This is a genomic window from Amycolatopsis sp. NPDC089917 (genome assembly GCF_040684635.1).
In the GTDB taxonomy this organism is placed as follows: Bacteria; Actinomycetota; Actinomycetes; order Mycobacteriales; family Pseudonocardiaceae; genus Amycolatopsis.
The window spans coordinates 226133-281986 of sequence record NZ_JBFBGL010000002.1; the positions used below are offsets into that span (position 1 = coordinate 226133).

The 55854-nt window shown below is 70.3% G+C and carries 47 protein-coding genes and 1 riboswitch (1 of these 48 running past the window's edge); of the genes, 19 read left to right on the forward strand and 28 right to left on the reverse strand.

Features of this window, described 5'->3' with window-relative positions; genetic code table 11:
- On the reverse strand, positions 1 to 385 hold the start of the coding sequence (locus AB0N89_RS03195; RefSeq protein ID WP_364199633.1) for a DICT sensory domain-containing protein. It extends 731 nt beyond the left edge of the window; only the first 385 of its 1116 coding nucleotides appear in the window; the start codon lies at positions 383 to 385; its stop codon lies beyond the left edge, outside the window.
- 144 nt (positions 386 to 529) lie between these two features.
- On the opposite strand from AB0N89_RS03195, the gene AB0N89_RS03200 reads away from it, so the two are divergent.
- On the forward strand, positions 530 to 3526 hold the full coding sequence (locus tag AB0N89_RS03200; RefSeq protein WP_364199635.1) for a DEAD/DEAH box helicase: 2997 nt from the start codon (positions 530 to 532) through the stop codon (positions 3524 to 3526).
- Complete coding sequence (locus tag AB0N89_RS03205) at positions 3519 to 4220, forward strand: hypothetical protein (RefSeq protein WP_364199637.1); 702 nt, start codon at positions 3519 to 3521, stop codon at positions 4218 to 4220. The genes AB0N89_RS03200 and AB0N89_RS03205 overlap by 8 nt, the downstream gene beginning before the upstream one ends.
- Here AB0N89_RS03205 and AB0N89_RS03210 read toward each other — a convergent pair.
- The 6 genes from AB0N89_RS03210 to AB0N89_RS03235 all read right to left on the reverse strand — a co-directional run bounded on the left by AB0N89_RS03210 (position 4211) and on the right by AB0N89_RS03235 (position 11312).
- Positions 4211 to 4990 (reverse strand): enoyl-CoA hydratase, encoded by a 780-nt coding sequence (locus AB0N89_RS03210; RefSeq protein ID WP_364199639.1) that lies wholly within the window; start codon positions 4988 to 4990, stop codon positions 4211 to 4213. The genes AB0N89_RS03205 and AB0N89_RS03210 overlap by 10 nt on opposite strands.
- A complete protein-coding gene (mmsB, locus tag AB0N89_RS03215; RefSeq protein WP_364199641.1) occupies positions 4987 to 5874 on the reverse strand; it encodes a 3-hydroxyisobutyrate dehydrogenase in 888 nt (295 codons plus the stop codon). The genes AB0N89_RS03210 and mmsB overlap by 4 nt, the downstream gene beginning before the upstream one ends.
- Complete coding sequence (locus AB0N89_RS03220) at positions 5871 to 6899, reverse strand: enoyl-CoA hydratase/isomerase family protein (protein ID WP_364199643.1); 1029 nt, start codon at positions 6897 to 6899, stop codon at positions 5871 to 5873. The genes mmsB and AB0N89_RS03220 overlap by 4 nt, the downstream gene beginning before the upstream one ends.
- Positions 6896 to 8035: an acyl-CoA dehydrogenase family protein gene (locus tag AB0N89_RS03225; protein ID WP_364199645.1), complete on the reverse strand. Its 1140-nt coding sequence runs from the start codon at positions 8033 to 8035 to the stop codon at positions 6896 to 6898. Before AB0N89_RS03225 ends, AB0N89_RS03220 begins: the two co-directional genes overlap by 4 nt.
- A gap of 7 nt (positions 8036 to 8042) precedes the next feature.
- Positions 8043 to 9542 (reverse strand): CoA-acylating methylmalonate-semialdehyde dehydrogenase, encoded by a 1500-nt coding sequence (locus tag AB0N89_RS03230; protein WP_364199647.1) that lies wholly within the window; start codon positions 9540 to 9542, stop codon positions 8043 to 8045.
- Positions 9543 to 9699: 157 nt separating this feature from the next.
- Positions 9700 to 9886: riboswitch (cobalamin riboswitch) on the reverse strand.
- Between the two features lie 25 nt (positions 9887 to 9911).
- Entirely contained in the window at positions 9912 to 11312 is a 1401-nt protein-coding gene (locus tag AB0N89_RS03235; RefSeq protein WP_364199649.1) for a short-chain fatty acyl-CoA regulator family protein, read from the reverse strand.
- Positions 11313 to 11447: 135 nt separating this feature from the next.
- Between AB0N89_RS03235 and AB0N89_RS03240 the strand changes: the two genes are divergently transcribed.
- Genes AB0N89_RS03240 through AB0N89_RS03255 form a run of 4 tightly spaced genes read left to right on the forward strand, consistent with a single transcriptional unit; the run spans position 11448 to position 16638 of the window.
- A complete protein-coding gene (locus AB0N89_RS03240) occupies positions 11448 to 12929 on the forward strand; it encodes an MmgE/PrpD family protein (protein ID WP_364199651.1) in 1482 nt (493 codons plus the stop codon).
- Positions 12929 to 13822, forward strand: coding sequence for a methylisocitrate lyase (gene prpB / locus AB0N89_RS03245; RefSeq protein WP_364199653.1), 894 nt, complete (start codon positions 12929 to 12931; stop codon positions 13820 to 13822). The genes AB0N89_RS03240 and prpB overlap by 1 nt, the downstream gene beginning before the upstream one ends.
- 10 nt (positions 13823 to 13832) lie before the next feature.
- Positions 13833 to 14948 carry a bifunctional 2-methylcitrate synthase/citrate synthase gene (locus AB0N89_RS03250; RefSeq protein ID WP_364199655.1) on the forward strand — a complete coding sequence of 372 codons (1116 nt, stop codon included), beginning with the start codon at positions 13833 to 13835 and terminating at the stop codon, positions 14946 to 14948.
- A 46-nt stretch (positions 14949 to 14994) separates the two neighbouring features.
- Entirely contained in the window at positions 14995 to 16638 is a 1644-nt protein-coding gene (locus AB0N89_RS03255) for a DUF885 domain-containing protein (protein ID WP_364199656.1), read from the forward strand.
- A gap of 492 nt (positions 16639 to 17130) precedes the next feature.
- Here AB0N89_RS03255 and AB0N89_RS03260 read toward each other — a convergent pair whose 3' ends face one another.
- The 3 genes from AB0N89_RS03260 to AB0N89_RS03270 all read right to left on the reverse strand — a co-directional run bounded on the left by AB0N89_RS03260 (position 17131) and on the right by AB0N89_RS03270 (position 21470).
- Positions 17131 to 18093, reverse strand: coding sequence for an amidohydrolase family protein (locus AB0N89_RS03260; protein ID WP_364199658.1), 963 nt, complete (start codon positions 18091 to 18093; stop codon positions 17131 to 17133).
- 125 nt (positions 18094 to 18218) lie between these two features.
- Positions 18219 to 20663, reverse strand: coding sequence for a LamG-like jellyroll fold domain-containing protein (locus AB0N89_RS03265; protein WP_364199660.1), 2445 nt, complete (start codon positions 20661 to 20663; stop codon positions 18219 to 18221).
- 291 nt (positions 20664 to 20954) lie between these two features.
- Complete coding sequence (locus AB0N89_RS03270) at positions 20955 to 21470, reverse strand: HAD domain-containing protein (protein WP_364199662.1); 516 nt, start codon at positions 21468 to 21470, stop codon at positions 20955 to 20957.
- Positions 21471 to 21564: 94 nt separating this feature from the next.
- Between AB0N89_RS03270 and AB0N89_RS03275 the strand changes: the two genes are divergently transcribed.
- Complete coding sequence (locus tag AB0N89_RS03275; protein ID WP_364199663.1) at positions 21565 to 23148, forward strand: FAD-binding oxidoreductase; 1584 nt, start codon at positions 21565 to 21567, stop codon at positions 23146 to 23148.
- Positions 23149 to 23165: 17 nt separating this feature from the next.
- Positions 23166 to 24551 carry a M20 family metallopeptidase gene (locus tag AB0N89_RS03280; protein WP_364199665.1) on the forward strand — a complete coding sequence of 462 codons (1386 nt, stop codon included), beginning with the start codon at positions 23166 to 23168 and terminating at the stop codon, positions 24549 to 24551.
- Between the two features lie 18 nt (positions 24552 to 24569).
- On the opposite strand, the gene AB0N89_RS03285 is transcribed toward AB0N89_RS03280, so the two are convergent.
- Positions 24570 to 25994, reverse strand: a complete 1425-nt coding sequence (locus tag AB0N89_RS03285) for an amidase (RefSeq protein ID WP_364199667.1) — start codon at positions 25992 to 25994, stop codon at positions 24570 to 24572.
- A gap of 92 nt (positions 25995 to 26086) precedes the next feature.
- On the opposite strand from AB0N89_RS03285, the gene AB0N89_RS03290 reads away from it, so the two are divergent.
- Entirely contained in the window at positions 26087 to 27040 is a 954-nt protein-coding gene (locus AB0N89_RS03290; RefSeq protein ID WP_364199668.1) for an Lrp/AsnC family transcriptional regulator, read from the forward strand.
- Between the two features lie 2 nt (positions 27041 to 27042).
- Here the strand turns inward: AB0N89_RS03290 and AB0N89_RS03295 are convergent, their stop codons facing one another.
- On the reverse strand, positions 27043 to 28626 hold the full coding sequence (locus AB0N89_RS03295; RefSeq protein ID WP_364199670.1) for an AMP-binding protein: 1584 nt from the start codon (positions 28624 to 28626) through the stop codon (positions 27043 to 27045).
- A gap of 125 nt (positions 28627 to 28751) precedes the next feature.
- Between AB0N89_RS03295 and AB0N89_RS03300 the strand changes: the two genes are divergently transcribed.
- A complete protein-coding gene (locus AB0N89_RS03300) occupies positions 28752 to 29192 on the forward strand; it encodes a hypothetical protein (RefSeq protein WP_364199672.1) in 441 nt (146 codons plus the stop codon).
- Here the strand turns inward: AB0N89_RS03300 and AB0N89_RS03305 are convergent.
- Entirely contained in the window at positions 29185 to 29745 is a 561-nt protein-coding gene (locus AB0N89_RS03305; RefSeq protein WP_364199674.1) for a helix-turn-helix domain-containing protein, read from the reverse strand. The two genes, AB0N89_RS03300 and AB0N89_RS03305, sit on opposite strands and share 8 nt — an antisense overlap.
- A gap of 126 nt (positions 29746 to 29871) precedes the next feature.
- Here AB0N89_RS03305 and AB0N89_RS03310 point away from each other — a divergent pair, with 126 nt between their 5' ends.
- The 3 genes from AB0N89_RS03310 to AB0N89_RS03320 all read left to right on the forward strand — a co-directional run bounded on the left by AB0N89_RS03310 (position 29872) and on the right by AB0N89_RS03320 (position 32331).
- Positions 29872 to 30576: an alpha/beta hydrolase gene (locus AB0N89_RS03310; RefSeq protein ID WP_364199676.1), complete on the forward strand. Its 705-nt coding sequence runs from the start codon at positions 29872 to 29874 to the stop codon at positions 30574 to 30576.
- A gap of 90 nt (positions 30577 to 30666) precedes the next feature.
- The gene (locus AB0N89_RS03315; RefSeq protein ID WP_364199678.1) at positions 30667 to 31311 is read left to right on the forward strand and encodes a flavodoxin family protein; all 645 of its coding nucleotides are present in this window, start codon (positions 30667 to 30669) and stop codon (positions 31309 to 31311) included.
- Positions 31312 to 32331 (forward strand): LacI family DNA-binding transcriptional regulator, encoded by a 1020-nt coding sequence (locus AB0N89_RS03320; protein WP_364199680.1) that lies wholly within the window; start codon positions 31312 to 31314, stop codon positions 32329 to 32331.
- On the opposite strand, the gene AB0N89_RS03325 is transcribed toward AB0N89_RS03320, so the two are convergent.
- The 9 genes from AB0N89_RS03325 to AB0N89_RS03365 all read right to left on the reverse strand — a co-directional run bounded on the left by AB0N89_RS03325 (position 32328) and on the right by AB0N89_RS03365 (position 42144).
- The gene (locus AB0N89_RS03325) at positions 32328 to 33638 is read right to left on the reverse strand and encodes a protein kinase (protein WP_364199682.1); all 1311 of its coding nucleotides are present in this window, start codon (positions 33636 to 33638) and stop codon (positions 32328 to 32330) included. The genes AB0N89_RS03320 and AB0N89_RS03325 overlap by 4 nt on opposite strands.
- Before the next feature lie 70 nt (positions 33639 to 33708).
- Positions 33709 to 34341, reverse strand: a complete 633-nt coding sequence (locus tag AB0N89_RS03330) for a GDSL-type esterase/lipase family protein (protein ID WP_364199684.1) — start codon at positions 34339 to 34341, stop codon at positions 33709 to 33711.
- Positions 34338 to 35099: a TIM barrel protein gene (locus AB0N89_RS03335; protein WP_364199686.1), complete on the reverse strand. Its 762-nt coding sequence runs from the start codon at positions 35097 to 35099 to the stop codon at positions 34338 to 34340. Before AB0N89_RS03335 ends, AB0N89_RS03330 begins: the two co-directional genes overlap by 4 nt.
- On the reverse strand, positions 35096 to 36133 hold the full coding sequence (locus tag AB0N89_RS03340; RefSeq protein WP_364199688.1) for a LacI family DNA-binding transcriptional regulator: 1038 nt from the start codon (positions 36131 to 36133) through the stop codon (positions 35096 to 35098). The genes AB0N89_RS03335 and AB0N89_RS03340 overlap by 4 nt, the downstream gene beginning before the upstream one ends.
- 82 nt (positions 36134 to 36215) lie before the next feature.
- Positions 36216 to 37658: a polysaccharide lyase 6 family protein gene (locus AB0N89_RS03345; RefSeq protein WP_364199689.1), complete on the reverse strand. Its 1443-nt coding sequence runs from the start codon at positions 37656 to 37658 to the stop codon at positions 36216 to 36218.
- 13 nt (positions 37659 to 37671) lie between these two features.
- Positions 37672 to 38970, reverse strand: coding sequence for an alpha-L-fucosidase (locus AB0N89_RS03350; protein WP_364199691.1), 1299 nt, complete (start codon positions 38968 to 38970; stop codon positions 37672 to 37674).
- 29 nt (positions 38971 to 38999) lie between these two features.
- Entirely contained in the window at positions 39000 to 39866 is an 867-nt protein-coding gene (locus AB0N89_RS03355; RefSeq protein ID WP_364199693.1) for a carbohydrate ABC transporter permease, read from the reverse strand.
- The gene (locus tag AB0N89_RS03360; protein WP_364199695.1) at positions 39863 to 40819 is read right to left on the reverse strand and encodes a sugar ABC transporter permease; all 957 of its coding nucleotides are present in this window, start codon (positions 40817 to 40819) and stop codon (positions 39863 to 39865) included. Before AB0N89_RS03360 ends, AB0N89_RS03355 begins: the two co-directional genes overlap by 4 nt.
- On the reverse strand, positions 40816 to 42144 hold the full coding sequence (locus AB0N89_RS03365; RefSeq protein ID WP_364199697.1) for a sugar ABC transporter substrate-binding protein: 1329 nt from the start codon (positions 42142 to 42144) through the stop codon (positions 40816 to 40818). Before AB0N89_RS03365 ends, AB0N89_RS03360 begins: the two co-directional genes overlap by 4 nt.
- A gap of 181 nt (positions 42145 to 42325) precedes the next feature.
- On the opposite strand from AB0N89_RS03365, the gene AB0N89_RS03370 reads away from it, so the two are divergent.
- The 3 genes from AB0N89_RS03370 to AB0N89_RS03380 all read left to right on the forward strand — a co-directional run bounded on the left by AB0N89_RS03370 (position 42326) and on the right by AB0N89_RS03380 (position 45061).
- Complete coding sequence (locus AB0N89_RS03370) at positions 42326 to 43333, forward strand: hydroxyacid dehydrogenase (protein ID WP_364199699.1); 1008 nt, start codon at positions 42326 to 42328, stop codon at positions 43331 to 43333.
- Positions 43334 to 43342: 9 nt separating this feature from the next.
- Entirely contained in the window at positions 43343 to 43987 is a 645-nt protein-coding gene (locus AB0N89_RS03375) for an alpha/beta hydrolase (protein WP_364199701.1), read from the forward strand.
- Positions 43988 to 44080: 93 nt separating this feature from the next.
- Positions 44081 to 45061 (forward strand): hypothetical protein, encoded by a 981-nt coding sequence (locus AB0N89_RS03380; protein WP_364199703.1) that lies wholly within the window; start codon positions 44081 to 44083, stop codon positions 45059 to 45061.
- Between the two features lie 67 nt (positions 45062 to 45128).
- Here AB0N89_RS03380 and AB0N89_RS03385 read toward each other — a convergent pair whose 3' ends face one another.
- Positions 45129 to 45620: a DUF6130 family protein gene (locus AB0N89_RS03385; protein ID WP_364199705.1), complete on the reverse strand. Its 492-nt coding sequence runs from the start codon at positions 45618 to 45620 to the stop codon at positions 45129 to 45131.
- Positions 45621 to 45778: 158 nt separating this feature from the next.
- On the opposite strand from AB0N89_RS03385, the gene AB0N89_RS03390 reads away from it, so the two are divergent.
- A complete protein-coding gene (locus AB0N89_RS03390; protein ID WP_364199707.1) occupies positions 45779 to 46024 on the forward strand; it encodes a hypothetical protein in 246 nt (81 codons plus the stop codon).
- A gap of 87 nt (positions 46025 to 46111) precedes the next feature.
- Here AB0N89_RS03390 and AB0N89_RS03395 read toward each other — a convergent pair whose 3' ends face one another.
- Entirely contained in the window at positions 46112 to 46876 is a 765-nt protein-coding gene (locus tag AB0N89_RS03395; RefSeq protein ID WP_364199709.1) for a serine protease, read from the reverse strand.
- 95 nt (positions 46877 to 46971) lie between these two features.
- Here AB0N89_RS03395 and AB0N89_RS03400 point away from each other — a divergent pair, with 95 nt between their 5' ends.
- Positions 46972 to 48078 carry a LysR family transcriptional regulator gene (locus AB0N89_RS03400; protein ID WP_364199711.1) on the forward strand — a complete coding sequence of 369 codons (1107 nt, stop codon included), beginning with the start codon at positions 46972 to 46974 and terminating at the stop codon, positions 48076 to 48078.
- Here AB0N89_RS03400 and AB0N89_RS03405 read toward each other — a convergent pair.
- From AB0N89_RS03405 to AB0N89_RS03420, 4 genes are all read right to left on the reverse strand, one after another.
- Positions 47959 to 48915: a LysR family transcriptional regulator gene (locus AB0N89_RS03405; RefSeq protein ID WP_364199713.1), complete on the reverse strand. Its 957-nt coding sequence runs from the start codon at positions 48913 to 48915 to the stop codon at positions 47959 to 47961. The genes AB0N89_RS03400 and AB0N89_RS03405 overlap by 120 nt on opposite strands.
- A 41-nt stretch (positions 48916 to 48956) precedes the next feature.
- Complete coding sequence (locus AB0N89_RS03410) at positions 48957 to 49598, reverse strand: sigma-70 family RNA polymerase sigma factor (RefSeq protein ID WP_364199715.1); 642 nt, start codon at positions 49596 to 49598, stop codon at positions 48957 to 48959.
- The gene (locus AB0N89_RS03415) at positions 49583 to 50926 is read right to left on the reverse strand and encodes an alpha-lytic protease prodomain-containing protein (protein ID WP_364199717.1); all 1344 of its coding nucleotides are present in this window, start codon (positions 50924 to 50926) and stop codon (positions 49583 to 49585) included. The genes AB0N89_RS03410 and AB0N89_RS03415 overlap by 16 nt, the downstream gene beginning before the upstream one ends.
- Before the next feature lie 341 nt (positions 50927 to 51267).
- Positions 51268 to 52848, reverse strand: a complete 1581-nt coding sequence (locus tag AB0N89_RS03420; protein WP_364199725.1) for a tannase/feruloyl esterase family alpha/beta hydrolase — start codon at positions 52846 to 52848, stop codon at positions 51268 to 51270.
- Between the two features lie 131 nt (positions 52849 to 52979).
- On the opposite strand from AB0N89_RS03420, the gene AB0N89_RS03425 reads away from it, so the two are divergent.
- Positions 52980 to 55682, forward strand: coding sequence for an AAA family ATPase (locus AB0N89_RS03425; RefSeq protein ID WP_364199719.1), 2703 nt, complete (start codon positions 52980 to 52982; stop codon positions 55680 to 55682).
- The last annotated feature ends 172 nt before the right edge of the window (positions 55683 to 55854 follow it).

The following is a 55854-nucleotide window of genomic DNA, read 5'->3' on the forward strand; positions in this document are numbered from 1 at the left end:
GCCGTGCCGCTTCGACCGACGTCGCCGACGGATCGACGTCGTCGAGATCCTGGGCGACGACCGAGCCGCCGAAGGTCGGGGTGAGCACCGCGACCGACCATTCGCGGGCGAGGTTCTCCTCGGAGCGCAGCAGCACCGGGGTCACGCCGTGCGGGAGATCCGGGCGCCCGGAGTCGACCATGCCGACGACGGTCACGGCCGCGCGCCGGGCGATCCTGGCGTAGACCTCGCGTTCCCGCTCGAAGTAGGGCAGCCGCTGGAAGAGCGCGAGAACGACCATGTTCTCGTCCGTGCCCTCGGCGAGCGCGGCTCTTTCCACGGCGTGTGAGGCGATCACGAGCGCGCGTTTGGACAGCACGCCGGCGCGTGCTTCTCCGTCGGTCATCGAGTGATCGCTTCCTTGTGGGGACTAGCTCATCAGGTTAGAAGAGCGGGCGATCTCCGCCTAGCTACACGATGGTGTGACCCTCGCTGACCGGACGCTGATCGGCTCCGGGCATGCTGGAGGGATCGGACCGGAAGGGGGATCATGTCGCCACTCGTCGTGCACGGTCTGTGGTCCCCGGGCCGCGGGATCGTGCTGTGGGGTGAACACGGCGACCGCCCGGCGACGACGTCGATGCGGCCGTCGAGCGCGGCCCGGCCGCATCCGTTCGCCGCGTCGGTCGCCGACCTGACGGCGCTGCACCCCGGCAAACCGGCGTCGGCCGTCCTGATGCTGCCGTCGCGGCGCGGTGGCCCGGTCGCTTCACCCGAACTGGGCTCACGCGGCCGTCCGCAGCAGGAACTCACGCTGGAACCCTGGTCGGTGCCTGCGCTCCTGATCGACCCCTCGGAGCTGGGGGATCTGGCCGACACCGTCAGCTACGGCACGTCCGTCCGCCACCTCCGCGCCGTCGTCCGGCTGGCGGACGACCTGGTGCGCCGCGGCCGGGTGCTCCCCACGCTCGTGCGGAACGAGATCGTCGCGCGGGCCCGCTGGCGGCCGGTGGCCCGGGGCGGCGACGCGGTCCGCCTCCGGTCGCTGATCGCGGCCACCCCGCCGGTCGGCCGGGCCGAACACCGCGGACCGGACCCGGCGGCGCTGGTGACCGACGCGCTTCGCACGCTGGTCGACGCCGCCGTGCGCGAGCGCCTGGCCGCCGCCGGTCACGCGACCGAGAGCGACGGGCGCGAAGGGCCGTTCGGGTCTTGGCTCCACGCGCTGAAGAGCGCCGACGACCGGATCAGCCAGGCGCCGGGACGCATGGGGATCGTCGCCGAAGGCATCGCGGCGTGGGACGAGGTCGGCGACACCGACCTGACCGAGGGCACGGTCTGCCTGCGGCTCGACGAGGTCCCCACGCTGTACGGACCGGCCGACGACCCGGACGACCAGACCGGCGACGGGACCAAGTGGCAGCTGCGTTTCCTCCTGCGTTCCGCGGCCGATCCCAGCCTCCTGCTCCCGGCCGAGGACGTCTGGTCCGGCAAGGCGGGCGCGAAGTTCACCGACCCCGAAGGACTGTTCACCGCCGAGCTGGAGCGGGCCGCCGGAGTCCTGCCGCTGCTCGGCCCGGCGGTCGAGGCCGACAAGCCGGGCATCTACGACCTCACCGTCGCCGAGACCGTGGAGTTCCTCGACGGCGGCGCGGAACAGCTGGTCGCTGCCGGTTTCGACGTCCAGCTCCCGGCGAGCTGGGGTGGCAGGCGGAAACTCGCGCTCAAGCTGTCCGTCCGCGGCGCGCCCGTCGACCAGGCCGCCGTGCACCGGCTGGGCCGTCACCAGCTCGCGTCCTACCGCTGGGCGCTCGCCGTCGGGGAAGACGCCCTGACCGACGAGGAACTCGCCGGGCTCGCCGCCGCGAAGTCGTCGCTGGTGCGGCTGCGCGGCCGGTGGGTGAGCGTGGACCCCGAGCTGCTGCGCGCCGGGCTCGAGTACCTGCGCCGCGACCCGGACCGCGAGAAGCCGCCACTGCCCACCCCGGCAGACCTGCTGGCCTTGCTCCGCGGCGGCTTCGAAGCGCCGCTCCCGGTCACCGAGGTCACGACCGACGGCTGGATCGACGACTTCCTCGCCGGACGGGTCCAGCGCACCATCGAGCCGGTCGAACCGCCGCCGACGTTCCTGGCGACCCTGCGGCCGTACCAGAGCCGTGGTGTCGCCTGGCTTTCGTTCATGGCGTCGATCGGGCTCGGCGCCTGCCTCGCCGACGACATGGGGCTCGGCAAGACCGTCCAGCTCCTCGCGCTCGAAGCGACCGAGCGGGCACAGGGCGGCATCGGGCCGACGCTGCTCGTCTGCCCGATGTCGCTGCTCGGGACCTGGCAGCGCGAAGCGGCCAGGTTCGCGCCGGAGCTGCGTGTGCACATCCACCATGGTGCCGATCGTGGTCACGCGCGCGTCGAGGGCGCGGATCTCGTCGTCACCACCTACTCGACCGCCGCGCGTGACGCGGACGAGCTCGCGGGCACCCGGTGGCATCGGCTCGTGCTCGACGAGGCGCAGGCGGTCAAGAACCAGAACACCGGACCGGCGCAGGCCTTGCGCCGGATCCCCGCCGGTCATCGGGTCGCGCTCACCGGAACGCCGGTGGAGAACCGGCTCGCCGACCTGTGGGCGCTTTCGGATCTGCTCAACCCCGGCGTCCTCGGTGGCAGGCAAGAGTTCCGCGAGCGGTTCGAAGTGCCCATCGAGCGACGGGGCGACCTCGCCTCGGCGACCGAGCTGCGCCGCCTGACCCGGCCGTTCCTGTTGCGGCGCCTCAAAACCGATCCTGCCGTGCTGGCCGACCTGCCCGAGAAGATCGAGATCCTGCAGGAATACCGCCTCACCCGCGAGCAGGTGACGCTCTACCGCGCGACCGTCGACGAGATGATGACCAAGATCGCCGACAGCGCCGGGGTCAAACGACGCGGCAACATCCTCGCCGCGATCACCAAGCTCAAGCAGATCTGCAACCACCCCGCGCATCTGCTGCACGACGGTTCGCCGATCGGAGCCCGCTCCGGCAAGGTCAACCGGCTCGAAGAACTCCTGGCGGAGATCCTGGACTCGGGCGACCGCGCGCTGTGCTTCACCCAGTTCGCCGAGTTCGGGCACCTGCTCGTGCCGCATCTTTCGAGCAGGCTGAACGTGAAGATCGCCTTCCTGCACGGCGGATTGTCGCAGCGGCGCCGCGATTCGATCGTCGAGCACTTCCAGTCGGGCGACGGGCCGTCGATCCTGCTCGCGTCGCTGAAGACCGGGGGAGCGGGACTGACCCTCACCGCGGCCACCCACGTCCTGCATCTGGACCGGTGGTGGAATCCGGCGGTCGAGGAACAGGCCACCGACCGCGCCTTCCGCATCGGCCAGCGGAACAGCGTCCAGGTGCGGAAGTTCGTGTGCCCCGGCACGATCGAGGAACGGATCGACGCCGTCATCACGAAGAAGGAAGCGCTGGCCGACCTCGTCGTCACCGACGGGGAGGACTGGCTCACCGAGCTGTCCACCGACTCGCTGCGCGAGGTCTTCTCGCTGGGACGGGAGGCGTCCGATGACTGAAGGATTCCGCCCGGCGCTCGACGATCTCGGCGTCCATAAAGGACTCGTCCCGCCATGCCGGGTCGACACCCTCGCGATCGGGCCCGGCGCCGCTGTCGCCCGGGTCCGCGTGACGCGGCAACGGTTCCACGACGTCCGCGTCGGGCTTCCCACCTTCGGCAAACAGGTGTGGACGGCGGTCATCGCCGCCGTAGTCGCGGACGAGGCCACGACGACGGCCCTGCTCGACGGCCAGGTCCCGGACGGCGTCGAACGCTTCTTCGCCGCGGAGCAGGTGCCCTTGTTCCCCGAGGCGGGCTGGGAACTGTCGCTGGACTGCACCTGTCCGGGCACCCGCGTCCCGTGCGATCACCTCGTCGCGGGACTGATCGCGCTCGAAGAGGACGCGGACCCGTTCACGATCTTCGCCCTCCGCGGGCGTGATCGCGCGACGCTGCTCGAAGAGATCGGACGGCGGGCGGGCGCCCGGGTGACGGCCCCGTCGGCGGACGACGGGACTCCCGGCTTGGACGAGGTCATGGACGACTTCTTCGGCTGGGGCCCGGCCGGGGACGTCACGAACACGCGACGGCCGCCGGCCGGGGACCCGCTGGGACTGCTGGACGAGGTCCCGCCGCTCAAGGCCACGGTGGACGGAACCTCGGTCACCGCCCTGCTGCGGCCGCTCTACCGGTCCTTCACCGGTCAGGAGTGAAGGAACTTCGGCTCGCGCTTCTCGGTGAACGCGGCCATCCCTTCCTTCTGGTCCTGGGTCGCGAAGGTGCCGTGGAACAGGCGCCGTTCGAACCGGAGCCCGTCGGCCAGCCCGGACTCGAAGGCCTGGTTCACGGCCTCCTTGACCATCATCGCGGCGGGACGCGACATGCTCGCGATCTTCGCCGCGACCGCCAGGGCGTCGTCGAGCAGGGTTTCCGTGGGCACGACCCGGGAGACGAGCCCCGACCGCTCGGCTTCGGCGGCGTCGATCATACGGCCGGTGAGGCACAGGTCCATCGCCTTGGCCTTGCCGATCGCGCGGGTCAGCCGCTGGGAGCCGCCCATACCGGGAATGACGCCGAGGGTGATCTCCGGCTGGCCGAACTTGGCGTTCTCGGCCGCGATCAGGACGTCGCACATCATGGCCAGTTCGCAGCCGCCGCCGAGGGCGTACCCGGAGACCGCGGCGATCAGCGGGACCCGGACGCGGGAAAGCGCGTCCCAGCCCGCGAACCAGTCGGCCGCGTAGACGTCGCTGAACGACTGCGGCCGCATCTCCTTGATGTCCGCGCCCGCCGCGAAGGCCTTGGCGGAACCGGTGAGCACGATCGCGCCGACGTCGGGATCCCGGCCGAGTTCGGTCGCCGCCGCGGTGACTTCGCGCATGACCCGCAGGTTCAGCGCGTTGAGCGCCTTGGGCCGATTGAGCGTGATCAGGGCGACGCGATCGCCCGCGCGCTCGACGGTGATGGTCTCGTACTCGCTCATGCGGTGGTTTCCTTGGTGAGAAGGCCGTCGCGGACGGCGGTGACGATGGCCGAGAAGTCCCGGCCGGGGCCGTCCCGCTCGACGAACGCCGCGTAGAGTTCCGCGGCCCTCGTGCCGAGCAGGGTGGCGACGTTGTTGTCCCGGGCCGCGGCGTCGGCCAGACGCAGGTCTTTCAGCATCAGGCCGCTGGCGAACCCGCCGGTGTACTCCCGGTTGGCGGGGCTGGTGGGGACGGGGCCGGGCACCGGGCAGTTGGTGGTCAGCGCCCAGCACTGCCCGGACGCGGTCGAGGCGACGTCGAACAGCGCCTGAGGAGTGAGGCCGAGTTCCTCCCCGAGGGCGAACGCCTCCGAGACGGCGATCATCGAGACGCCGAGGATCATGTTGTTGCAGATCTTCGCCGCCTGACCGGCGCCTGCCGATCCGCAGTGGATCGCCCTGGCGCCCATGACGGCCAGGAACGGCTCGGCGGTGACGAACGCCTGCGAGTCGCCGCCGACCATGAACGTCAGCGTCCCGGCTTCGGCGCCGACCACACCGCCGGACACCGGGGCGTCGACGGCGCGATGACCGGCCGCGGTGACCAGTTCGGCCGCCTGACGGGCATCGGCGACGTCGATGGTGGAACAGTCGACGAACAGCGTCCCGGGCCGCGCGGACGGCAGGATCTCCCGGTAGCAGTCGAGGACGTGCTTGCCGCTGGGCAGCATCGTGACGACGACGTCGGCCGCCGCGACGGCCGCGCTCGCGCTGCCGAACCTGGCCACCCCCTCGGAACGCGCGCCGGGAGCGGGGTCGTAGCCGTGGACGGTCTCACCGGACTTGACCAGGTTGGCGGCCATCGGACCGCCCATGTTGCCCAGACCGAGGAAGGCGATCGTCATCGGGCCACCCACTCGGCGTCGCCGAGATCGGCGAAGTAGGCGTCGACGATCTCGTCGTCCACTTCGGACAGAGTGGCGGGGGACCACTTCGGCGAGCGGTCCTTGTCGATGATCTGAGCCCGGATGCCCTCGACGAACTCGGCGGAGGAGAGCGCGTGGGCCGAGATCCGGAACTCCTGTGCCAGCACGGCTTCCAGATCGGGCAGGGCCGCCGCGCCGCGGAGCGCCCGCAAGGTCACCTTCAGCGAGGTGGGCGACTTGGCCTCGATCTCCTTGGCGGCGGTGGCCGCCGCGTCGCCACCGGCGTGGAGCCGGGCCAGGATCTCCTCGACCGTGTCCGCCGCGTAGCACTGGTCGATCCATTCGGCGTCCTTCGCCAGCGAGCTCGGCGGCGCGGGTTCGGCGATCAGCTCCAGCGCGCTGTCCGGGGTCCGGGACGCGAGCGCGTCGAGCAGATCCGGGATCTTCTCGCTGGAGACGAAGTGGTCGGCGAGTCCACAGTGGATCGCGTCGGCGCCCGAGATGGACCCGGCGGTGAGCGCGATGTGCGTGCCGAGTTCACCCGGCGTCCGGGACAGCAGGTACGTGCCGCCGACGTCGGGGACGAAACCGATGCCGACCTCGGGCATGCCGACGCGGGAGCGTTCGGTGACGATCCGGTGGCTGCCGTGCGCGGAGACGCCGACCCCGCCGCCCATCACGAGGCCGTCCATGAGCGCGAGATACGGCTTCGGGTAGCGCGAGATCAGTGCGTTCAGGCGGTACTCGTCGGCCCAGAACCGCAGGGAGGCGGTGCCGCCGGTGCGAGCGTCCTCGTGGATGGCGCGGATGTCGCCGCCCGCGCAGAGCCCGCGGTCGCCGGCGCCGTCGATCAGCACGGCGCGGACCGCCGGATCGGAGCGCCACGCTTCGAGGTGGCCGAGCATGGCGAGGACCATGTCGTGGTTCAGCGAGTTCAACGCTCGCGGCCGGTTCAGCGTGATCCGGCCGATTCCACTGTGGACGAGGAACTGGACGTCGTTCACGAAGCCTCCTGCAGCATCCGGCGCGAGATGATCACGCGCATGATTTCATTGGTCCCTTCGAGGATCTGATGCACCCGCAGATCGCGGACGATCTTCTCCAGCCCGTATTCGGCGAGGTAGCCGTAGCCGCCGTGCAGCTGCAGCGCCTGGTTGGCCACCTCGAACCCCGTGTCGGTGCAGAAACGTTTGGCCATCGCCGAAAGCTGGGTCGCGGTGTCCTCGCCGTGGTCGAGCGCGTCCGCGGCCCGCCAGAGCAGGGTGCGGGCGGCTTCGAGGCCGGTGCGCATGTCCGCCAGCCGGAACTGCAACGCCTGCTTCTCGGACAGCTTCTCCCCGAAGGCCGAACGCTCCGACAGATGCCGGACGGCCATGCCGAGCGCGGCTTCCGCCCCGCCGAGGGAGCAGGCCGAGATGTTCAGCCTGCCACCGTCCAGCGCGGACATCGCGACGCGGAACCCTGCGCCCTCGTCGCCGAGCAGGGCGGACGCCGGCACCCGGGCGCCTTCGAAGATCACCTGCCGGGTGGGCTGGGCGTTCCAGCCCATCTTGATCTCGTTGGGGCCGAACGAAACGCCGGGTGTGCCCCGTTCGACGATGAACGCCGAGATGCCGCGGGCGCCGGGACCGCCGGTGCGGGCGAGCACGACGTGGACGTCCGAGGTGCCCGCGCCGGAGATGAACTGCTTGACCCCGTCGAGCACGTACTCGTCCCCGTCGCGGCGGGCGCGGGTGGAGAGCGCGGCCGCGTCGGAACCCGCGTCCGGCTCGGTGAGGCAGTAGCTGCCGAAGGTGTCCATGGTGGACATCCGGGGCAGGTATCGGTGCCGCTGGGCGTCGTCGCCGAATTTGTCGATCATGGTCGCGACCATGTTGTGGATGGAGAGGTACGCGGCGAGCGACGGGCATCCGGTGGCGAGCGCCTCGAAGACGAGGACGCCGTCGAGCCGTCCGAGCGCGGAGCCTCCGAGGTCTTCGGGCAGGTAGACGCCGCCCATGCCCAGCTGGGCCGCCTTGCGCAGGACGTCGACCGGGAAGTGCTTGGCCTGGTCCCATTCGATCGCGTGCGGCGCGAGGTGTTCCGCGGCGAACTCCGCCGCTGTCTCGCGCAGGGCGCGCTGTTCGTCGGTCAGTCTCATCGCGGCCTCAGCTCATCGTCGGGATGACGAAGCTGGCGCCTTCCTTGGTACCGGAAGGCCAGCGCGAGGTGACCGTCTTGGTCTTGGTGTAGAAGCGGATCGAGTCCGGCCCGTGCTGGTTGAGATCGCCGAAACCGGAGCGCTTCCAGCCGCCGAAGGTGTGGTACGCGATCGGGACCGGGATGGGCACGTTGACCCCGACCATGCCGGTGTTCACCCGCGAGGTGAAGTCGCGCGCGGTGTCACCGTCGCGGGTGAAGATCGCGACGCCGTTGCCGTACTCGTGTTCGCTGGGCAGCCGCAGCGCCTCCTCGTAATCGGCGGCGCGGACGATCGACAGCACCGGGCCGAAGATCTCCTCGCGGTAGATCCGCATGTCGGTGGTGACGTGGTCGAACAGGCAGCCGCCGAGGAAGAAACCGTTCTCGTGACCGTCCACAGTGGTCCCGCGCCCGTCGACGAGCAGCTTCGCTCCTTCGGCGACACCGACGTCGATGTAGTCGCGGACCCGCTGGACGGCTTCGGCGGTGACCAGCGGCCCGAAGTCGGCCGTTTCGTCGAGCGAGGCACCGACCTTCAACGTCTTGACACGTTCGGTCAGCCGGGCGGCCAGCGCGTCGGCGGTGGCCTCGCCGACCGGGACGGCGACCGAGATCGCCATGCACCGTTCGCCCGCGGAGCCGTATCCGGCGCCGATGAGCGCGTCGACGACCTGGTCGAGGTCGGCGTCCGGCATCACGATCATGTGGTTCTTGGCGCCGCCGAAGCACTGCGCGCGCTTCCCGTGCGCGGCGGCGGTCGTGTAGATGTACTCGGCGATCGACGACGAGCCGACGAAGCCGACCGCCTCGACGCGCGGGTCGGTCAGCAGCGCGTCCACGGCTTCCTTGTCGCCGTTGACCACGTTGAACACGCCCGGCGGCAGACCGGCTTCGAGGAACAGTTCCGCCAGCCGCAGCGGGACCGACGGGTCGCGTTCGGACGGCTTGAGCACGAAGGCGTTCCCGCAGGCGATCGCCGGGGCGGCCTTCCAGAGCGGGATCATCGCGGGGAAGTTGAACGGCGTGATCCCGGCGACCACGCCGAGCGGCTGCCGCATCGAGTAGACGTCGATGCCGGTGCCCGCGCTGTCGCTGTACTCGCCCTTGAGCAGATGCGGGACGCCGATGGCGAACTCGACCACTTCGAGCCCGCGCTGGATGTCGCCGCGCGCGTCGGGCACGGTCTTGCCGTGCTCGGACGCGAGCAGCCTGGCGAGCGAATCCTCTTCGGCCCGGACGAGGTCGACGAACTTCATCAGCACGCGGGCCCGCTTCTGCGGGTTCCAGCGCGCCCAGTCGAGCTTGGCCTGCGCCGCGTCGGCGACCACGCCGGCGACCTCGGCGGCCGACGCGAGCGGGACGCGGGCCTGGACCGCGCCGGTGCTGGGGTCGAAGACGTCGGCGAACCGGCCGGACGTCCCCGGTACCGGCTTGCCGCCGACGAAGTGACTGAGTTCGGTGCTCATGGATGCCCTTTCCGAAAGTGCGCAGGACGGAGCCGCCCGGGACCGCGATCGGCGGCCGGGCAGGGGAGTACGGACGACTTACCGCCGGGGTGGTGGCGGGTCGGCGACTTTCGCGCAGGCAGGAAGAATCCGCATGCGTTCAGCTCCATCCTCGTGGACGAACACGGACGTCTGCGGCCGGTATCCTGGCTCCCGGATCCGCGGCGGCTCCGGCCTTCCCGGCTCGCGCCAGTGGCCTTCTCTGCGGGAGCGCCGCTCCCCGGTCACAGTGGCGGGACCGCGCCGGATTCGCACCGGCTTCCCTGCACCGCAGACCTGTGGACACCATAAAGTAGGAAGTCCGACTATGTCGATGGTGTGGCGTACGCCTCAGCCGAGTGGCGGGTAGGGCAGCAGGCTGGACGAATGCTCGTCGATCCGCATCGGCTTCCCGATCGCGGGGAAGGCGCGCTGCGGGCACGCGGGCCGCTCGCAGACCTTGCAGCCCATGCCGATCGGGGTGACGGCCGCGCCGGTGCCGAGCGCGAGGCCGTCGGAGTACACGAGTCGTTCCGCGTGCCGGAGTTCGCAGCCGAGCCCGATCGCGAACGTCTTCGCCGGATCGCCGTGCCCGCCCGCCGCCCGGGACACGGTCCTGGCGAGCCAGAAGTACTTCTTGCCGTCCGGGAGTTCGGCGATCTGGGTGACGATCCGGCCCGGTGAACCGAACGCCTCGTAGACGATCCACAGTGGACACGAGCCGCCGACCCGGGAGAAGTGGAACCCGGTGGCGGACTGGCGTTTCGAGATGTTGCCCGCGCGATCGACCCGGACGAACGAGAACGGCACGCCGCGGGTGCCCGGACGCTGCAAGGTGGACAGCCGATGGCAGACGCTTTCGAACCCGACGCCGAAATGATCGGACAGCCGCGTGATGTCGTAGCGATACCGCTCCGCCGCGCCGAGGAACACGCGGTACGGCAGTACGAGCGCACCCGCGAAGTAGTTGGCCAGCCCGATCCGCGCGAGCCGCCGGGCGGTGTCCCCGCTGAACTTCCCGCCGTCGACGAGCCTGCCGATCACGTCGCCTGCCTCCAGCAGCGCGAGTTCCGACGCGAGCCGGAACGCGGCCTGCCCGGGACGCAGCGCGGGGGAGAGACGCAGTGTTCTCGTCTTCGTGTCGAAGTGATGCCTGTCCGGGCCCAGGGTTTCGGCGGTGACCTTGACACCGTGTCGCTCCAGCAGCCCCGCCGTCAGTCCATTCCGGACCTCGCCCGGGTGGAGGCGTAGTTCGGCGGCGAGCTTTTCGGCGGGGGCGTCGAGTTCGGCGACGTGGTTGCGGCGCAGGTAGAACCAGTCACGGATCTCCTCGTGCGGCTGTTGCGCGGTCGAGCGGTCCAAGCCCTGCTCGGTCACCAGCGTGGCGACGTTCTCCACCGCTTCCCGATAGCGGCGGTGCAGGGCGACGAGCGTCCGCGCCACGTCGGGCAAGGTGGTGGTCAGCGCGTCGACGTCGGCGTCGGAGATCGCGCCGCCGACGGTGTTGTCGTCGAACACCTCGCGTACGTCGGCGATCAGCCGGGCGGTGTCGCGGGCGGTGAAGAACTCGGTGTCCACGCCGAAGGTCTCGGTGACCTTCAGCAGGACCGGCAGGGTCAGCGGCCTGCCGTTGTGTTCGAGCTGGTTGACGTAACTCGGCGAGATCTCCAGCAGCCTGGCCAGCTCGGACTGGGTCATGGACCGGTCTTCGCGCAGCTGGCGCAGCCGGGCACCCGCGTACATCTTCTCCACACCTCGACTGTAACAACTTTTACAAGACGCTCGCGAACCTTCACAAACCTTCACAGGGGCGAGTACTGGCAACGGTTTTCCGGAGCTGCCACGCTCGGAGGCAGCGCACCGCAAGGTTCACAACCGAGGGGACCCATGATCGATCACACCGTCCGTACCCATCGTTCCGCCGAGTCGCTGCCCCGTGAGGACCAGTTCGCATGGAAGCTCGCCGAAGTCGCCACCGACGACGTCCCGGTCACCCCCGAGGTCGCCGACATGGTGATCAACCGCGTGATCGACAACGCCGCGGTGGCCGCGGCGTCGCTGGCCCGGCGTCCGGTCGTCTCCGCCCGGGACCAGGCGCTGGCCCACCCCGGCAGGCCGGGGGCGAGGGTCTTCGGTGTCGAAGGCCGGTATTCACCGGAATGGGCGGCCTGGGCCAACGGCGTCGCGGTACGGGAACTGGATTATCACGACACCTTCCTCGCTGCGGACTACTCGCACCCCGGGGACAACATCCCGCCGATCCTCGCCGTCGCCCAGCACACCGGCCGCGGCGGCGCGGACCTGCTGCGCGGGATCGTGGCGGGTTACGAACTCCAGGTCGACCTCGTCCGCGGGATCTGCCTGCACGAGCACAAGATCGACCACATCGCCCATCTCGGCCCGTCGGTCGCGGGCGGCCTCGGCGCGCTGCTGGGCCTGGAAACCGAGACCGTGTACCAGGCCATCGGGCAGGCGCTGCACACCACGACGACGACCCGCCAGTCCCGCAAGGGCGAGATCTCCTCGTGGAAGGCGTACGCGCCCGCCTTCGCAGGCAAGACCGCGATCGAGTCCGTCGATCGGGTGATGCGTGGCGAGGGCGCGCCGAGCCCGGTCTACGAAGGCGAGGACGGCTTCATCGCGTGGCTGCTGAGCGGTCCCCGCGCCGAGTACATCGTTCCGCTGCCCGCTCCCGGTGAGCCGAAGCGGTCCATTTTGGACACGTACACCAAGGAGCACTCGGCCGAGTACCAGAGCCAGGCGCTGATCGACCTCGCTCGACGGCTCGGCCCGAGGATCGGCGAGTCCGGCAAGGTGGAGAAGATCGTCATCCACACCAGTCACCACACGCACCACGTGATCGGCTCCGGTGCGGGCGACCCGCAGAAGTACGACCCGCGGTCCAGCCGTGAGACGCTCGACCACTCGATCCCGTACATCTTCGCGGTCGCGCTCCAGGACGGGGAATGGCACCACGAGAAGTCCTACGCGCCGGATCGCGCCGCGCGTCCCGACACCGTCGAACTGTGGCAGAAGATCACGACCGTCGAGGATCCCGAGTGGACTCGCCGCTATCACGCGCCCGAACCGGCGTTCGGCGGACGTGTCGAGATCACCCTCTCGGACGGCACCGTTCTGTCCGACGAGATCGCCGTCGCCGACGCTCACCCGGCCGGGGCCCGTCCGTTCGCCCGAGCGCAGTACGTCGCCAAGTTCCGTACGCTGGCCGACGGGGTGATCACCGCCGCCGATCAGGACCGGTTCCTCGACACGGTCACCCGGCTCGGGGAACTGGACGCGGCCGAGGTCGCCGGGATCGCGCTCCCGGCCGGGCTCGACGCCGCGCCGACGAGCAAGGGGATCTTCTGATGCTGCACGCCGCTCCCTCCGCCGCACAGAAGCGGGCCGCGTTCCGCGCCGGACTGAATTCCGGGACGCTGCAACGCTTTCCCGGCGCGTTCAACCCGCTGTCGGCGAAACTGATCGAGCGCCGCGGCTTCGAGGGCGTCTACGTCTCCGGCGCCGTCCTTTCCGCGGATCTCGGCCTGCCGGACATCGGCCTGACCACGCTCACCGAGGTCGCCGGGCGTTCGCAACAGATCGCCAGGGTCACCGGGCTGCCCGCGCTGGTCGACGCCGACACCGGCTTCGGCGAGCCGATGAACGCCGCCCGCACCGCGCAGGTACTGGAGGACGCCGGCGTCGCCGGAATGCATCTGGAGGACCAGGTGAATCCCAAGCGGTGCGGACATCTCGACGGCAAGGACGTCGTCGAACGCGACGTCGCGGTCCGGCGGATCACCGCCGCCGTCGCCGCGCGCCGCGATCCGGGCTTCGTCATCGCCGCGCGGACCGACGCGGCCGCCGTCCACGGCATCGACGACGCCGTCGAACGCGCCAAGGCCTACGCTGGAGCGGGAGCGGACCTCATCTTCCCCGAGGCGATGCGGGATCCCGCCGACTTCGCGCGGATGCGCGCCGCCGTCGACATCCCGATCCTCGCCAATATGACCGAGTTCGGGAAGAGCGAACTCCTGGACGTGAAAACGCTGGAATCCCTCGGCGTGAACGTCGTGATCTACCCGGTCACCCTGTTGCGGCTGGCCATGCGCGCCGCGGAGACCGGACTGGACGCGATCGCCGGACAGGGCACGCAAGCGGGCCTGCTCGACAGCATGCAGCACCGGCGCGACCTGTACGACCTGCTCGATTACGAGTCCTACAACGCGTTCGACGAGAACGTCTTCACCTTCCGCCTCTGAGGAGAGCACCATGTCCAGTATCCACAAAGGACTCGCCGGGGTCGTCGTCGACACCACGGGGGTGTCGATGGTCAATCCCGACACCAATTCCCTGACTTATCGCGGTTACCCCGTCCAGGAGCTGGCCGGGAAATGTCGTTTCGAGGAGGTCGCGTACCTGCTCTGGTACGGCGAACTGCCGACACCGGCGCAACTCGCCGCCCAGAACGAAGCCGAGCGGGCGCACCGCGCCCTGCCGCGGGATCTCGTGCTGACCCTGCTGTCGTTGCCGGAGACCGCGCATCCGATGGACACCCTGCGTACCGCGGTGAGCATCCTGGGCGCGCATGACCCGCATGAGGACGACAACAGCCTGGAAGCCAACCGGGCCAAGGCGCTCCGGCTGTTCGCCGCGCTTCCCGCCGTCGTCGCGCTGACCCAGCGCCGCAGGCACGGCCTCCTCCCGCTCACCCCGCGCGACGACCTCGGGTACGCGGAGAACTTCCTGTACATGACCCTCGGCGAGATTCCCGAACCCGTGATCGTCCGGGCCTTCGAGACGTCGCTGGTCCTCTACGCCGAGCACAGCTTCAACGCCTCCACGTTCACGTCGCGAGTCGTCACCTCCACGCTGTCGGACCTCTACAGCGCCGTCACGGCGGCGATCGGCGCGCTCAAGGGACCGTTGCACGGCGGGGCGAACGAAGCCGTCATGACGACGTTCGAGGAGATCGGCACCGCGGGCGACGCCGAGGCCTGGCTCGCCACGGCGTTGGCGGAGAAGCGCAAGATCATGGGCTTCGGGCACCGTGTCTACAAGAAGGGCGATTCGCGCGTCCCGACCATGCGCCGTGCCCTGCAGGAGATCGCGGAACTGCGCGACGGCCGTCATCTGCTCGACCTCTACGAAGCGCTGGCCCGCGCGATGTACGCGGCGAAAGGACTGCATCCCAATCTGGACTACCCCGCGGGCCCGGCGTATCACCTGATCGGTTTCGACACCCCGGTGTTCACCCCGATCTTCGTCGCCGCGCGGATCACCGGCTGGACGGCGCACATCGCCGAACAGCTGGCGGACAACAGCCTGATCCGGCCGTCGAGCGCTTACACCGGGCCGACGGAACGCGTCGTCGGCCTGGTCGGATAAGGCGAATTGCCAGCGAGGAACGGATCCGCTCTGGTAAGTGTCGGATATGGGGAATGAGCCGACGGCGGCCGAGCTGGCCGACGAACTTCTTGACGTACTCGCGACCGAGATGCCCTTGATGGCGACTTTCGACAACATCCCGGGGCACGATCGTGAGTTACGGGACGTCTCGGAGGCCGGTGACGCCCGGCTGAGGGAAAAGGCCGTCCGGATTGCCGGACAGGCCGCCCGGTCCGCGGATCCGGACCGGATCACGCTCGGCGTGGTGACGCATCACGCCGAATCGCTCCTGACCAGGTTGGACGCGCGGCTGTGCGAGTTCATCGTCGCCGAGCCGATGGCCTCCGAGGGCATCGGGGCGCTGTCCTGGCTTCCGCAGCTGGAACCGTCGGGGGAGCAGGCGGAGGAGGACTACCTGGCGAGGCTGGCGGCGTTGCCGGAATTCTTCGCGACGCTGGCGGGCCGGCATCGCGCCGGGATCAAGAGCGGCCGGACGCCGGTGGAACGCGCCGTGCGCAACGCCGTCGAGCACCTCGACCGGCTCCTGGCCGCCGAACCCAGCTCACTGATCGTCCCGGCCGTGACCGGTGACCGCGCGGAGCGGCTGTTCACCGAGAAGGTGCGGCCGGCGCTCGTCGCCTATCGAGAGGTGCTCGCCCGGGAGATCGCCGGGCACGGCCGTCCCGACGAGCGGCCGGGTCTTTGCTGGCTGGAAGGCGGCAAGGAGAGCTACGCGGGGCTGGTCAAGACGCACACCACGACCGGGGCCTCGCCGGAGGAACTGCACGAGACCGGCCTCGCGATCGGGCGGGCGCTCGACGAGGAGTACCGGAGGCTCGGCGCCGTCGTGTTCGGCGAGGACGACCCCGTCGCGGTCCGGCGGCTGCTGCGCACGGATCCTTCGCTGCGCTGGCGGGACGCGGACGAGATGATCACGACCGCGACGGAAGCGGTCGCGCGGGCAACGGCCGCGGCACCCGGCTGGTTCCGGCAGGTGCCGTCCGCCGAATGCGTCGTCCGCGCCGTGCCGGAGGCGGATGGCCCGTCGGCCGCCCAGGCCTACTACATGCCACCTTCGGCCGACGGCAGCCGTCCCGGCGTCTACACCACCAACGCCTACCGGGTGACCGAGCGGTTCCGGTTCATCGCCGAGTCCGTCGCCTTCCACGAAGCCGTTCCAGGACACCACTTCCAGGCCTGTGTGTCCTTCGGGCTCGAAGGAGTGCCGCCGCTGCGCAAGCTCGTCCCGCTCTCGGCGTTCGACGAGGGCTGGGCGCTCTACACCGAACGGCTCGCCGACGAGATGGGCCTGTACTCCGACGACGTGATGCGGCTGGGCATGGTCGCGGAGGACTCCTTGCGCGCGGCGCGGCTCGTCGTCGACACCGGGTTGCACGCGCTGGGCTGGACGCGGCAGCAGTGCGTCGACTACCTCACCGAGCATTGCGTGCTCAGCGACGCCGAGGTGCGATCGGAGACCGATCGGTACATCGAATGGCCCGGCCAGGCGCTGTCGTACATGACGGGCAGGCTGGAGATCCAGCGGCTGCGCGCCTTCGCCGAGGAACGCCTGGGCGAGGCCTTCGACATCCGCGACTTCCACTACGTCGTGCTGGGGAACGGGCAGGTGCCGCTGCCCGTTCTCGACGACGTCGTGCGCGACTGGGTGGAGCGGGTCAGCGGGTCGTGAGTGGTAAGTGGGGTTAGAACGGACCGGCATTTACCTACCTACGCCTGACCTGCGCGAGGGTGGCGGTTCCTCGGCTGCCGGGCTCGACGGTGAGGGAATTGGGACGCTGAATGTCCCAGTTCCCTCACCGCCACCAGGGACGGGGCCGCCCCTGGTGGCAGACGGTGCGACGGGGGAAGATTCCGGACGCTCAACGGCCGGAATCTTCCCCCGTCGACCACACCACCATCCAGCACAAGCTTCACCCACCACAGAGACGAAGCAGAGCCCCCTTGATGAAGAACTTGGACCCGTTCAGTCTCCGAATCCCTCACCAACGAAACCGAGCGTGGAGGATCTAGGACGTTCAACGTCCCAAATCCTCCACACTCACCAGCCACACCAGTAGGTAGGTAAATACGAGTCCGTCAGAACGACACTTACCACTCACGACCCCCTGGACCCATTCGGTACCGGCGCCTGCCTTCAGGTACCAGAGTCCAGCAGCGACCTCTACTTGAGCTTCAGTAGCTTTTCGACGTTGCCGTGCGCGATCTTCTCTCGGTCGGCTTCGTCGATCGGCGCGGTCTTGAGCAGGTTCACCATCGGCTCGTTCGGGGTGTAGGGATGGTCGACCGAGAAGATGATCCGGTCGGCCCCGAGCACGGCCAGCGCGCAGTGCAGCGGCGGGAAGGTCGCGTAACCGCTCGTGGTGATGTGCACATTGGTCTTGAAGTAGTCCGCGACCGGCTGGCGCAGCTGCTCGTTGATCGGCGTCAGCACGACGTCGATCCGCGACAGCGCGAACGGGATCATCTCGCCCATGTGGCCGATGACGATCTGCAGATCCGGGTACTCGTCGAGGACGCCGGAGACGATCAGCCGCAGCAGGTGCAGCGCGGTCTCGGAGTGCCAGCCCCAGGCCGCGGTCGCGAGGTTGTCCGCCTGCAGGTCGGAAAGCCCGGAGAAATAGGCGTCCAGCACGGGTTTCGGCGGGAGCGCCGGATGCAGGTAGAGCGGGACCCGGAGCGATTCGGCGGCGGCGAGCACCGGCTGGAACGCGGCGTCGTCGAGGAAACGCCCGGTGGTGAGGCCGTTGAGCATCGCGCCCTTCAGCCCGAGTTCTTCGACGGCGCGGCGGAGTTCGTCGGCCGCCGCGTCCGGCGCCTGGAGCGGGAGGGCGGCGAAACCGGCGAACCGGCCGGGATGGTGGGAGATCGCGTCGGCGAGCGCGTCGTTCGCCTGGCTCGCGCGGCCCGCTTCCGCCGGCTTCAGCGCTTCCGCGCCGGGAACAGCGTGGGACAGGACCTGGACGTCGATGCCCGCCGCGTCCATGTCCGCGATCCGGCCGCGCCCGAGGTCGCGGAGCTTCTTCCGGATCCCCGCCATGATCGGGTGATCGCCCAGTTCACCCTCGCCTTCCTCGTTGTACAAGGTCGGATGGGTGAAATGCTCTTCGATGGCGATGACCTTCAAGTCGATCCCTCCACGCGGACGATCACGGAATTCGCCGTCCAGTCTTCTCGTGCCGCGCGGGATCCGGATCTTCCGTCGTGCCGAACACGCGGCGCCGGGACCGGCCCGGCGCCGCGTGTCCCGGATCAGTCGCGCTTCGCCAGCGTCGCGACCTCGGCGTCGGACAGCGGCCGGTCGTAGACCCGGACGTCGTCCACCGCGCCGCGCAGGAAGTCGACCTGCTGACCGCCGTACTGACCGCGCCCGATCACCGTGTGACCGGTGCTCGCGGCGGCGGAGCAGGCGTTCTGCGAGGCGACCTTCTTGCCGTCGACGTACAGCGAGAGCGTGCCCGCCTTGGCGTCACGGACACCGGTCAGGTGGTACCACTTGCCGACCTCCGGCTTCTCCGGCGACAGGGCTCGGAGACCGACGAAGCTCATCGCCCACCGCTGGTCCTGCCCGGAGTACTGCAGGAAGAACGCGCTGTCGCGGCCGGTGTCCTGGCTGACGACGGTCTGGAACGCGCCACCGGCCTCGTCCAGCTTCGCCCACGCCGAGACCGAGTAGCTGCCCGCGGTGGTGACGAGGGTCGCCCCGGTGTCGGCCTGGCCGTTGCCGGCGAAGGCCAGCGCGCCGCCCTCGACACCGCCCGTCCAGTGCGTGCCGGTCAGCGCGGCGTTCGCCGTGCCGACCGAGTCGGCGGCGGTGGATCCCGTGCCCTCGTCGAACTTGTAGGCGTGCACGCCGGTGATCCCCGGAGTGCCGGGGCCCGGGTCGGGAGCGCCGGAACCGCTGCCGTCGGCGTTGCGGATGATCGCCTGATTGACCGCGCGCACCTGCGCGAAGTCCATCTTCTTCACTTGCCTGTCGTAGGTGAAGAAGCCGTTGACCTCGTGCTCGACGTCGGTGATCTGCGTGTAGATCGAGCCGCTGATGCCGCAGCTCTGCGCCGACGCGAGCACGTCGCGCTGGTTCTGGACGTAGCGGCTGTTGAGAGTCGCCTGATCCTTCACCATCTCGTAGGCGTGACCTTCGCCGAACCACATGTGGTCCTTGACCTCCAGGCCGTAACCACCGTGTTCGCCGTCGATCGAGATCCGGTGGGCGTCGGGCATCGGCTTGGCGGGACCGGGGTAGGAGTGCCAGTCGAGGACGTCACCCTTGCCGGAGTCACCGAGCGAATCGCAGCAGTTGACCCCGCTGTGCGCGTTGACCAGCCGGGTCGGGTCCTGGGCCTTGACACTTTCGGCGATCTTCCCGGTCTCCTCGCGCGACCACTCCGCCCAGCCCTCGTTGAACGGCACGTAGCCGACGATCGAGGTCCAGTTCTTCTTCTGGTCCACCAGTTCCTTCAGTTCGGTCTTGAACTGCTGCTGGGCGTCCACGGGCGGGCGGCCGCCGGTGCGCATCGACGGCATGTCCTGCCAGACGAGCAGGCCGAGCTTGTCGGCGTGGTGGTACCAGCGATCGGGTTCGGTCTTGATGTGCTTGCGGACCGTGTTGAAGCCGAGGACCTTGTGCTGTTCGAGGTCGAAGCGCAGCGCCTGGTCGGTCGGCGCGGTGTAGATGCCGTCCGGCCAGTATCCCTGGTCCAAAGTGGACTGCAGGAAGAGGATCTTGCCGTTGAGGGTGAACCGGAGTTTCCCGTCGGCGCCCTTCGTGGTGCCGTACTCGCGCATGCCGAAGTAGGAGGACACCTTGTCGACGGTGCGGCGGCCGTCCTTCAGCTCGACGTCCAGGTCGTAGAGGAACGGCGAGTCCGGCGACCAGAGCTTCGCCTTGGGCACCGGCAGCGAGATCGTCCCCGCGGCGGACGCCTTGCTGCGGCTGACCACCTTCCTGCCGTCGCGGACCACGGCCTCGACGGTCAGCCCGGAGCTGCCGCCGGTGTCGACGGTGAGCTTGAGCGTGGAGGACTTGAGGTCCGGGACCATGCCGAGCGTGCCGACGTGCTTGGCCGCGACCGGTTCCATCCACACCGTCTGCCAGATGCCCGAGGCGCCTTCGTAGAAGATCCCTCGGTCGGGGACGAGACGCTGCTTGCCGACGGGCTGCCAGGTCGCGTCGGCGCGGTCCTCCACGCCGACGATGATCTCCTGCTCTCCCTTGGGTTTCAGCGCCGACGTCACGTCCGCGGAGAACGCGCCGTAGCCGCCCTGGTGCGCGGCCACCTCCTTGCCGTTGACGTACACCTTCGCCTTGTAGTCGACGGCGCCGAAGTTGATCCGCAGGGTGTTGTCGCGGCCCACGTTCCAGTTCTTGGGCACGGTGAACGTGCGGCGGTACCACATGTAGTCCTCGTGCCGCTGGATCCCCGAAAGCGCCGATTCGGTGGGGTAGGGGACCAGGATCTTCTCGGCGAGCTTCTCGCCGAACGGCGGGACCTCGCCCGCTGCCGCGCCGGCGAACTCCCAGACCCCGTTGAGGTTCTGCCAGTTCTCGCGCACCAGCTGCGGCCGGGGGTACTCGGGCAACGCGTTGGTGGGCGACACCTGGCCGGTCCACGGGGTGGTCATGCGTGGCTTGCCCATCTTCCAGCCGCTCTCCGCGGCCGTCGCGGATCCTGACGTCAGCGCCAAAGCGGCCATGGCGGCCACCGCGGCGGTCAGAGGCTTCCGAAACCGTCTCGGCTTCCGGGGGCGTTGTGGTGACAACGTTGGCAACATCTGCTCGACACCCTTCTCCGGGGGCGGCCGCCTCGGCGGAGGTGCGCCTCCCGCTGGACTTGTGCAGGCGTGAAACCACGGCCCCGTGGCCGGTGGGAACCGGTGTGAGCCGGGCCACGGCTGGCCGTCAGGACGTTTTTACATCGTTGATACAACGTTGTAAAGCGTCGAAGGCCTCGAATCGGTCCTGGGGAACAGAGCTGTCCTGTGTTGTCAGGCGAGGCGGGATTCCCGCAGCCACGCGTCGAGCTGCCGGTAGTCGGCGTCGGTCAGGCCGCGGCGGTGATCGACCCGGAGCAGGAGAGCCGGAACGGGGTGCTGTCCCGTCACCCATTCGCGGTCGGCGTCGGCGATCTCGTCGTCGATCCAGGCGAACGGGCGGTCTCCGGCGTGGTTCAGCAGTGGGCGCGTCTTCCAGTGCAGGCCGATGAGCGCGTCGGCCTCGTCGGTGTCGGACGGCTCGGGCCAGTCCACCACCGGCAGCCGGGGCAGGCCCAGCCGCGGGGTGAGGGAGTCGTTGGCGTCCTGCGTCCAGGTCGTGGCCCAGACCAGTTCGCCGGGAAGTGCCTTCAGACGTGAGCCGTGGGACGGATCGAGCCTGCCGAGAAGCGGGTTCTCGTCTTCTCGCGGCGCGGGTCCGAAGGCCGGGTACCGGCCGGGATCGAGCCCGAAGGGGATGAGCGGGCCGTCGACGTCGAGGTAGATCAGCGGGAGTCTCGCGGGAACCACGACGGCACACGTTAGCGAAGCGTCCTGGCGAGCGTTGACACGAGAACTGACCGATAAGTAACTTACTAGCGAGTCAGATCGAAGGGAGGCGACGATGCCGGCCGAAGAGCGGTCCTGGTGGGGCTGGGGCACCACCGACGGCGAACTGTCCAAGGACGAGTCCGACGCGCTGGTCGCCCGCACGTCGGGCGTCCTGCCGGGACACGACTTCACCGACCACGCCCCGCCGGAACCTTCGGAGCTCGGCGTCCCGGCATCGCGGATCCGGCCTCCCGGGACGCTTGCCGCGTTGTGCAGCGACGAACCCGTCGACCGGTTGTCCCACGCCCGGGGCAAGGCCTTCCGCGACGTCGTCCGCAACCTGCTCGGAAGACTCGACCACGTCCCGGATCTGGTCGCCCGCCCGCGCACGGAACAGGACGTCGTCGACCTCCTCGACTGGTGCACGGCCTCCGGAGTCCCGCTGATTCCCTACGGCGGCGGGAGTTCCGTGGTCGGCGGGATCGAACCGAGGTTCGACGGTCCGGCGGTGTCGATGGACCTGGCGGGTCTCGACACCGTGCTCGAAGTGGACACGGTCAGCCGCGCGGCCCGGATCCAGGCCGGGATCTTCGGTCCGGCGCTGGAAGACCGTCTGCGCCCGCTGGGCCTGACCCTGCGGCATTTCCCCCAGTCGTTCGCCCATTCCACGCTCGGCGGCTGGCTCGCCACCCGCGCGGGCGGGCATTTCGCCACGCTCGCCACGCATATCGACGACCTCACCGAGTCGGTGCGCGTCGTCACCCCGGCCGGGATCAGCGAATCGCGGCGCCTGCCCGGATCGGGCGCCGGCCCCTCGCCGGACCGGATGTTCCTCGGTTCCGAAGGCACGCTCGGCGTGATCACCGAAGCCTGGATGCGCCTGCAGGACAGGCCGGTCTGGCAGGTCACCGCCTCGGTCGCCTTCGAGCGCCAGGAAGACGCGGTCGCCGCCACCCGCGCGATCGCGCAGTCCGGGCTCCACCCGTCGAACTGCCGTCTCCTCGACCCGGCCGAAGCCTTCATCAACGCGGGCGCGAGCGTGGGCGGCGGACTGCTCCTGATCGGGTTCGAGTCCGCGGATCATCCGGTCGGCACCTGGCTGGAGCGCGCGCTCGAACTGACCGCGGGGCACGGCGGGGTCGTGAAAGCCAGACGCGGCAAGGATTCCCGAAGCCAGGACAGCGCGTCGGCCTGGCGTTCGTCGTTCCTGCGGATGCCGTATCAGCGCGACGCCCTGGCCCGCCGGTCGCTCATCGTCGAGACCTTCGAGACCGCCTGCACCTGGGACGCCTTCGACGAGTTCCACGACGCGGTCACCTCGGCGGCACGCGCCGCGATCGACGAGGTGTGCGGCGGCGCCGGTGTCGTCACCTGCCGCTTCACCCACGTCTATCCCGACGGACCCGCGCCCTACTACGGGATCTACGCCGCCGGACGCTGGGGGAGCACGGTCGCGCAGTGGGACGAGATCAAGGCCGCCGTCTCCGAGGCGATCGCGGGCCACGGCGGCACGATCACCCATCACCACGCCGTCGGCCGCGACCACCGGCCCTGGTACGACCGGCAGCGCCCCGATCCGTTCGCGGCCGCGCTCACCGCCGCCAAGACCGCCCTCGATCCGGCCGGCATCCTCAATCCCGGAGTGCTGATCCGTTGACCGAACCGGGAGACACCGTGGCCATCCCCGCAGAACTGGTCTCGAAGGCGCAGGAACACGTCGACTCGGGGGCCTTCTTCGCCGAGCTCGCCGAACTCGTCCGGTATCCGACCGTGAGCGACCGTCCGAGCGGCCGCGTGGCCATCAAGGCATACCTCGACGAGGTGCTGACCCCGGCGCTGAACGCGCTCGGCTGTGTCGTGACGACCTATCCCAACCCCGATCCGGACGGCGGCCCCTTCCTGATCGGCGCCCGGGCCGAATCCCCGGAGCTGCCGACGCTGCTGTGCTACGGCCACGCCGACGTCGTCGCCGGGCACGAGGGCGAGTGGAGCGAAGGCCGCGACCCGTGGACGCTGACCGCCGACGGCGAACGCTGGTACGGCCGCGGCTCGGCGGACAACAAGGGGCAGCATCTGGTCAACCTGACCGCGCTCAGGCTGCTCCTCGCCGAGACCGGGTCGCTCGGGTTCAACCTCAAGTTCCTGTTCGAGACCGGGGAGGAGATCGGTTCACCCGGTCTCGACGCGTTCGTCGCGGCGCATCGGGAGGAACTGAGCGCCGACGTCCTCATCGCCTCCGACGGCCCGCGCCTGGACGCGGCGACGCCGACACTGTTCCTCGGCGCGCGGGGCAGCGTCCGGATCGCCCTCGACGTCGACCTCCGTCCCGACGCCTACCACTCCGGGAACTGGGGAGGCGTGCTGCGCAATCCCGCCACCACCCTCACCGGGGCGATCGCCTGTCTCGTCGACGGGCACGGCCGCGTCCAGGTGCCGGAACTCCTGCCGCCCGAACTCCCGGACAGCGTCCGCGCGGCGCTCACCGACCTCGAAATCGGGACCACGCCGGGAGATCCGGCGCTCGACGAGGGCTGGGGCGACACCGCACTGACCGCGGCCGAGCGGCTGTACGGCTGGAACACCCTCGAAGTCCTGTCGCTCGGCGCGGCCGACATCGACCGGCCGGTGAACGCCATTCCCGGCCGGGCTCGCGCGATGCTCCAGCTGCGCTACGTCGCGGGCACCGACGTCGACGGAGTGGGCGAGGCGATCACGAAACACCTCGCCGCGCGGGGGTTCTCGATGGTCGACGTCATCGCCGAAGCCAGTTTCGTCGCCAGCCGGACTCCGGTCGACGACCCGTGGGCGGGCTGGGCGCAGGGTGTCCTCGACGAGGTTTCCGATCGTCCGGTCGCGATCTTGCCGAGCTTCGGCGGCGGCCTGCCGAACCACGTGTTCACCGACGTCCTCGGCCTGCCGACGTTGTGGCTGCCGCATTCCTACCCGGGCTGCCTGCAGCACGCGCCCGACGAGCATCTGCTCGCCCCGATCGCCCGGGAGGGCCTCGTCCTCGCCACGGCGCTGTTCCACGCTCTCGGACGGCGTGGCGAGGAGGCGTGACGGACGACCGGACGGCGGTCAGGGAAGCTCGGGACGACGTTCGCCGTACCGTGTCGCCTGCTCGAACATGTGGGCCGCGCGAAGCAGGTTCAGTTCACCTCGATGCGGGCCGACGATCTGCAGCCCCACCGGGCCGCCGTCGGGAGTGAAGCCGGCGGGGACCGAGATCGCCGGGCATCGGGTCGCCGAAATGGCGGAGGACGACCGCATCCAGTCGATGTAGTCGCGCATTCCGCGCCCGGCGACGGTTTCCGGGTACTCCCAGCCGACCGGGAACGGCGCCACCTGACTGACCGGCGCCAGCAGCAGGTCGTACTTCGAGAAGAACTCGCGCGTCGAGGCGACGAGCCGGGACTGGAGGACGTTGGCGTTCGCCACTTGTTGCCCGCTGAGCGTGCCGCCGTACGCGATCTCGGCGGCGAGAGTCTTCTTGATCCGGCCGGGATGGGCCTCGGCCAGCGCGCCGAGGTTCAGGTGGAAGATCCGGGCACGCAGGGTCCGGAAGACCTCGTCCGCGTCGGTGAGGTCGGGGGTGGCCTCTTCGACCTCGCAGCCGAGGTCGCCGAACACCTTCACCGCCGGTTCGAGCACCCGGCTGACGGCGGGGTCGACCGGGAGTCCGCCGAGATCGGGGGACCAGGCCACCCGTAGCCCGGTGAGGTCGGTGTCCAAGGGCTCCGCGAACGGCGCGGACGGCTCCCGCAGGCTGAACGGGCTGTGGGGATCGTGGCCGGCGATCACCGACAGCAGGAGCGCGACGTCCGCGACGGTGCGGGCCATCGGGCCGTGCACGGCGAGCCACGAGGCGGGGAGGCCGCCGGGTCCGGCGGGGACCCGGCCGGGAGACGGCCGCAGCCCGACCACGTTGCAGAACGACGCGGGATTGCGCAACGACCCGCCCATGTCGTTGCCGTCGGCGAGCGGATGCAGCCCGGCGGCCAGTGCCGCGGCCGCCCCGCCGCTGCTGCCACCGGCGGACAACTCGGGCCGATACGGGTTGCGAGTCGTCCCGAAGACCGGGTTCATCGTGTGCGAACCCGCGCCGAACTCGGGGATGTTCGTCTTACCCAGCGTGATCACGCCCGCGGCGCGCATCCGTTCCACGATGGGTGAATGCGCGGTCGGGACGTTGTCCGCGAGCAGCGGTGAACCGTAGGTGGTGCGCACCCCGGCGACGTCGTGGTTGTCCTTGTGGGCCACCGGGATCCCGTGCAGCGGACCGACTTCCTCGCCGTGGGCCAGCCGCTCGTCCGCCGCGGCGGCGTCGGCGAGGGCCTGGTCCGCGGTCAGCGTGACGATCGCGTTGATCCCGGGATTGACCCGTTCGACGCGGTCGAGATGGGCGGTCACCACTTCTCGCGCGCTGACTTCACGGGTGCGTAGCCGCTTCGCCAGCTCGATCGCGGGGAGGTGGCAGAGTTCGGTTTCGATCACGTCCTCCATCGGCTAGTGGGAGTGGTCGAATTCTCGGCCGTGGTGACCAGGACCGACAAGGTCTGCTCGACATCTGGTGGAATCGGCCACATTATGGGCGAATGGATCCACTCGATCTCCGCGTCGTCGGTGCGCTTCAGGTGGACGGGCGGGCGTCCTGGCGGCGGATCGCCGAGGTGCTCGGCGCCCCCGAACGTACCGTGGCCAGGCGCGGGGCCCGGCTGCTGGAGAACGGGACCGTTACCGTGATCGCGGTGACACCGCACGGGGTGCCGATGCTGGTGCGCGCCAGAAGCCGCCCCGGTCTGGCCAGGACCGCCGGCACCGCGCTGGCGCGCCGCCCGGAGACGAGCTTCTGCTACCTGCTGACCGGGCAGGCCGAAGTGGTCGCGGAAGTGCGCTGCTCACGGGAGCGTCTCGCGGTCTACGTGTCGGAGGAGCTCGCAGCCACCCCCGGGCTGCACGAGGTCACCGCCGATCCGATCACCAGGTACCACCGGACCGTGCACGAATGGCAGCCCGGGATCCTGACCCCGGAGGAGGCGGCCGCGCTGGCCGGACCGCCGCGGCCGACCCCGCGGCCGCGGTCTCCGGACGGCGACGTCCTCACCGCGGAGGAGCGTGCGCTGGTGCGGGCGCTGCGCGAGGACGGACGGCGCACCCACGAGGAACTCGCCAGGCTCGCCGGGGTGTCGGAGTCGACCGTGCGGCGCCGGGTGGAGTCGCTTCGCCGGAGCGGGAAGATGTACATCCGCGCCGTGGTCGAACCCGCTGTGCTGGGCCTGCCGATCGAGGCCTTGCTGTGGATCCGCAGCCGTCCGTCCGATGTGGACGAACTCGGGCGGGAACTGCTCGCTTCGCCGTACGTCCGCTACGCCGCGGCCACCATGGGAGAGCATCAGATGATGGCCGATGTGACCCTCCCCGACGTCGAGGCACTGCACCGGTTCGTCGCCGGCTCGGCCTGGTCGCGGCTCGCGGTGTCCGTGCACACCGGGCTGGTGACGAAGGGGCTGAAGCGCAGCAGCGTGCTGACGCCCGAACTGCGGGACTGAGCTCACAGGTCCCGCAGCCGATAGCGCTGCAGCTTCCCGCTCGCGTTGCGCGGCAACGCCTCGATGAACCGGACACGGCGCGGGTACTTGTACGGCGCCGCGGTCGCCTTCGCGTGGTCCTGCAGCGCCTGCGCGAACTCGGCACCCTGTTCGACGCCGGAGCGCGGCACGACGAACGCCGTCACGATCGAACCGCGGTCCGGGTCCGGGGTGCCGATCACCGCGCATTCCTCCACGTCCGGATGCGTGAGCAGGACTTCTTCGACCTCGGGGGCGGCGATGTTGTAGCCCGACGAGATGATCATGTCGTCGCTGCGCGCGACGAACCGGAAGTAGCCGTCGGCGTCGCGGACATAGGTGTCGCCGGTGAGGTTCCAGCCGTCGCGCACGTAGTCCCGCTGGCGCGGGTCTTCGAGATACCGGCAACCGGTGGGGCCTCGCACGGCGAGGAACCCCGGCGTCCCGTCGGGGACGGGCGAGCCGTCGATGTCGAGGATGGTGGCCCGGTAGCCGGGGACGACCTTCCCGGTCGCGCCAGGACGCGCGTCGTCGTCGGCGGCGGAGATGAAGACGTGCAGCATTTCGGTGCTGCCGAGTCCGTCGATGAGCGGCCGTCCGACGACCTCCCGGTACCGCTCGGCCACGGGAGCGGGGAGCGACTCGCCCGCCGAGACCGCCCGGCGTACTCCGGCCAGGAGTACTCCGTCGCCGGCGTTCAGGATCGCCCGATACGCGGTCGGGGCGGTGAAGAGGACGGTGGCGCCTTTGCCGGCGACGATGGCGGCGAGTTCCGCCGGAGTCGCGCGTTCGACCAGGAGCGTCGCCGCTCCCGCGCGCAAGGGGAAGATCAGCAGCCCGCCGAGGCCGAAGGTGAAGGCCAGCGGCGGCGTTCCGCAGAAGAGGTCGTCCGGCGTCGGCCGCAGGACGTGCCGGGAGAACGTGTCGGCGATCGCGAGCAGATCGCGGTGGAAGTGCATCGTCGCCTTGGGGGATCCGGTCGTACCGGAGGTGAAGGCGAGCAGCGCGACGTCGTCGGCCGCGGTCGGGACGTCGTCGAAGGTCGCCGGATGCCGTTCCGCGCGGGCGGCGAGGTCCGTGCCATAGGACACGACAGGCAGCTCCGGCGGGAGTTCGTCCACCAGGCGCTCGTCGCAGACGGCGATCGCGGGCTTCGCGCGGGCGACGATCTTGTCGAGTTCCGCTCGCCGAAGCATGGGCATGGTCGTGACGGCCACCGCGCCCGCCTTGAGCACGGCGAGCCAGGCCGTCGCGAGCCACGGGGTGTTGGTGCCCCGCAGCAGGACCCGGTCGCCGGGTACGACACCGAAGTCGGTGACGAGAACGTGGGCGACCCGGTTGGCGCGGGCCAGGACCTCGCCGTAGGTCCACGTTTCGGCGGGGGAGAGCAGGCAGGGCCTGTCCGGTCCGAACCGCGCGACGGTCTCGTCGAGCAGGGCGGCCGCGGCGTTCAGGCGGTCGGGATAGCGCAGTTCCGGGAGGTCGAACACGAGCTCCGGCCACTGGTCGGCGGGCGGCAGCCGGTCGCGGCAGAAGGGGTCGACGTGCGCGCTGGGGGAAAGCCTCATCGTCGCCGCTCCTCGGTCCGGCCTGCCCCCTCCCGCGAAGGTAGCACTTGTTACGACCGTCGAGAAGGCGCGATGTCCTGTCCGTGACGACGACGCCGGGCGGGACATGGGCAAGAATGTCCCCTGTGGACGACGAACCGCCCGAGCACGCGCGCCATGCCGGCTACCGCCTGTCGTTGGCCCGGGTGAAGGATGCCGACGAAGCGGCGTTGGTGGCCGAGGTGCTCGGCGATCCGGACACGGTGATGGCCGAATCGGCCGTTTCCGGCCATCTCGACGACCGGGCGGCCGCGTTGCACCTGCTGCCGTCCTATCCGGCGTGGGCGGACCGGATCGCGGGCCTGGTCGAAGGCCGCCTGTTCCTGCGGCGCAGACTGGGGGAGTGGACGTTGCTCCGGGCGATCGTCCTCGGCACGCCGTGGCGGGCCGAGGACCTGCTCGTGGCGACGGATTGGCTGCAGCGCAAGGTTTCCGAGCAGAGCACGTCGCCGGAGGCGCTGGCGGTGCTCGCCGAGGGCGGCCGGACCAAGCGGGTCCGTGCCGCGGCCGCGCGAAGGCTCAGCTGACGACGTCGGTGACCGCTCGCCGCAACGTCGTGCGCACGGTCTCGGCGTCGTCGAGATTCCCGCCGTGCAGCGCTCCGTCGCGGAGCAGGACGAGGGTGCGGGCGGCGTGCTCGGGGTCGGCATGCCCCGCGTCGCGCGCCAGATCGCGGAGGGCACCGAAGAACCAGTCCCGGTGGTCGTCGATGACCCGGCGGACCTGGTGCGCGGGGTCGGGGTATTCGGCTGCGGCGTTGAGGAACTGGCAGCCGCGGAAGTCGTCGTCGAGCGTCCGGTCGCCGACGATGCCCAGCGCGGCGAGCAGGGCTTCGCGGGCGGGCTTGTCGCTGGTCACCGAGCTGACGCCCGCGCGGATCCGCTCGCTCGTCGTGCTCAGGTACGCGGCGACGAGGTCGTCCTTGGTGGGGTAGTGACGGTAGAAGGTCGCCCTGGTCACGGCCGCTTCGGAGACCAGGCGCTCCACTCCGACGGCGTGGATGCCCTCGGCGTAGAACAGCCGTGACGCTGTCTCGAGCAGCCGGACTTTCGGGTGTACGTCCCGGTCGGCGGTCGGCATCTCTCAACTCTAGAGAAAGAACGGTCATTCCGCCAGGTCGCCTTCGTCACGTTGCGGAAGGGGTTCCGGGCGAGCATTGTTCAGGCAGAAAGACCGATCGTTCTCGCAGATTTCGAAGGAGCCACGATGAGCAACCAGAAGTCCACCATCGTCCTGGTCCACGGTGCTTTCGCCGACTCGTCCAGCTGGAACGGCGTCGTCCCGAAGCTGCGTGAGCAGGGCTACCGGGTGCTGGCCGCGTCGAACCCGCTGCGCGGGATCGAGTCCGACGCGGACTACGTCGCCGACGTCGTCAACGGAGTGGACGGCCCCGTGGTCCTGGCCGGGCACTCCTACGGCGGCGTGGTGATCAGCCGCGCGGCCACCACCGCGCCGAACGTCAAGGCGCTCGTCTACATCGCCGCTTTCCAGCCGGAAGCGGGGGAGAGCGTGTTCGAGCTGTCCGGCCGGTTCGAGGGCGGCAAGCTCGGACCGGACACCACGAACGTCCTCGCCGCCCAGGGTGAGCTGTCGATCAAGCCCGAGAACTTCTCGGACGTGTTCGCCGCCGACGTTCCCGTGGAGACCGCCGACGTCATGGCCGTCACCCAGCGCCCGGTCACCGAGCGCGCGCTCGCCACCCCGTTCGACGGCGAGCCGGCGTGGAAGAACGTGCCGTCCTGGGCCTTGATCGCCGAGCGGGATCACGCGATCCCCGCCGCCGCGCAGGCGTTCATGTCCGAGCGTGCCGGTTCGGAGGTCACCAGGATCGACGCCTCGCACGCGGTGTCGGTCTCGCGGCCGGACGTCGTCGCGGAGGTCATCCTCGCGGCGGCCGCCAAGGTCGCCTGATCCAAGCGGCCCGGATCGGGCCGCTTGACAGGGGAAACGTCCCCGGAGAGACTGCAAAAACGCTTTTGCAGTCTCTCCGGGGAGAACCACGTGAAGATCTTGGTGCTGGATTCGAGCCCGCGTCGTGAGGGCAATTCCTGGGCGCTCGCCCAGGCGCTGGGCAAGGGGGCGGAGGAAGCGGGGCATACGGTCGACTTCGTCCGGCTCTCCGATTTCGTCCAGTCGCCGCTGGGGGACTGTCGCGACTGCCGGTCGAGCGACGGGTCCTGCGGGATCGCGGACGACTACGAGCGGCTGCTGTTCGACCACGTGCTCCCCGCGGACGCGATCGTCTACGCGACCCCGCTGCACTGGTACGGCATGACGGGGCGGCTCAAGTCCTTCCTCGACCGGTTCTTCTGCTACACCTCGGCCAGTTCGCCGCACAACGCCGAGGTCGTGCCGGGCCTGATGAACAAACGTGCCGCCGTGCTGATCTCCTGCGAGGAGAGCTACCGCGGCGCGACACTCGGCCTCGAAGCCCAGTTCCAGGAACTCACCCGGTACCTGCGCCAGGACCTCGCCGGGATCGTCGTCGGCGTCGGCAACAGCCGGGGCGAGGTGGAGCGCGACCCCGCCCGGCCGCTGGAGGCGGCGGCCGACCTCGGCCGTAGGCTGGGCGACGCCCACGTCACCGACTATCGGCTGGACACCGACCGGCCGAACCGCGTTTGGGGACCGCCCGTGGAGGTCTGAGTGTCGCCGACCATCCGTGACGTCGCCGCCGCCGCGGGGGTCTCGATCACCACCGTCTCCCACGTGCTCAGCGGGCAGGGGCGGATCTCCGAGGAGACCCGGCGGCGCGTCGCGCGGGCGGCGGCCGAACTCGGCTACCAGGCCAGCGTGCACGCCCAGCAGCTGGTCACCCGGCGCAGCCGCACGTTGGCGATCCAGCTCGCGAATTCGGTCGACGCGAGCAGCGCCTGCGCTCTCGTGCCCAACTCGGACTACTTCCTCGAAGTCCTCAACGGGGCGGCCGAAGTCGCGTCGAAACGGTCGTACGCCCTGCTGCTGACGCCCACGGACGCGGACCTCGACCGGCTCAACGCGTTCTCGGTCGACGGAGCGATCCTCGTCGACCCTCGCGGCGACGAGCCGTTCTTCGCTTCGGGCTGGTGCCGTGACCGGCCGCTGGTGACCGTCGGGCGACCGATGGCGGCGCCGTGCCCGGTCCCGGTCGTCGTCGACAACGACCTGGTCGCGGCCGCCCGGCAGATGCTGGACCACCTGGCGGGCAACGGGTACACGCGGCCGGCGATGATCACCACCGACACCAGCCGCTCCTACGCGGCGGATCTGGTCGCGGGCTACACCGGCTGGGCCGAAGACCGGGGACTGGAGCCGGTGGTGGCCGAGATCGACGAACCGCCGACCGCCGAAGGCACGGCCGAGGCGCTGGGCAGGCTGCTCGACCGGCCGGTGTGCCCGGACGCCGTCTTCACGACGTCGGAGAACCTCGCCCTGGGTGTTCTCCACGAGGCCCGTCGACGGCGGCTCGCGGTGCCCGGCGCGCTCGGGATCTGCAGCGCGGTCGACAGCGGCTCGCTCCGGCTGACGTCGCCACAGGTGACCGGCATGTTCGTGCACCCCCGCGAGGTGGGCGGCCGCGCGGCCACGGCGTTGATGGACCTCGTCGAGGGCGTCGCCCCGGACGGCGAGCCGCGCCGGATCGAAGTGCCGGTCCGGCTGAACGCGCGGGAATCCACCAGCCGCTAGGAGCTTCGGCACTCCGCGACCGGAGCGTCCCCGCCGTCGTCACCGCTGGTCGCGATGAAACCGAACGTGGTCGTCCCGCCCGCGGGCAGCACCGCGTTCCAGTCCACTTCGGACACTCGCACGCGGTCGCCGTCCTGCGCCAGGGAACCGTTCCACAGATTCGCGATCTTGGTCCCGGGCGGCAGGGTCCAGCTGACCTCCCAGCCGGTGAGGCGGGTGTCCTTCGCGTTCCGCACGGATACGCGGATCTCCGAGCCGCCGGGCCAGCGGCTGGCCACCTCGTAGCGCGCTTCGCACGCCGGTTTCGGCGCGACAGTGCTCGCGGGAGGAGCGCTCGGCAGCGCTACGGGGACATCAGGCGAGTCGTCGAACAGGAGAATCCCCGCCAGGACACCACTCGCCACCACCACGCCGCCCGCGATGGCGAACGGGAGCCGGGAACGGCGCGTGGGCGCGGGAAGCCGCTTCGTCCCGGCCAGGATCGCCGGGCGGCCGTCGGCGACGGCGCCGAGCATCCGTTCGGCCTCGGCCATGTCCGGCCGTTCCGCGGGATCGCGCCGCAGCAGCCGCAGCAGGACGTCCGTGAGCGGCCCGGTGGACCTCGGCGCGGTGATCTCGCCGCGCGCGACCCGTTTGAGGAGCGCGATCTGGTTGCCGTCGGTGCCGAACGGCGGCGTGCCCTCCAGCGCGGTGTAGAGCGTGGAGCCGAGGGAGAACACGTCCGACGGGTAGCCGGGATCGCCGCCGTCCGCGACCTCGGGGGAGAGGAACGCCGGCGTGCCGACGACCAGGCCGCCGCCGGTCATGGTCCCTTCGCCCGCGGCGTGGGACAGGCCGAAGTCGGCGATCTTCGCCTTGCCGTCCGCGGTGATCAGGACGTTGTTGGGCGTGACGTCCCGGTGCAGGATGCCGTCCGCGTGGGCCGCGGCCAGCGCCGACGCGATCTGCGCGCCGATCTCGGCGACCCTTCCCGCGGGGAGGGGGCCGTCGTCGGCGAGGAGCTCCGTCAGCGGCCGCGACGGCAGGAACTCCATGACCAGGAACGGCGTCCCGTCCTGCTCGGCGACGTCGTACACGGTGACGGCGTGCGGATGCTTGAGCCGCGCGGCGACCCTGGCCTCCCGCATCGCGCGCACGATCGACCGGAACGGGGCGTCGTCCGGCGAGGTGTCGGGCAGCAGCTGCTTGACCGCGACCGTGCGGTCGAGCCGCTCGTCCCGCGCCCGCCACACCACGCCCATCGCGCCCCGGCCGACCTTGCGCTCCAGCCGGTACCGTCCGGCGACGAGCTCGCCTTCACGTGTCACGCCGCCCCCTGATCTCCTGGAGCGCACACGGATCCGCTGGCATCCCGGTTCACGGCGCCAACTCTATCCGCTAGGGGAGCGGGACCTCCTCGACCGGCGCACCGGCCGCCGCGAGCCAGGCCTCGGCGAGCAGCCGGTGACCGAGCGGACTCGGGTGGACGCCGTCCGGGGCCAGCGTCGCCGCCCCGTGTTCGGCCGCCGCGCGCGGCATGAAGAGATCCGCGCGGATCAGCCGCGCGCCGAACTCGGTCGCCACGTCGATCGCGGCTTCGATCCGAGGCGCCAGATCGACGGCCCATTCCCGCTGCTCCGGCTCCACCGGCAGCAGGAACGGCGTGATCACGTACAACTCGGCCGGGAGGTGCTGCCGCGCACTGGCCAGCAGCCGGGTGTAGGCGGCGCGGAACTTCCCGATCGGGCTCGGCAGACCGCGGTCGAAGGTCCGCCAGGTGTCGTTGATGCCGATCTTCACGGTCAGCACGGTGGGTCGCGCCGCGAGGACGTCGGTGGTCCAGCGGGCCTCCAGATCGTAGATCCGGTTGCCGTTGACGCCCCTGTTGAGCACCTCGGGCCCGTCGCCCAGGAGGTCCGCGATCCGGCGCACGTACCCCTTGCCCAGCGACGCCGGATCGGCGCGATCGCGGCTGGAGTCGGTGATGGAGTCGCCGGCGAAGAGCAGCCGGTCCGCTTCGGTGAACTTCACGCACCCGCCTCGATCAGCTTGCGCAGGGAGTCGGCCTCGCCGGGGATCAGATCGGGATCGTTGTCCGGGACGAACTCCAGCAGCGCGTCCAGCGGCCGTCCGGCCTTCGCGAGCAGCCCGAACGCGGCCGTCCACAGCTCCGTCCTGGCGGTCAGCGGACGCCGTTCGTTGCTGGGCCACCACGAGAACACGTGTGCCGCGCGGACACGTTCGAGGACCAGTTCCAGCCCCGCCAGTGCATGCTCGTCCGGCAGATCCTGCGGTGGCTGCCAGTAGGTGCCGAGGTTGTCGCGGCCGACCTCGTCGAGCAGCCGGACGGTCGATTCGGCGGTGTCGGTCAGGGTCCCGCCGTGGAACTCCAGCGCGACTTCCAGCCCGTGTTCGTTCGCGACGTCGGCGGCCTCGCGGAGACCGGCGACGACCTGCTCACGCTCGTAGGAGTCGACGTCCTCGGAGCCCGCCTTGCCCGCCCACACCCGGATCCGCGAGGCGCCGAGCCGCACGGCGGTGGCGGCGATCTCGCCGAACTTCCCGGATTCCACCGGGGTCGCCCGGAAGTAGGAACCGTAGGAATCGCAGGTCAGCCCGTTCCGGGCCATGGCCTCGAACGCGCGCTCGGCCGCCCAGTCGTCGCCGGGGCGCACGTGGACGTCGGCGCCCCATTCGATCACCTGCAGCCCCGCGTTCGCGGCCAGGTCGGCGACCTCGTCGGCGTCCAGCCGCCGCAGCGTCACCGAACACAGTCCCGGGCGGATCATCGTTCCTCCAACGGTTGAGTACTTTCCCGCAGCACGACCTCGCCGGCGACCGGTTTGACGCGGGGGTTTCCCGCGCGGTCGGCGAGGACGAAGCCGAGGGCCTGTTCGCCCATCGTCTCGATCGGCACGCGCACTGTGGACAGCGAAGGCCTTATGTCGCGCAAGGTGATGATGTCGTCGAAGCCCGCGATCGCGATGTGCTCCGGCACTTCGAGGCCGTGGTCGCGGCAGGCCGCCATCGCGCCGACGGCCATCACGTCGTTGACCGCGAAGACGCAGCCCCGGAAGCCGATCTTCAGCGCGCGCACCATCGCCGCGTAACCGCCGTCGCGGGTGAACTCCGCGTGCAGGACGTGGTGCGCGGGCAAGGCGACGCCGTGGCGGGCGAGGCCGTCCCGGAAGCCGAGGACGCGATCGCGTGAGGTCAGCAGCCCGGGCGGCCCGGCCAGCACGAGGAAGTCGCGGTGCCCGAGCCCAGTGAGCCGTCCGGCCAGCGCCGCCGCCCCGGACTCGTTCTCCAGCATGACGGTGTCGAAGGGCAGTTTCCGCTGCCCGATCACCACCACCCGGCCGTCGGCGGCCTCGAACGCCTTGAGCTCCTTGGTCAGATTCCGTTGCAGGGCACTGTCTTCGTTGCGTGACCCAGCCAGGATGACCGCTCGCGCCCGCTGCCCGCGCAACGTCGTGACGTACTCGAGTTCCTTCTCCGGCCGGTTCTCCGTGCTCGCGATCGTGACGGTGAGCCCGTGCCGGGCGGCCACGCGCATGACCCCGGAGGCGATCGAGGAGAAGTACGGGTCGACGATGTCGTGCACCAGCAGCCCGACGACGTTGCCGCGGCCGCGGGCCATCGCCTGCGCGGGCACGTTCGCCGTGTACTGCAGCCGTTCCGCCGCCCGCAGCACCGATTCGCGCAGCGTCCCGCTGACCTGTCTGGTCCCGCCGTTGAGCGCTCTCGACGCCGTCGCGAGCGACACTCCCGCCTCACGGGCGACGTCGGCCAAGGTCGCCGAACCCGCGGCGCGCTGCGGCATGGTTCCTCCTCGGTGGTGCGGTGGGCTCACGCCGGCGTGGGCTGACGCCGGCGTGAGCCCGGCTCTGGTGTCGACCGCCTGGCTACGGAGCGCCGGGGCCGACGTCCGCGGTGGTGAGCGGCCGGTTGGTGATGGCGGCCGTCGAGTACTCGTCCGCCCCGACGTCACGCTTGCTGCCGCGAGGCTGGCCGTCGATGTCGAGCGTGACCGGTGCGGCCGACAGGGTCGCCGCGTCGATCGCCGGGCTGCCCGCGGCGAGCCGCGAGACGCCGTCGGTGCCCTGCACGAGCTTCGGGTCGACCCGCTGGAAGGAGCCCGCCGGGATGTTCCCGTTCCCGCCCGAACCCCAGAGGATGTTGCCGGACCACGTGAAGTTGCCCGTGGTGCTCATCGCGACCAGGTCGCCGTTGCTGCCGACGAAGAGGTTGTCGGAGATCGTGCAGTCGCGCGGTTCGATCGTCCGCTTCGTCTCGCCGGACAGCGTGCTGCTGTTGTTCAGCAGCGTGTTGTGCGCGATGAGCACGCGGTCCGCCGCGTCGTTGCCGCGGCGTGATTCCTTCGATTCGCCCGGGAAGTGGTCCCGGACGCTGCCGCTGCCGATGACCAGCGCGTTGCTGGACAGCCCGGCGACGTAGTTGTTGAGGATCTTGTGGTCGTTGCCGTAGATCCGGATGCCTTCCTTGCCGCCGATGATGAAGTTGGATTCGACGACGGTCTTGTTCCCGTGGCGCAGGACGATGCCGCCCAAGCTGTTCCGGATGGTGTTGTTGCGGATGAAGTTGCCCGACGACTTGACCGAGATCGCCTCCGGGTCGCCGTTGGCGCGTTCGAACAGGTTGAACTCGACCGTGGCGCCGGCGGTGCTCAGCGCGCGCGGGCTGACGCCGAGCCGGATCGGCTCGCCGCCGTTGTCGCCGGCGAAGGTGTGGTCGGAGAAGTAGTTCCGCAGGACGTGGACGCCCACGGCCATCTTGTCTTCGTCCGCGCCCTCGATACAGAGCATGACGCCGAGCGTCGTCTTGTTGTGGAAGTGGTTGCGGTCGACCTTGCTGTAGTCGGCGCGGACCATCACCCAGTGCAGGCCTTCGATGTCGGCCAGCTGGAAGTCGTTGCGGGTCAGGCGGATCCGCGAACAGTTCGGCGGGATCTCCAGCGTGGTGCTCTGCCGGAAGTTGAACCCGCTGATCGTGACGCCGGTGGAGTCGTCGAAGACGAAGCTCTGCTCGCCGTTCAGCGTCACCCCGCCACCGGTCTGGGCGACGATGGTGATCGGCTGGTCCTTGGTGCCGCGCCTGCCGGTGATGGTGATCGGCTTGCCCGCCGGCACGGTGTAGGTGCCGTTGTTCACGGTGATGACCGCACCGGCGGCGGCCGAGTTGATGGCGTTCTGGAGTTCGGTCAGCGAGCTGACGTTCAGCGCGCACAGACCGTTCGGCTTGGCCGACGCCGTTCCGGCGGTGACCCAGGGAACGGTGACCAGCGCGGCGCCGAGAGTGGCGCCGGTGAGGAACCTTCTGCGATCCATGATGCCTCCGTGCTCAATCGGTGGGGAGGGTTTCCGCGGCGGCGGGGCTGGTGAGGAACAGCTCGATCACCGGGACCGGGGTGTCCGGTTTCCGGATCGGGAGCTTGAGGGTGAGCGTGCCTTCCGGCAGCGCGCCCATCTGGGTGTTCTGCGCGGTCTGCCGTGGATCCGTGTGCACCTGCAGGATTTCCGAGGCGTCGTCGAGCAGTTGGGCGTAGCGCACGCGCCCGGCGAGGCCGGGCAGGTGGACGTGGTTCATCGGCCAGCTGAAGAGGTGCAGGTAGAGCCGGTCCCCGCGCTGGGTGTAGCGGCCGTCGGCGGGCGCGGTGAACTCCGAGGGACCGCAGCCGCGGACCGATCGTTCGTGCCGGTCCATCCAGCGGCCGAGTTCGGCGAGCACCTCGTGCGCCCGCGGGTCGATCTCGCCCCGGCCGTTCGGCCCGACGTTGAGCAGCAGGTTGCCGTCCTTGGACACGCCGTCGACCAGCATGCGGATGAGCAGCTCGGGGCTCTTGTAGTCGAGGTTGTCGCGGTCGTACCCCCAGCTGCCGTTGAGGGTCTGGCACGCCTCCCACACCACGGGGACGCCGTCGCGGGTCATCGGCCCGGACGGCTGGTACTGCTCCGGGGTGATGAAGTCGCCGGGGATGCCGGTGCGGTCGTTGACCAGGATGCCGGGCTGGAGTTCGCGGACCAGCGCGAGCAGGCCGGGGGAGTCCCAGTCGTCCGGCCCCTTGCCGCCCCACCATTCCTTGCGGCCCTGGTAGGAGAAGTCGAAGAACAGGTAGTCGATCTTGCCGAACCGGGTGAGCAGTTCACGGACCTGACCGTGCAGGTAGAGCTGGTACTCGGCGATGTCGGCGTACTGGTGCGCCGCGATGTACTCCTGGTCGTCACGGCGGGGGTGGGTGCCGTCGACCGGGAACGCGGGGTGATGCCAGTCGATCAGCGAGTGATAGAAACCGACCTTCAAGCCTTCTTCGCGACAGGCGTCGACGAACGGTTCGAGCAGATCCTCGCCGTACGGGGTGTTCGTCACCTTGAAGTCGGTGAGATCGCTGTCCCACAGGCAGAAACCGTCATGGTGCTTGGTGGTGAGCACGACATAGGTCATGCCCGCTTCCTTCGCGGCCTTGGCCCAGGAACGCGGGTCGTACTTGTCCGGCTCGAAGTGGTCGAAGTAGACCCGGTACTGCTCGTCGGTCAGCTTTTCGCGGTTCTGCACCCATTCGTGCCGGGCGGCCAGGGAATACAGTCCCCAGTGGACGAACATCCCGAACCGGTCGTGGGTGAACCAGGCGGTGGAACTCACTGCGGGATCGCTCCTTCAGACGGTGTGGGTCAGCCCTTGAGCGCGCCCGAGGCGAGGCCCCGGACGAACGAACGCTGGAAGAACAGGAACGCGGCGACCGAGGGCAGCAGCGCCAGCAGCGACGCCGCCATGATCACGCCGGGTGTCACGTCCGCGTCGATGCGCAGAGTGCGCAGGGCCAGCGGCAGCGTGTAGGTCGAGGCGTCGGACGAGACCAGCATCGGCAGCAGGTACTGGTCCCAGATCATCGTGAAGCCGAAGACCCCGATCACGCCGAGCGCGGGCTTGCACATCGGCAGGATGATCTGCGCGAAGATCCGCAGATCCCCGGCGCCGTCGATGCGCGCCGCCTCTTCGAGCTCGCGAGGGACGTCCTTCATGAACTCGGTCATCACCAGGATCGAGAACGCCCACGCGCCCAGCGGCACGATCATCCCGGCGAGGCTGCCGATCAGGTTGATGTGCACCACGGGCAGGTCGGACAGGATCAGCGACAGCGGGATCGCGAGGATCTCCTCCGGCAGCATCAGCGTCGCCAGGATCGCGACCAGCACGAAGGTCATGAAGCGGAACTTCTTGCGTGCCAGCGCGTATCCGGCCAGCACCGAGATGACGACCTGCAGCAGCAGGCCGAAGCCGACCACCAGGAACGAGTTGAGCAGGTACAGCCCGACGCCGTGGTCGAACGCGATGCCGAAGTTGTCCAGCGTGGGACTCGACGGGACGACGCTCAGCGCCGTCGGATCGGACACGTCACTGAACGCGCTGACCAGCAGCGCCAGCAGCGGCCCGGCGAACACCACCAGCACCAGGGCGTACACGGCGTATTTCAGGATCCGTCCGCCCGGCGACTTGACGGCGTCGAGGCCGAGTGCCGAATCGTTGGCCGCGGTCATGCGTCTCGCCTCCGTCGGAGCACCTGGACGAACAGCGTCAGCACGAGCGTCGCGAGGAACAGCAGGACCGCTCCCGCCGCGCCGACGCCCAGCCGGTTCTGTTCCAGTCCGAGTTTGTAGATCAAGGTCATCGCCACCTCGGTCGAGCCGTTCGGCCCGCCGTTGGTCAGCAGGAACACCTCGGTGAACACCCGCAGGCCGCGGATCGCCGCGAGGACGAACAGGATCGAGAACACCGACCGCAGCCCCGGCAGCGTCACGTGGAGGATCTTGCGCCAGCGCGAGGCACCGTCCACAGTGGCCGCTTCGTAGAGCCCGCGGTCGATGCCCGCCAGGCCCGCGAGGAAGATCATCATGTCGTACGGCGCGCCGCGCCAGATGCCGGTGACGATGACCGAGACCATCGACGTGTCGGGATCGTTGATGAAGCCCGACGGTCCCAGCCCGACCAGGCCGAGGATGGAGTTCAGCATCCCGTCCCCGGTCGGGTGGTACATGATCCGCCAGAGTTCGGCGACCACCGCGATCGGCACGACCACCGGCAGGAACGCCGCCGACCGCAGGAACTTCAGCCGCTTGCTCTGGCCCTCCATCAGCAGGGCGAGCGCGAGGCCGATGACCATCGACCCGACCGTCTGGCCGATCGCGATCACGACGGTGTGCCAGATCGCGGAGTGGAACGCCTCGTCACCGAGGACGGTGCTGTAGTTCTCCCCGCCGACCCACTGGTTGCCCAGGTACGGCTGGACATCCTGGAAGGACATCGTCACCGCGGTGATCATCGGGATGAACTTGAAGTACACGAACAGGATCAGGGCGGGGGCCAGGAACAGCCACGGCGTCCACCACTTCCCGTCGCGGGCGCTGCGCCCGCGGGCCTTCGGCGCGGGCGTCCGCTTGGCGGCGGGACGGTCCGCGCCGACGGCCGCCGGCTTGGCGTGATCTACGGTCATGACGCGCTGATCCCCTGTTGCTGCAAGGTCGCGGTGAGCTTCGTGTCGAGTTTGGACAGTTCCGCCTTGAGGTCGAGCTTGCAGTCGGCGACGAGCGCGCTGACGGTGTCGGCGGTGTCCTGGCGGACCGGCGTCCAGTTCGGGATGGACGGCGCGTAGTGGCCGGACTTGGCGTAGATCTCGGCGTAGGTCTTCCAGCGCGGGTCCGGGCGGACCTGGGCGATGTCGACGGTCTTGTTCACCGGCAGCTGCACGATGAAGGCCGATTCGCCCTCCATGCCGATCTTCTGGCCGTCGGCCGAGACCGCGAAGTCACCGAAGGCGTCCTGCCCGGCCTGGTTCGGCGAGCCGGCCATCATGTAGATCGACAGGCCCTCGGCCAGGACGTCGGAGTTCTTGGCGCCCTGCGGCATCGGGACGACCTCGTACTTGTCCTTGCCGAGCGACTTGTCGAAGCGCGGCAACAGGTACGGGCCGACGACGTACATCCCGGCCTTGCCCGCTTCGAAGGTCTCGTTGGTCGCGGGGGTCGGCATGGTGACCGAGCCGGGCTGGATCACGTTGTCCTTGCAGCCGAGGTCGCGGAAGTACTGCACCGCGGCCACGGATTCGGGCGTGCTCATCGACGGCTTGTACTTGCCGCCACCGGTTTCGGTGATGAAGTCGCCGCCACCGGCCCACAGGAAGTTGGAGAAGTACCAGGAGGCGTAGCCCCGCTTGGTCGACAGCGTCGCGGTCAGTCCCGCGGTGTCGTTCTTCCCGTTGCCGTCGGGGTCGCCGGTGGTGAAGGCCTTGGCGAGGTCCGCCAGTTCGGCCCAGCTCTGCGGGACGCTCTTGCCGAGCTTCTCGCGCCAGTCCTTGCGGATCAGCAGCGCCGAAGCCTGTGCGCTGTAAGGCAGGCCGTACAGCTTGCCGTCCGGCATCTGGTTCGACTTCAGCGCCTGCTCGGTGAGTTCCGAGGCGTGCTTGATCTTGCCCTGGTCGATCTCGCGCACGAGACCCTGGCTCTTGAGCGTCCCGACCTGGGTGACGTCGTTCATCACGATGTCCGGCAGGTCGCGCTGGGCGGCGCGCTGGGCGAGCTTCGTCTCGAAGTCGTCGAAGATCGCGGTGACCTGCACCTTGAATCCGGTGGCCTTCTCGAAGGCTTCCGCGAGCCGTTTGGTGGCCTGCTCGCCCGCGCCGCCGGGGGTGGTCCGGGTCCACAGTTCCAAGGGCGCCTTGGTGTCCTGCGCGACGTTCGTTCCGGCGGGGCCTGCCGAGCAGCCCGAAAGGGCCAGCGCTGAGACCGTGAGCCCCACGCCGATCCACCGCGTTTTCCGCATCGCTTCTCCTGTTCACTGTGGACCACGCTGTCTACTCCGGAGGGACGGTAAGCGCTTTCCCGGTATCCGGTCAATGGTCCGATGATTACGAATTTCAATCGGCAGGGTTTGCCTCTGTGTGGGACTGGCCGTCCGTGGACCGGGTTAAGCATCCGATGTATGGTCGCCGACGGAGGTAGGGATGACCGAGCTGCAACACCGCCCGACAGCGCTTCTCGTGATGGAGGAACGCCGCCGCGACGACGTTTACCCCGAGGCGGTGCTGAAGGAGATCGGAACGCTGGTGGACCTGCGTGAGCCGCTCACCCGGGAGCGGCTGGCGGAGGATCCGGCGGCCCTGGAAGGCGTCGAGATCCTGTTGTCCGGCTGGGGTGCCCCGGTGCTGGACTCCGTCCTCTTGGGACACGCGGCGGACCTGCGTGCCGTGTTCGTCGCCGCCGGTTCTGTCCGGCCGCTGACCACGCCGGAGTTCTGGGCGCGTGAGCTGCCGATCGTGTCCGCCGCGGCCGCGAACGCCGTCCCGGTCGCCGAGTTCACCCTGGCCCAGGTCCTCTTAGGACTCAAGCAGGTGCATCGGATCTCGCGCGAGATCCGGGAGCGGAAGGCCTACCCGCCGGATCCGCGGGTCGCCGGGGCGTATCGGTCCCGGGTCGGCCTGCTCGGCCTTGGCGAGATCGGTGCTCTCGTCGCGTCCCATTTGCGCGCTTTCGACGTGGAAGTCCTGGCGAGTGACCCCGTCGTCGACGAGGCGCGGGCCGCCGAACTCGGCGTACGGCTGGTCGGTCTCGACGAACTGTTCGCCACGTGCCCCGTGGTCAGCCTGCACGCGCCGCTGCTCCCGGAGACCGAGGGGCTGGTGAACGGGGAACTGGTGGCCAGGATGGGCATCGGCGCGACCCTGATCAACACCGCCCGCGGCGCCGTGGTCGACGAGCCGTCGGTCGTCCCCGTGCTGGCCGAGCGCCCGGACCTCACGGCGATCCTGGACGTCACCTGGCCCGAACCACCGGAGCCGGACTCGCCGCTGTACACGCTGCCGAACGTCGTGCTCACCCCGCATCTGGCCGGCGCGCTGGGCGCCGAGCGCGCGCGGATGGGCGAGCTCGTGGCGGCGGAGCTGCGGCGGTTCGTGCTCGGGGAGCGACTCCAGTACGCCGTCGCGCCGGACCGGGCCCACCTGCGGGCCTAACCTGACGGGGTGACGCTCGCCTTTCGAGAGACCGGCCCCCGCTCCGGTGTGCCCGTCGTCCTGCTGCACGCCTTGGGCAGTAAATCCGGCACTTGGGACGATTTCGCCGGACGGCTGGAGCGCCGTGTCCTGGCCGTCGACCTGCCGGGACACGGCGACAGCGCCCCCGTGGAGAAGTACTCCCTCGAGACGATGGCCGACGCCGTGGCCGGACTCGTCGAAGACCAGGTGGATCTCGTCGGGCACTCGCTGGGTGGCCGGGTCGCCGTGCTGCTCGCCCAGCGCCTGCCCGGACGGGTGCGGCGGCTGGTCGTCGAGGACACCCCGCCACCTCCGGCCGCGGTGAAGGAGCCGCCGGCCCCGACGGCCGAGCCGGCCGAGCCGCTGCCGTTCGACTGGCGGCTGATCGATCCGATCATGACCGAACTCCGCACGCCCGACCCCGGCTGGTGGGAGCGGCTCGCCGCGATCACCGCGCCGACCTTGCTGGTCAGCGGCGGGCCGTCCAGCCACGTCACGCTCGAATCGCTGGAGCGGATGCGCGGGCTGATCCCGGACTGCCGTCTCGTGACCATCGAGGGTGCGGGGCACCGGGTGCATTCCGCCAGGCCGGAGGAGTTCGCGGCGGTGGCGGGGGAGTTCCTCGGGGCGTAAAGGGGGCGCGGACTCTCGCACGGGTCGGCATAATCCGGTCGGGGAGGTCCGGTGGTCGTGTTCACCTGCGCGGGTTGCGCGGCGGAGTTGACCGTGCCCGTTTCACGGGTCGCCCTCCCGGTTCACGCGCACAGCCGGTACGGGCACAGCCTGCTGCCGCCGCTCATGCGGGCGGGAACGTACGCCGTCGATCCCGAGCCGTTCGGCGCGCCACGGCGGCCGTGGAACGAGACCGACGCGGAAGCCCGGGGGATCTTCGCCCCGGTCGCCTCGCTTTCGGACGGACCCGCGGGATCGATCGTGCTGGCGCCGGGTGACACCCGCGGAACCGTGCTGATCCCCGAGCGATGCGGCGGCGACTGCTTCGGGGTGGACGGGCGGGACGGTCCCAACCTCGCGTGTGCCCGTTGTGGCCTGGAGGTCGGGACGCGGCTCGACGATTGCTCCCTTTGGCAGGAGGTGAGGCTCGTCCCGGAGGCCGTGAGGCGCGAGCCCGCCGGCGAGGTCCCCGAAGTGCCGGACTGGACGTTCGAGGGGGTGCCGCCTGTCGACCTCGACGGAATTTGGAGCCCGTACTGGGAAGCGGCCGCCGGGGAGGCGCTGGCGCACCTGCTCGCGGTTTCCGGGAACAGGACGATCGCCTTCCCCGAAGGTCTCATCGGCGAGATCTTCGCGGCGGCACTCACCGTGCTCCCTGCCGGATCGGCGTGCCGGAAGGCGGCCGTCGTGGGTCCGGGTTCGCCGGATTCCGGCGATATCGCGCTCGTGCCGCGGCATCCGGTGACCGGACGGCCGTGGCCGCGCTCCGGCGCCGCCGACGTGGTGCCGGTCGCCGCCGAAGTGTGGACGTGGCTGGCTTTCGGCCGCGACCCGGTGACCGCTCCCGTCTCCGGTGCCATGCCGGAGGGTGTGCTGCGGGACGACCCGCTGCCGAAACACCCGTGCGCGCGTTTCCGGCCTTCGGCGGAGGTCTTCCTGCACACTTTGGCGCGGCTCCCGGCCGTTCGGCAGCCGTGGTTGCGGGCGATCCACGACCGGGTTCGCGCGGATCCGTACGGCTGGTTCCGCGGTTAGCCCTCTGAATGCGGTGAATGTATAACGGCCTATACCGCGTGGCGTCGGCAGTGCCGTCCGATCGGCCTCAGTGGTGTCCACTTTGGACGGGGACGACGAAGGTGACCGTCTTCTCGTCGAGGATCTTGTGCGTCGGGTCGGCAAGCCCGATCCACACCTTGTGCTGCCCCACCGGCAGTGACTGGATGATGAGCGGCTCGCCGCTGCCGTCCGCCCAGTGCCACGCCGCGTCGTCGACGGTCACGTGGATGTGGCCGATCCGGGGTGAGACGTCGAGGGCGGCCGGGCCGTACACCGGCACGATCCGGAGGTTCTCCGCCCGGTATCGCAGCACGACCAGGCCCATCGCGAGCTGCTCGGGCAGCGGCGCGTCCACGACCAGCGAGGGTGACGGCTGCGAGGGCAGCGGCACCACGGGAGCGGGCGACCAGCCGGAGGCGGCGACGGCGGCAGGGGGAGCGGCAGCCGGTGGCGCGGGCGGCGGAGCGCTGCAAGCGGTGGTGGCCAAGACGGCGGTGAACAGGGCGGAGGTGAGGGCGAACTTCCCAAGAGCGGGCATGGACTTCACGCTAGGAGCGGCACCGGGACCGCGGCGCCCGTCGGACGACGTCATCGCTGTACGTCGCCGTGACACTTTCCGGTGATCACCAGCTGAACCGGGGTGATCCGGGGAATACCAGAGATATCGAACAGGGGGCGGAAGATAGGGAGAGCACGATGAAGTCTCGTCTCGCCGCGCTGGCGGCCACCTTCACGCTCTTGGTCTCCGCGGGCGCCATCGCCGCGTCGCCGGCTTCGGCGGACCCGGTTCCCGGCAGCCCGAACAAGTTCTACGCGTCGTGCGCCGTCGACCTCTTGGGCGTCCCGGTGGGATGCCTGGAGACTGACGAAGTGCACGCGACCCACCTCTGTCAGTACGTGATGACCGGGTTCGGGCTGGGGCTCGACTGCATCCAGCGCTGAACGGACGGAAACCGGGTGGGCGTCCCTGCGACGCACCCACCCGGCTCCCCTTCCCGGCGCGGTTCACCGGTCACCGCACCGGGAAGCTCACACCCCGGTGACCGAGGCGATCCACTGCCGGTGCGCGGTGACGTCGGTGTAGATCGTGTCGCCGGTACCGCACGACGGGCTGTTGTGGCCCGCGCGGCTCGTCGCACCCGCCAGCGCGCCCTGCACGACCAGCGGTCCGCCGGAGTCGCCGTAGCAGGCGGTCTGGTAGTTCGTGCTGTAGACGCACAGCTCGGACGAACCCTGGATGCCCTGGCAACGACTGTCCGGATCGATGCGGGTGTTGAGCTGCTTCAGGTTCGCCGGCGGCCTCGGTTCACATCCGCGCTGCGGGCAGGTCTGCCCCCAGCCGTACAGCGTGACCCCGGTCCCGGACGCGGGCGAGCCGGCCGCGATCTGGATCGGAGTGTTCTGCACGGGCTGCGCGAGCCGCACCAGGGCGATGTCGTTCGGCCCGGCCTGTCCGGTGTAGCTCGGATGTTTGATCATGCGCGACGCCGAGGTGAGGACTCCGCCGTACTGCCAGGTCTTCGAGCCGATGCGCAACTGCAGCGTCTGCTGCGGGATGCAGTGCGCCGCGGTCACGACCCATTGCGAAGAGATGAGCGAGCCGCCGCAGCCGTGGCTGCCGTTGACCTGGAGCGAAGCGATCCACGGGAAGTCGCCGGACGCCTGTCCGCCGCCGACGATGGCCGGGCCGACCTGTCCCGGTTCCTGGGCCGCCACCGGCGACGACACCGACAGCGCCGCCGCGCCCGCGACCAGCGGGATCAGGGCGGCGCGCAGCAGGGTACGCAGTCTCATGGGGAGTCCTCCTCGACGTTGAAGGGGATATGTCTGGTTCACCTTCGCCGCGCGAGGGCTTCCGGAGAACTCCCGGCTTTGTATAGCGTTCGTCTATGGAACTGGGGTTCCGGCAGTTGCGGGTGGTCCGCGCCATCGCCGAGACGGGGACGCTGTCCGCCGCCGCGGCCGCCCTCGGCCTAACCCAGCCCACCGTCACCGAAAGCCTGCGCCGGGCGGAACGCGCCGCGGGCGGCCCGCTGTTCCACCGGGACAGACGCGGCGCGCGGATCACGCCGCTGGGCGAGCTGGTCCTGGCCCACGCCCGCACCGTGCTGGAGGAACTGACCCGCCTCGAGTCCGCCATGGACCGGAACCGGTTCGGCACGCTGCCCGATCCCGTCCGGATCTGCGGGATCCCCGGTCAGCTGGTGGGGAATCTCGCGGTGGCCGTGCCGCGGGTGCTGTCCACCGGGGTCGAGGTCCGGGGCGCGCTGAGCGTCCCGGCGGCGCTGGACCTGCTCGCCGACCATCGGCTCGAAGTGCTCGTCGTGGTCGACTTCCCCGGCTACGTCCACGATCCGCCGCCGGAGGTCGTCCGGGCCACGGTCGCGAGGGAACCGCTGTTCGTCGCGGTCGCCGAACATCACCGGCTCGCGGGCCGCTCCGAGATCGCGCTGGAGGAACTCGCCGGCGAACGCTGGCTGAGCGTCGCCGACACCGCGGACCTCTCCGACACGGAGTTCACCGGCTATCTCGGCGACGTGTGCCGGGCGGCCGGGTTCAGCCCCGGGATCCGCACCCTGCCGGCGAGTGTCTGCGCGCAGCTGTGCGAGCTGGGCGAGGCAGTCCTCCCGATGGTGCCCGCCGCCCGGCGCCGCGGCGGGATCGACGTCATCCCGTTGCGCGGCAGCCCGTTGCGCATGACGACCCGGCTGTACTGGCACGAGCGCGGGCCGTTGGCCGGGGACGCCGTCCGCGCGTTGTGGGAAGAGCTCAAACGGGCGCAGCACGCCGTGATGGAGCTGCCGGACCTGTACCGCTCGTGGCTCGCCGGCAATCCACAGTGGACGACCACGGTGGATTCCTTCGAGGAGGCCAGGTCAGGTGCCGAGCCAGCCGGGGTTGGCGGCGGCCCACTCGGGAAGGCGGTGCCGGATGGCGGCCAGCTCGGTGATCGCGCGTACCAGTCCACTTCGGACGGCCGAGACGTCCACCGGTGATCCGTCGCGCCACAGCAGGAGATGCCTCGTCCTCAGCGGCACACCCCGCAGGGCCACCACGGAACCCGGCATCGTCGATCCGGAATCGAGCGATTGGGCCAGCGCCACCGCGCGGGAATCGCGCCGGACGGTCTGCCGCAGCACCATCGGTTCCAGCTCCTGCACGGTGATCGTGCCGAGGCCCGCCCGCGCGCACTGGTCGGTCAGGTGGTCGTGGAACTCGTCGTCCCCGCCCGCCACCGCCAGCCAGGACGAATCGGTGAGTTCCGCCAGTGACACCTCGCCGCGCCCGGCGATGGGATGCTTCGGGGACACGATCACGAAGACGGGTTCCGTCCCGACGGGAAGCATGTGGACCCCGTCCGGCGGGACGATCTCCTGACCGGGATGGTCCACGTACAGCGCCAGTTCCACCGTGCCGTCGAGAAGCGCGGTGAACAACGCGGTCCGGCTGTTCATCGCGAACAGCTCGACCGGACGTCCGGGGGCGGCCGCGGCGACCACGCCGCTCAGCGTCTCGGCGAAGACCGTGGGGAGCGCGCCGATCCGGAGCAGGCCCTCGGACGGCGCGCGATGGAACCGGCGGATCGCCAGGTCGAGTTCGTCGGCCGCGGCCAGGACCCGTCGCGCGTGGTTCAGGAGCACCTCGCCCAGCGCGGTGGGCCGCACGCCGTGCCGGTCCCGTTCGAACACCGTCCGGTCCAGCGCCCGCTCGACGCGGTGCAGCTGCGCGCTCAGCGCCGGCTGGGAGAGCCCGAGCGTGGACGCGGCCTTCGCGATGCTGCCCGCCGACGCGATCGCGTCGAGGAGGCGCAGGTGCCGGACGTCGATTTCCACCGGCCAAGTATGGCCGTCCCCGGGGCCGATGAGGGGGCTGATCACAGGTCGTCCTCGCTGATGATCGTGCGAAGTTTGTGCAGGGCGCGATGCTGGGCGACCCGGACCATGCCGGGGCTCACCCGCAGGACCGCACCCGTCTCGGGCGCCGACATGCCGACCGTGATCCGCAGCCGGAGGATCTCCTGCTGGATGCCGGGCAGGGCGCTCATCAACCGGGTCAGCCGGTCGTGACCGTCGACGGCGAGGGCGTGCCACTCGGGTTCGTCGGTCTCGGGCGTCGCGCGGTCGGGCGGGTCGGGCGTGGGTTCGGACCTGTCCCGCGCTCGCCTCCGGAAGGCGGCGGCGACCTTCCGGGCGGCGATGCGGAGGACGGCGGTGAGGAAGGAACCGCCGGCGGCGCGGGCCGTCGGAAGCGTGGCGAGGACCGCGAGACAAGTCTCCTGCGCGACGTCCTCCGCGGCGATCACGCGGACGTCCGTCCCGCCCATCCGGCTTCGGCAGTAGTCCGCGACGACCGGCTGGACGATGTTCATCAACTCGTTCGTGGCCGCGGCGTCACCGCGGCTGGCGCGGGGGACGAGGGATTCGAGATCCGTCGCCCACGCGCCGTCGTCAGGGGGAGGAACCGCCCCCGGCGAGGTGAGGTCGCCGGGGGCGGTCCAGGTCAGGCGAGTTCCCAAAGCGCGGGCACGTTCGGCGGTTCCCAGCCGGGCATGGAGGTGTGCGGCTGGATCACGCGGTAGTTGCTGCCGCCGTAGGTGGCGGTCGCGCCGGAGCCGTAGTAGGTGTACGGCGCCCAGGTGCCGCCCGGCGGGTTCGACGTCGTCGGGCCGGTCGGGGTGGTGGTCGTCGTCGGCTGGCTGGTGCTGGTCGGCCCGCCGCCGCTGACGGTCAGGCGCAGGTTGTAGACGCTCAGGATCTCCGAGATCGGCTGGAAGTAGGTCGTGCCGCCGGAGGTGCAGTTGCCGGAGCCACCGGAGGTGACGCCCTGCGCCTGGTCGCCGCTGATCCACGAACCGCCGGAGTCGCCGGGTTCGGCGCAGGCGTTGGTCCTGGTCAGGCCGGTGATCGTGCCTTCGGGATAGGTGACCGAGGCGTTCTTCTGCAGGATGGTGCCGCAGTGCCAGCCCGTGGTGGACCCGGAACGGCAGACCGACGAGTTGAGCGCGGCCTCGGTCGAACCGGCGACCGGAACGGTGCCCGGGTAGCGGTTCACCAGCGCGCGCGGGGTGTTGCCGGCGTCGGCGCGGACCCAGGCGTAGTCGTTGCCGGGGAAGCTCGAACCGGCGACGCTCCCGCTCGGGTTCGAAGTGCGGGTCCCGGTGGTGCCGCAGTGGCCCGCGGTCACGAAACCGCCGTCGACCGCGAAGCCGATGGAGCAGCGGCCCGAGCCGAAGGTGTAGGCGTTGCCGCCGATGATGTCGATCAGCGCGCGCGGCTGCTCGGTGCTGGCTTCGATCCGGAGCAGGTCGGCCCGCACACCTGACTCGGCCGCCCACGACTTCGCGGCGGCCTCGCCACCGGCGTTGGCCAGCACGACGACGGAGTTGGTGAGGATGTCGGTGTACCAGCCGGGCACGGTCTTCGGTGCCTTGGTGGACTTGGCGTCCAGCCGCAGCTTCGCCGCGTCGAGGTCGGCGGCGCTGCGGGTGACGGTCTTCGGGGTCGCGCCGGCGGCGCGCACGAGGTCGGCCTGGGCGGCGTCGGTGACCGCCACGGTGAGCGTGGTCCCGGAGGCATCCAGCCACGATCCCGCGTACGACGTGCCGAGCTGCTTCTTCAGCGTGTTGTCGGCGACCGCGGCGCGCTGCTCGCTCGCGAGCCGGAGCTTGGCCTGCTCGGGGCTGATCTTCAGGTCGCGCGCCATCGCGGCCAGGACGTCCGACTGGGTCTGGTCTGCCGAGGTGGCCTGCTGACCGGCACTCGCGCTGGGGGTGAGCGCGATGGCGGTGAGCAGGCCTGCCCCGGTTATGGCCGCGGCTGTCGCGGCGAGGATCTTTCTGTTCATGTCGACGCTTTCCTCGGAAACGGGCGGGGGAGGGGAGATGCGTTCCCGACCGTACGAGGCGTATCACTCGACTGGTACATACCATTTGGGTCATATCGCCCGGCTCGAACGCGGGGTGATATGACGGTATGTCGTGGTGATTTCGTTGCGGTGCAAAGAGTTTCGGTCACCGGGAACGGTGCCGTTTCGAGTGTCCGAATTGCTCCGCCGCGATGTCCTCGATTGTGAATACCGTACTTTTGAGGGGTAGGGCAAAGGTAACCCCGGAAGTTCTCACAGAGTGAGGAAGTGCCCGTCGTGCCGGAGGGGGCGGCGGCACGACGGGCACGGGTGCGGGGACCTCAGTGAGCGGTGCAGCGGTAGCTCGACGCCACCGCCGGGTCACCGTGGCCGCGGTAGCGCGAGACCTGCGGATACGGGCAGAGATCGCGGGTGAGCGTCTTGTCGGCGTTCGCCGCGGGCAGGGTCGACGGCGCCTTGCCGTGTTCGACCCAGTCCACGAGCGCGCCCAGGGCGTTCGTCGGTGCCGCGCCCGCGCCGCCGAAGCAGTGCGCGACGCCCGGGGCGAGGAACAGGCGATAGAAGTCGTCGACCCGCCTCGGGCCGCCCATCTCCCGCTCGACCTCGTGGCGGTACCGCAGCGTCCCGCCCGGCGGGATCAGCTGGTCGTCACTGCCGACGAAGGTGATCAGCTTGCCGCCCGCGCGGCGGAAGCCCGACAGATCCGGGTCCGAGGTCCCGATGACGTCGTCGTACTCCCGCATCGACTGGCGGAACAGGTCGGCGAACTGGCGGTAGGTGATCTTCTCGGTGTCGAACCCGGGCTGCTTCTTCAGGAACGTCCGCACCCAGCCCGTGGCCACCGGGAACCCGGGAGCGTCCGTCACCGGGCCGAAGTCGGCGCCCTGGGGAAGACCCGCCCAGAGCCGCCGCCCGTGTTCGTCGGCCGGCCCGGCCCAGATCTTGCGCACGACCTCGGCGTCCGCCGCGGTGACGGTGACCTCCTTGCCTTCGCAGAGCACCTTCGTGCCGACGAGGGACCGGGGGTCGTAGCCGCATTCGTCGGGCCGGTCCACGATGCCGTTGGTGACGCCGTCCCGGCTGTCGCAGGCCTTGATCGCGGCCTGCCGGAAGGCGGTGAAGACACAGCTGGAGGGGAAGGTCTTCTCCTGGTTCATCACTACCCGCGGCCAGAGGGTCGCGACCGCGAACTCCGCCCAGTGCACGGCGGGCGCGTTCGCCAGGACGCCGTCGAAGTCCCCGGGATACCGCTGGGCTTCGGAGTAGCCCTGCCGCCCACCGGTCGAGCAGCCGTTCCAGTACGAGTAGCCGACCGCGCGCTGATAGAACTTCTGGGTCACGTCCTTCCCGATGACGGCGGCCTCGTGCACGGAACGGGTCGCGAAGTTCGTGACCAGCGGCTTGTTGATCTCACCCTGGGGAGTCAGCGCCCACGAGGTGTCGAGGAAGGTCAGGGGGACACCGGCGTCGGTCGTCACGCCGCTGTAGCCGTCCTTGACCGCCTGGACGAGCGGCGCGCCGAAGTCGCCGGCGGTGTAGGCGCTGCCGCCGACCGCCTGGAGCCTGCCCGTCCACCCGGTCCGCGGGAGCGCGATGGCGACCTTGACGTGGTCGCCCGCCTTCCCGTGGGTCAGCGTGACGGTGATTTCGCAGTACGCGGGCACGCCGGTGATCGGGGCGGGCGCCGAGAACGGCGTGGGCGGGAACGTGACGGTCCCGCCCGGCTTCTGCGCCGCCTCGACCGATTCGATCCGCGCGCCCGAGGGGGCCGACACGGGGACCGCCGCGCACGACGACGTCGTCGCCGCTTCGGCGGGCGCCGTCTGCGTGACCGAGGTCAGCACCAGCGGCAGCAAGGCGGCCAACGGCGCCGCCGCCAGGAACATCTTCTTGCGTCTCATCACTTTCCCGAAGTTAGGCCGATCGTGTTGACACGGCGTCTACATCCTGTGGACGCCGCCGGGGAGTCCTGATGGGACCGTTTGGGTATCGTCGGACCGGGCCATCCGGCCGAGGGGAGGAACGCCGCACCATGCCGCTTTTCGGACGGGAAGCCGAGCTGAAGGACCTGGGCGAGCTCGTCGACGGGCCGGCCGCGGGCTGCGGCGGGGTCCTCGTCCAGGGGGAACCCGGCATCGGCAAGTCCGCCGTCGTGGCGGAGGCCGTCGCCGCGGCGACGGTCGGCGGCCTGCGGGTGCTGCGCACGACCGGCGTCGAGGCGGAACGGAACTTCGCCTACGCGGCCCTGCACCAGCTGCTCCATCCGGTGCGGGCCGGCATCGACACCTTGCCCGCGCCGCAGCGTTCCGCGCTCTGGGCGGCACTCGGGCTCGCCGAATCGGCGGAGCCCAACCCGTACTTCGTCGGCCTCGCCGCGTTGACGCTGCTTTCGGAGGAGGCGGCGGTCAAACCGTTGCTGATCGTCGCCGAGGACGTCCACTGGACGGACCGCGAGAGCGCCGACGTCCTCGCGTTCGTGGCCAGGCGGATCGACACCGAGCCGATCGTCCTGATCGCGACCCTCCGGGACGGCGAGCCGTCGCCGCTGCGCGACGCGGGACTATCCTCAATGGACCTGGAACGCCTGCCCGGCGACGTGGCGGCCGAGTTGCTCGACTCCGTCGCCCCCGGGCTGAGCTCCCCGGTCCGGTCCCGCCTGCTCGCCGAGGCCGCCGGGAATCCGCTGGCCCTGACCGAACTGCCGTCGGCCGTGACCGAGGCGCCCGATCCCGTGCTGCCGCTCACCGAACGGCTCGAGCGCACGTTCGGCGCCCGGTTCACCGCCCTGCCGGAACCCGTGCGCACGACCTTGCTGGTCGCCGCGCTCAACGAGACCGGCTCGATCACGGAAACCCTCGCGGTGGCGAGCACGCTGCTGGGCGAAGACGTCCAGCTGTCTGCCCTGGCGCCTGCCGCCGACGCGCGGTTGATCGACCTCGAACCGAGGACGGTGTCGTTCCGGCACCCGCTGATGCGGTCGGCGATCCCCGCGTCGGTGCCGCTGGAGGAACGGCGGCGCGCACACCTGGCCCTGGCCGGGATGCTCCACGAGCAGCCCGATCGCCGGGCCTGGCATCAGGCGGCCGCGGCGACCGGAGCCGATGAAGCCGTGGCGCGGGAACTGGAGAACGCCGCGGACCGGGCGCGGCATCGCGGCGGCACGACGGCCGCCGTCGCCGCGCTGGAGCAGGCGGCCCGGCTGAGCGGCGATCCGGAACGGCGGGCGGACCGGTTGCTGCGCGCGGCCGAGCTCGCCGTCGAATCCGGCGGCCGCGAGACGGCCGAACGCCTCGTCCGGGACGCGCGCGCGGGGGAACTCACGCCACGGCAACGAACGACGGCGAGCTGGCTGCTCAGCGGATTCGAGGACGGCGTCCGCGAGGACCTCTCCCGGGTCGGCGAACTGGCGCGGCTGGCCGAGTCGGTCGCGGGAGAAGGAACCCCGGATCCGGCGATGCGCGTCCTGTGGGGCGCGGCCATGCGCTGCTTCTGGGCCGAACCCGGCGCCGAGGCGCGGCGGACGTTGCTGGCCGTCGCGGACGGTCTCCCGGTCGAGAACTCGGACCCGCGCCTGGTCGCCGTCGCCGCGTACGTGGCGCCGTTCGAACGGGCGGAATCCGTGCTCGGCGAGTTGCGTGGACTCGCGGCCACCACGGGAACCGACCCCGAGGTCGACCGCTTTCTCGGCAGCGCGTCACTCCAGGTCGGCGCCGTCGACCTGGCCGCCCGGTTCTCCGCCGCCGCGGCACCGGGACTGCGGGCGCAGGGCAGGCTCGGCTTGCTGCCTCGGGCCTTGGCTGTCCAGGCGTGGAGCCGGGTCCGGCTCGGCGACCTCGCGACGGCTGTCCCGGTCGCGGCGGAGGCGGCCAAATTCGCCAAGGAGACCGGGCAGCCGTTCATGTACGGCCTCGCCACCGCGGTCCAGGCGGAGATCGCCGCGCTGCGGGGCGAGCACAAGCAGGCCAAGGCCCTGGCCGACGAGGCCGAACGGACCGGGCTCGCCGCCGGCGCCCGGCCGGTACTGGCGACGGTGCAGCTGGCCAGGGGCATCACGGCGGCGAGCGAGGGCCGGTTCGACGACGCGTTCGCCGATCTGCGGCGGCTGTTCGACCCCGCCGATCCCGCCTACCAGCTGGCGCTGCGCGTCTACTTCGTCGCGGACCTCACCGAGGTCGCGATCCGGGCGGGACAGGTCGACGCGCTGCGCGAGATCGTCGCGGAGATGGAGCGACTGGCCCTGTCGAGCCCGGCGCCCGCTTTGCACATCGGACTGCGCTACGCCCGCGCGGTACTCGACCCGAGCGACGAGCTCTTCGAGACCGCGTTGGGAGCCGAGCTGGACGGATGGCCCGCCGAACGCGGGCGCCTGCACCTGGCCTACGGCGAATGGCTGCGACGGCAGCGGCGCGCCGTGGACTCGCGGGCGCATCTGCGCACCGCGCGGGAGACGTTCGACGCGCTCGGCATGACCGCTTGGGCGGACCGCGCACGTCGTGAACTGCGGAGCGCGGGGGAGTCCAGCCCCAATCGCGGCCCCGACGCGCGCGAGAAGCTGACCCCGCACGAGCTGAGCATCGTGCAACTGGCGGCGGAGGGACTGACGAACCGGGAGATCGGGCAGCGCCTCTACCTGTCCCACCGGACGGTGGGGACGCATCTGCACCGGATCTTCCCGAAGGTGGGAGTGACCTCGCGGGCCGAGTTGAAAGATGTCGTGAGTGAATTGGGACGTTAGTGAGAGGTGAGGCGAAAGTGGCTTTCGCGACACCTTTGAACCCTTCGGCGCCCCTTCCCCTCGCTCATCGCCGCCGAGCACCAGTCCGTGAAGGCCTCCTTGAGGGACCCAGGGTCCCTCACGTCGCGGACGTCCTCTTCGGTGATTACAACCCCACCGGCAAGTTGCCGGT

Excerpts from the sequence above, each read along its gene's own strand:
- AB0N89_RS03295 (WP_364199670.1), bottom strand. The coding sequence starts at position 28,626 with ATGAGGCTTTCCCCCAGCGCGCACGTCGACCCCTTCTGCCGCGACCGG.
- AB0N89_RS03285 (WP_364199667.1), bottom strand. The coding sequence starts at position 25,994 with ATGGAGGACGTGATCGAAACCGAACTCTGCCACCTCCCCGCGATCGAG.
- AB0N89_RS03210 (WP_364199639.1), bottom strand. The coding sequence starts at position 4,990 with ATGAGCGAGTACGAGACCATCACCGTCGAGCGCGCGGGCGATCGCGTC.
- AB0N89_RS03205 (WP_364199637.1), top strand. The coding sequence starts at position 3,519 with ATGACTGAAGGATTCCGCCCGGCGCTCGACGATCTCGGCGTCCATAAA.
- AB0N89_RS03395 (WP_364199709.1), bottom strand. The coding sequence starts at position 46,876 with ATGAGACTGCGTACCCTGCTGCGCGCCGCCCTGATCCCGCTGGTCGCG.
- AB0N89_RS03230 (WP_364199647.1), bottom strand. The coding sequence starts at position 9,542 with ATGAGCACCGAACTCAGTCACTTCGTCGGCGGCAAGCCGGTACCGGGG.
- AB0N89_RS03255 (WP_364199656.1), top strand. The coding sequence starts at position 14,995 with ATGGGGAATGAGCCGACGGCGGCCGAGCTGGCCGACGAACTTCTTGAC.
- AB0N89_RS03345 (WP_364199689.1), bottom strand. The coding sequence starts at position 37,658 with ATGGATCGCAGAAGGTTCCTCACCGGCGCCACTCTCGGCGCCGCGCTG.
- AB0N89_RS03400 (WP_364199711.1), top strand. The coding sequence starts at position 46,972 with ATGGAACTGGGGTTCCGGCAGTTGCGGGTGGTCCGCGCCATCGCCGAG.
- AB0N89_RS03200 (WP_364199635.1), top strand. The coding sequence starts at position 530 with ATGTCGCCACTCGTCGTGCACGGTCTGTGGTCCCCGGGCCGCGGGATC.
- AB0N89_RS03250 (WP_364199655.1), top strand. The coding sequence starts at position 13,833 with ATGTCCAGTATCCACAAAGGACTCGCCGGGGTCGTCGTCGACACCACG.
- mmsB (WP_364199641.1), bottom strand. The coding sequence starts at position 5,874 with ATGACGATCGCCTTCCTCGGTCTGGGCAACATGGGCGGTCCGATGGCC.
- AB0N89_RS03275 (WP_364199663.1), top strand. The coding sequence starts at position 21,565 with ATGCCGGCCGAAGAGCGGTCCTGGTGGGGCTGGGGCACCACCGACGGC.
- AB0N89_RS03425 (WP_364199719.1), top strand. The coding sequence starts at position 52,980 with ATGCCGCTTTTCGGACGGGAAGCCGAGCTGAAGGACCTGGGCGAGCTC.
- AB0N89_RS03415 (WP_364199717.1), bottom strand. The coding sequence starts at position 50,926 with ATGAACAGAAAGATCCTCGCCGCGACAGCCGCGGCCATAACCGGGGCA.
- AB0N89_RS03385 (WP_364199705.1), bottom strand. The coding sequence starts at position 45,620 with ATGCCCGCTCTTGGGAAGTTCGCCCTCACCTCCGCCCTGTTCACCGCC.
- AB0N89_RS03355 (WP_364199693.1), bottom strand. The coding sequence starts at position 39,866 with ATGACCGCGGCCAACGATTCGGCACTCGGCCTCGACGCCGTCAAGTCG.
- AB0N89_RS03290 (WP_364199668.1), top strand. The coding sequence starts at position 26,087 with ATGGATCCACTCGATCTCCGCGTCGTCGGTGCGCTTCAGGTGGACGGG.
- AB0N89_RS03265 (WP_364199660.1), bottom strand. The coding sequence starts at position 20,663 with ATGGCCGCTTTGGCGCTGACGTCAGGATCCGCGACGGCCGCGGAGAGC.
- AB0N89_RS03340 (WP_364199688.1), bottom strand. The coding sequence starts at position 36,133 with ATGCCGCAGCGCGCCGCGGGTTCGGCGACCTTGGCCGACGTCGCCCGT.
- AB0N89_RS03310 (WP_364199676.1), top strand. The coding sequence starts at position 29,872 with ATGAGCAACCAGAAGTCCACCATCGTCCTGGTCCACGGTGCTTTCGCC.
- AB0N89_RS03225 (WP_364199645.1), bottom strand. The coding sequence starts at position 8,035 with ATGAGACTGACCGACGAACAGCGCGCCCTGCGCGAGACAGCGGCGGAG.
- AB0N89_RS03305 (WP_364199674.1), bottom strand. The coding sequence starts at position 29,745 with ATGCCGACCGCCGACCGGGACGTACACCCGAAAGTCCGGCTGCTCGAG.
- AB0N89_RS03240 (WP_364199651.1), top strand. The coding sequence starts at position 11,448 with ATGATCGATCACACCGTCCGTACCCATCGTTCCGCCGAGTCGCTGCCC.
- AB0N89_RS03420 (WP_364199725.1), bottom strand. The coding sequence starts at position 52,848 with ATGAGACGCAAGAAGATGTTCCTGGCGGCGGCGCCGTTGGCCGCCTTG.
- prpB (WP_364199653.1), top strand. The coding sequence starts at position 12,929 with ATGCTGCACGCCGCTCCCTCCGCCGCACAGAAGCGGGCCGCGTTCCGC.
- AB0N89_RS03335 (WP_364199686.1), bottom strand. The coding sequence starts at position 35,099 with ATGATCCGCCCGGGACTGTGTTCGGTGACGCTGCGGCGGCTGGACGCC.
- AB0N89_RS03360 (WP_364199695.1), bottom strand. The coding sequence starts at position 40,819 with ATGACCGTAGATCACGCCAAGCCGGCGGCCGTCGGCGCGGACCGTCCC.
- AB0N89_RS03390 (WP_364199707.1), top strand. The coding sequence starts at position 45,779 with ATGAAGTCTCGTCTCGCCGCGCTGGCGGCCACCTTCACGCTCTTGGTC.
- AB0N89_RS03365 (WP_364199697.1), bottom strand. The coding sequence starts at position 42,144 with ATGCGGAAAACGCGGTGGATCGGCGTGGGGCTCACGGTCTCAGCGCTG.
- AB0N89_RS03370 (WP_364199699.1), top strand. The coding sequence starts at position 42,326 with ATGACCGAGCTGCAACACCGCCCGACAGCGCTTCTCGTGATGGAGGAA.